47 protein-coding genes and 1 pseudogene (1 of these 48 running past the window's edge) are annotated in these 57,671 nt (G+C 46.9%); 17 read left to right on the forward strand and 31 right to left on the reverse strand.

What is annotated here, in order from left to right; genetic code table 11:
• Positions 1-3,340, reverse strand: a pseudogene (locus BLS15_RS29110) (hypothetical protein); the annotation flags it as partial.
• 93 nt (positions 3,341-3,433) lie between these two features.
• Positions 3,434-4,594 carry a glycosyltransferase family 4 protein gene (locus tag BLS15_RS20390; RefSeq protein WP_021252704.1) on the reverse strand — a complete coding sequence of 387 codons (1,161 nt, stop codon included), beginning with the start codon at positions 4,592-4,594 and terminating at the stop codon, positions 3,434-3,436.
• Positions 4,595-4,745: 151 nt separating this feature from the next.
• Here BLS15_RS20390 and BLS15_RS20395 point away from each other — a divergent pair, with 151 nt between their 5' ends.
• Together BLS15_RS20395 and asd are read left to right on the forward strand one after the other, a co-directional pair.
• Positions 4,746-5,843 (forward strand): YheC/YheD family endospore coat-associated protein, encoded by a 1,098-nt coding sequence (locus BLS15_RS20395; RefSeq protein ID WP_028533766.1) that lies wholly within the window; start codon positions 4,746-4,748, stop codon positions 5,841-5,843.
• Between the two features lie 160 nt (positions 5,844-6,003).
• Complete coding sequence (gene asd / locus BLS15_RS20400) at positions 6,004-6,822, forward strand: archaetidylserine decarboxylase (protein ID WP_021252702.1); 819 nt, start codon at positions 6,004-6,006, stop codon at positions 6,820-6,822.
• A gap of 136 nt (positions 6,823-6,958) precedes the next feature.
• Here asd and BLS15_RS20405 read toward each other — a convergent pair whose 3' ends face one another.
• The 6 genes from BLS15_RS20405 to BLS15_RS20430 all read right to left on the reverse strand — a co-directional run bounded on the left by BLS15_RS20405 (position 6,959) and on the right by BLS15_RS20430 (position 12,740).
• Positions 6,959-8,287 carry an XRE family transcriptional regulator gene (locus BLS15_RS20405; RefSeq protein ID WP_028533764.1) on the reverse strand — a complete coding sequence of 443 codons (1,329 nt, stop codon included), beginning with the start codon at positions 8,285-8,287 and terminating at the stop codon, positions 6,959-6,961.
• An 86-nt stretch (positions 8,288-8,373) separates the two neighbouring features.
• Positions 8,374-9,696: an XRE family transcriptional regulator gene (locus tag BLS15_RS20410; protein WP_028533763.1), complete on the reverse strand. Its 1,323-nt coding sequence runs from the start codon at positions 9,694-9,696 to the stop codon at positions 8,374-8,376.
• A 52-nt stretch (positions 9,697-9,748) separates the two neighbouring features.
• A complete protein-coding gene (locus tag BLS15_RS20415; protein ID WP_036667651.1) occupies positions 9,749-9,979 on the reverse strand; it encodes an aspartyl-phosphate phosphatase Spo0E family protein in 231 nt (76 codons plus the stop codon).
• Positions 9,980-10,196: 217 nt separating this feature from the next.
• Entirely contained in the window at positions 10,197-10,385 is a 189-nt protein-coding gene (locus BLS15_RS20420; RefSeq protein WP_028533762.1) for a hypothetical protein, read from the reverse strand.
• A gap of 13 nt (positions 10,386-10,398) precedes the next feature.
• Positions 10,399-11,667, reverse strand: a complete 1,269-nt coding sequence (locus BLS15_RS20425) for a helix-turn-helix domain-containing protein (protein WP_028533761.1) — start codon at positions 11,665-11,667, stop codon at positions 10,399-10,401.
• Between the two features lie 287 nt (positions 11,668-11,954).
• The gene (locus tag BLS15_RS20430; RefSeq protein ID WP_021252697.1) at positions 11,955-12,740 is read right to left on the reverse strand and encodes a helix-turn-helix domain-containing protein; all 786 of its coding nucleotides are present in this window, start codon (positions 12,738-12,740) and stop codon (positions 11,955-11,957) included.
• Between the two features lie 309 nt (positions 12,741-13,049).
• Here BLS15_RS20430 and BLS15_RS20435 point away from each other — a divergent pair, with 309 nt between their 5' ends.
• From BLS15_RS20435 to BLS15_RS20445, 3 genes are all read left to right on the forward strand, one after another.
• On the forward strand, positions 13,050-14,345 hold the full coding sequence (locus tag BLS15_RS20435) for an aminotransferase class I/II-fold pyridoxal phosphate-dependent enzyme (protein WP_021252696.1): 1,296 nt from the start codon (positions 13,050-13,052) through the stop codon (positions 14,343-14,345).
• A 236-nt stretch (positions 14,346-14,581) separates the two neighbouring features.
• Positions 14,582-16,777 carry an ABC transporter ATP-binding protein gene (locus tag BLS15_RS20440; RefSeq protein ID WP_139170704.1) on the forward strand — a complete coding sequence of 732 codons (2,196 nt, stop codon included), beginning with the start codon at positions 14,582-14,584 and terminating at the stop codon, positions 16,775-16,777.
• Positions 16,770-17,375: a DUF1854 domain-containing protein gene (locus BLS15_RS20445; protein ID WP_021252694.1), complete on the forward strand. Its 606-nt coding sequence runs from the start codon at positions 16,770-16,772 to the stop codon at positions 17,373-17,375. The genes BLS15_RS20440 and BLS15_RS20445 overlap by 8 nt, the downstream gene beginning before the upstream one ends.
• A gap of 89 nt (positions 17,376-17,464) precedes the next feature.
• On the opposite strand, the gene BLS15_RS20450 is transcribed toward BLS15_RS20445, so the two are convergent.
• The 7 genes from BLS15_RS20450 to BLS15_RS20480 form a co-directional block, all read right to left on the reverse strand.
• Complete coding sequence (locus tag BLS15_RS20450; RefSeq protein ID WP_021252693.1) at positions 17,465-18,475, reverse strand: hypothetical protein; 1,011 nt, start codon at positions 18,473-18,475, stop codon at positions 17,465-17,467.
• Positions 18,465-18,641 carry a GapA-binding peptide SR1P gene (locus tag BLS15_RS20455; RefSeq protein WP_090513584.1) on the reverse strand — a complete coding sequence of 59 codons (177 nt, stop codon included), beginning with the start codon at positions 18,639-18,641 and terminating at the stop codon, positions 18,465-18,467. The genes BLS15_RS20450 and BLS15_RS20455 overlap by 11 nt, the downstream gene beginning before the upstream one ends.
• Positions 18,642-18,985: 344 nt before the next feature.
• On the reverse strand, positions 18,986-20,251 hold the full coding sequence (locus tag BLS15_RS20460) for an ABC transporter permease (protein WP_090513587.1): 1,266 nt from the start codon (positions 20,249-20,251) through the stop codon (positions 18,986-18,988).
• Complete coding sequence (locus tag BLS15_RS20465) at positions 20,248-21,033, reverse strand: ABC transporter ATP-binding protein (protein ID WP_090513591.1); 786 nt, start codon at positions 21,031-21,033, stop codon at positions 20,248-20,250. The genes BLS15_RS20460 and BLS15_RS20465 overlap by 4 nt, the downstream gene beginning before the upstream one ends.
• 166 nt (positions 21,034-21,199) lie before the next feature.
• Positions 21,200-22,609, reverse strand: a complete 1,410-nt coding sequence (locus BLS15_RS20470; RefSeq protein WP_021252690.1) for an ABC transporter substrate-binding protein — start codon at positions 22,607-22,609, stop codon at positions 21,200-21,202.
• 140 nt (positions 22,610-22,749) lie between these two features.
• Positions 22,750-24,216 (reverse strand): ABC transporter substrate-binding protein, encoded by a 1,467-nt coding sequence (locus BLS15_RS20475; protein ID WP_036667650.1) that lies wholly within the window; start codon positions 24,214-24,216, stop codon positions 22,750-22,752.
• 197 nt (positions 24,217-24,413) lie between these two features.
• Positions 24,414-25,796, reverse strand: a complete 1,383-nt coding sequence (locus BLS15_RS20480; RefSeq protein ID WP_021252688.1) for an ABC transporter substrate-binding protein — start codon at positions 25,794-25,796, stop codon at positions 24,414-24,416.
• Between the two features lie 443 nt (positions 25,797-26,239).
• Between BLS15_RS20480 and BLS15_RS20485 the strand changes: the two genes are divergently transcribed.
• Positions 26,240-26,575 carry an ArsR/SmtB family transcription factor gene (locus tag BLS15_RS20485; RefSeq protein ID WP_021252687.1) on the forward strand — a complete coding sequence of 112 codons (336 nt, stop codon included), beginning with the start codon at positions 26,240-26,242 and terminating at the stop codon, positions 26,573-26,575.
• Between the two features lie 47 nt (positions 26,576-26,622).
• A complete protein-coding gene (locus tag BLS15_RS20490) occupies positions 26,623-27,621 on the forward strand; it encodes an NADP-dependent oxidoreductase (protein ID WP_090513594.1) in 999 nt (332 codons plus the stop codon).
• Positions 27,622-27,696: 75 nt separating this feature from the next.
• On the opposite strand, the gene BLS15_RS20495 is transcribed toward BLS15_RS20490, so the two are convergent.
• The gene (locus tag BLS15_RS20495; protein WP_021252685.1) at positions 27,697-28,983 is read right to left on the reverse strand and encodes a DEAD/DEAH box helicase; all 1,287 of its coding nucleotides are present in this window, start codon (positions 28,981-28,983) and stop codon (positions 27,697-27,699) included.
• A gap of 172 nt (positions 28,984-29,155) precedes the next feature.
• Here BLS15_RS20495 and BLS15_RS20500 point away from each other — a divergent pair, with 172 nt between their 5' ends.
• Complete coding sequence (locus BLS15_RS20500) at positions 29,156-29,413, forward strand: DUF2573 family protein (protein ID WP_021252684.1); 258 nt, start codon at positions 29,156-29,158, stop codon at positions 29,411-29,413.
• Between the two features lie 147 nt (positions 29,414-29,560).
• On the opposite strand, the gene BLS15_RS20505 is transcribed toward BLS15_RS20500, so the two are convergent.
• From BLS15_RS20505 to BLS15_RS20515, 3 genes are all read right to left on the reverse strand, one after another.
• Complete coding sequence (locus tag BLS15_RS20505) at positions 29,561-30,337, reverse strand: SDR family NAD(P)-dependent oxidoreductase (protein WP_028533754.1); 777 nt, start codon at positions 30,335-30,337, stop codon at positions 29,561-29,563.
• A gap of 111 nt (positions 30,338-30,448) precedes the next feature.
• Entirely contained in the window at positions 30,449-30,901 is a 453-nt protein-coding gene (locus BLS15_RS20510; protein WP_021252682.1) for a chemotaxis protein CheX, read from the reverse strand.
• A 188-nt stretch (positions 30,902-31,089) separates the two neighbouring features.
• Positions 31,090-31,464 (reverse strand): zinc-binding dehydrogenase, encoded by a 375-nt coding sequence (locus BLS15_RS20515; protein ID WP_021252681.1) that lies wholly within the window; start codon positions 31,462-31,464, stop codon positions 31,090-31,092.
• Positions 31,465-31,930: 466 nt separating this feature from the next.
• On the opposite strand from BLS15_RS20515, the gene BLS15_RS20520 reads away from it, so the two are divergent.
• Entirely contained in the window at positions 31,931-34,027 is a 2,097-nt protein-coding gene (locus tag BLS15_RS20520) for an acyltransferase family protein (protein WP_021252680.1), read from the forward strand.
• Positions 34,028-34,310: 283 nt separating this feature from the next.
• Positions 34,311-34,973: a 5,6-dimethylbenzimidazole synthase gene (gene bluB / locus BLS15_RS20525; RefSeq protein ID WP_028533753.1), complete on the forward strand. Its 663-nt coding sequence runs from the start codon at positions 34,311-34,313 to the stop codon at positions 34,971-34,973.
• A gap of 103 nt (positions 34,974-35,076) precedes the next feature.
• On the opposite strand, the gene BLS15_RS20530 is transcribed toward bluB, so the two are convergent.
• Positions 35,077-36,402, reverse strand: a complete 1,326-nt coding sequence (locus BLS15_RS20530; RefSeq protein ID WP_021252678.1) for a glycoside hydrolase family 125 protein — start codon at positions 36,400-36,402, stop codon at positions 35,077-35,079.
• A gap of 313 nt (positions 36,403-36,715) precedes the next feature.
• On the opposite strand from BLS15_RS20530, the gene BLS15_RS20535 reads away from it, so the two are divergent.
• Complete coding sequence (locus tag BLS15_RS20535; RefSeq protein WP_028533752.1) at positions 36,716-37,675, forward strand: zinc dependent phospholipase C family protein; 960 nt, start codon at positions 36,716-36,718, stop codon at positions 37,673-37,675.
• 62 nt (positions 37,676-37,737) lie between these two features.
• Here the strand turns inward: BLS15_RS20535 and BLS15_RS20540 are convergent, their stop codons facing one another.
• Positions 37,738-39,306, reverse strand: coding sequence for a Ppx/GppA phosphatase family protein (locus tag BLS15_RS20540; RefSeq protein ID WP_028533751.1), 1,569 nt, complete (start codon positions 39,304-39,306; stop codon positions 37,738-37,740).
• A 399-nt stretch (positions 39,307-39,705) separates the two neighbouring features.
• Between BLS15_RS20540 and BLS15_RS20545 the strand changes: the two genes are divergently transcribed.
• Complete coding sequence (locus tag BLS15_RS20545) at positions 39,706-41,253, forward strand: Ppx/GppA phosphatase family protein (protein ID WP_028533750.1); 1,548 nt, start codon at positions 39,706-39,708, stop codon at positions 41,251-41,253.
• A gap of 78 nt (positions 41,254-41,331) precedes the next feature.
• A complete protein-coding gene (locus tag BLS15_RS20550) occupies positions 41,332-43,461 on the forward strand; it encodes an RNA degradosome polyphosphate kinase (protein WP_081819991.1) in 2,130 nt (709 codons plus the stop codon).
• Positions 43,462-43,775: 314 nt separating this feature from the next.
• Here the strand turns inward: BLS15_RS20550 and BLS15_RS20555 are convergent, their stop codons facing one another.
• On the reverse strand, positions 43,776-45,089 hold the full coding sequence (locus BLS15_RS20555; protein WP_021252673.1) for an MFS transporter: 1,314 nt from the start codon (positions 45,087-45,089) through the stop codon (positions 43,776-43,778).
• Positions 45,090-45,413: 324 nt separating this feature from the next.
• Between BLS15_RS20555 and BLS15_RS20560 the strand changes: the two genes are divergently transcribed.
• On the forward strand, positions 45,414-46,316 hold the full coding sequence (locus BLS15_RS20560; protein ID WP_021252672.1) for a LysR family transcriptional regulator: 903 nt from the start codon (positions 45,414-45,416) through the stop codon (positions 46,314-46,316).
• Positions 46,317-46,373: 57 nt separating this feature from the next.
• Positions 46,374-47,186 (forward strand): histidinol-phosphatase, encoded by an 813-nt coding sequence (locus BLS15_RS20565; protein WP_021252671.1) that lies wholly within the window; start codon positions 46,374-46,376, stop codon positions 47,184-47,186.
• Positions 47,187-47,480: 294 nt separating this feature from the next.
• On the opposite strand, the gene BLS15_RS20570 is transcribed toward BLS15_RS20565, so the two are convergent.
• The 7 genes from BLS15_RS20570 to BLS15_RS20600 all read right to left on the reverse strand — a co-directional run bounded on the left by BLS15_RS20570 (position 47,481) and on the right by BLS15_RS20600 (position 54,530).
• On the reverse strand, positions 47,481-48,563 hold the full coding sequence (locus tag BLS15_RS20570) for a DMT family transporter (RefSeq protein WP_021252670.1): 1,083 nt from the start codon (positions 48,561-48,563) through the stop codon (positions 47,481-47,483).
• 88 nt (positions 48,564-48,651) lie between these two features.
• Entirely contained in the window at positions 48,652-49,404 is a 753-nt protein-coding gene (locus BLS15_RS20575; protein WP_028533748.1) for a metallophosphoesterase family protein, read from the reverse strand.
• Between the two features lie 144 nt (positions 49,405-49,548).
• A complete protein-coding gene (locus BLS15_RS20580) occupies positions 49,549-50,439 on the reverse strand; it encodes a metallophosphoesterase (RefSeq protein ID WP_021252668.1) in 891 nt (296 codons plus the stop codon).
• Positions 50,440-50,744: 305 nt separating this feature from the next.
• Entirely contained in the window at positions 50,745-51,107 is a 363-nt protein-coding gene (locus BLS15_RS20585; protein ID WP_021252667.1) for a hypothetical protein, read from the reverse strand.
• Between the two features lie 210 nt (positions 51,108-51,317).
• A complete protein-coding gene (gene sdhB, locus BLS15_RS20590; RefSeq protein ID WP_021252666.1) occupies positions 51,318-52,082 on the reverse strand; it encodes a succinate dehydrogenase iron-sulfur subunit in 765 nt (254 codons plus the stop codon).
• 2 nt (positions 52,083-52,084) lie between these two features.
• The gene (sdhA, locus tag BLS15_RS20595; RefSeq protein WP_021252665.1) at positions 52,085-53,842 is read right to left on the reverse strand and encodes a succinate dehydrogenase flavoprotein subunit; all 1,758 of its coding nucleotides are present in this window, start codon (positions 53,840-53,842) and stop codon (positions 52,085-52,087) included.
• 16 nt (positions 53,843-53,858) lie between these two features.
• Positions 53,859-54,530: a succinate dehydrogenase cytochrome b558 subunit gene (locus BLS15_RS20600; protein WP_021252664.1), complete on the reverse strand. Its 672-nt coding sequence runs from the start codon at positions 54,528-54,530 to the stop codon at positions 53,859-53,861.
• 329 nt (positions 54,531-54,859) lie between these two features.
• Between BLS15_RS20600 and BLS15_RS20605 the strand changes: the two genes are divergently transcribed.
• A complete protein-coding gene (locus tag BLS15_RS20605) occupies positions 54,860-55,765 on the forward strand; it encodes a LysR family transcriptional regulator (protein ID WP_028533745.1) in 906 nt (301 codons plus the stop codon).
• Positions 55,766-55,873: 108 nt separating this feature from the next.
• Positions 55,874-56,638 (forward strand): hypothetical protein, encoded by a 765-nt coding sequence (locus tag BLS15_RS20610; RefSeq protein ID WP_021252662.1) that lies wholly within the window; start codon positions 55,874-55,876, stop codon positions 56,636-56,638.
• A 92-nt stretch (positions 56,639-56,730) separates the two neighbouring features.
• On the opposite strand, the gene BLS15_RS20615 is transcribed toward BLS15_RS20610, so the two are convergent.
• Entirely contained in the window at positions 56,731-57,414 is a 684-nt protein-coding gene (locus BLS15_RS20615) for a potassium channel family protein (protein ID WP_021252661.1), read from the reverse strand.
• 39 nt (positions 57,415-57,453) lie between these two features.
• Positions 57,454-57,671, reverse strand: the end of a protein-coding gene (locus BLS15_RS20620; RefSeq protein WP_028533744.1) for a TrkH family potassium uptake protein. 1,141 nt of this gene lie beyond the right edge of the window; the window shows 218 of its 1,359 coding nt (coding positions 1,142-1,359); the start codon falls outside the window, past its right edge; the stop codon is at positions 57,454-57,456.

A 57,671-nucleotide genomic window follows, 5' to 3' on the forward strand; every position in this document is an offset into this window, starting at 1 on the left:
GACTCACATGCTCCGAGCTTATCGCTCCTTGGCTCACATGCTCCGAGCTTATTGCCCCGTGGCTCACGTGCTCCGAGCTTATTGCCCCGTGGCTCACATGCTCCGCAGTGATCGCTCCTTGGCTCACGTGCTCCGATGTTATTGCCCCGTGGCTCACGTGCTCCGCAGTTATCGCTCCTTGGCTCACATGCTCCGCGCTTATTGCCCTGTGGCTTACGTGCTCCGAGCTTATTGCCCCGTGGCTCACGTGCTCCGAGCTTATTGCTCCTTGGCTCACATGCTCCGCTGTTATTGCTCCTTGGCTCACGTGCTCCGAGCTTATTGCTCCTTGGCTCATGTGCTGAGCTTGGATACACTCCGGCTGCACATGAATCGATTCTACGCTCTCCGGGGCAAGATGATGCCCATGCACAGCATTCGCTACGAGATGCGTCTCATCAATCGAGCCGCTGGCCATATGCTGGCTGTTTATTTCTCCTGCCGCCAGATGAGATCCATGGATAGCTGCTACTGATATATGTTTTGCATGGATAGCATTGGGCCCTATATGGTCTTTCATTACAGCAAATGGTTCAAGTTGAGACGATCCAATGATTATGGGCTCTGCTGGTGGGGGATTGACGAGATTATTCAACATCGTAAACAATTCATCATCGAGATGTTCAATACGAACTGCCCCAGATGCCAAGTGTTCGTCCGCAACAGCCTGTGGCTGAATATGTGTCCCTTCCACTGACCCTGGAGCCAGCTTGGAGGCCGTTACCGACTGTTCTGCAAGCTGATAGGTGTCAATCGCCTGCGCTTCTACATGCTTGCCTGATACCAATCCGGGAGCAAGATGCTCCGCCTCAACAGCTTCATAGGCAATTGCTTCCGAGCTTACTGCACCTTTTGTCAAATGGATGGATTCTACACTGCCCGCTGCTAATTTCTCAGAAGTAACACTCTTATTCGCAAGCTTGCTGGATGTAACCGACATATCACTTAACTTGTCGCTGGATACACTCTCTGGGGACAACTTGAGGGATGTAACCACATGATCAGCCAAGTGATGGGAGTATATGGAGGATGAACCTATGTGTCTGTCTCGTACAGCATGCGGAGCAATCTTCTCACTCGTTACCGCTTCTTGCTTCAGCATAGCCGCATCAATCGATTGAGCTCGGATATGTTCTTCGCTAATTGCTCCTGGTGAAATATGTTCATCCTTGATGGAGTACAGCTCTATTTCCTTGGCCCCTACTGCACCCGCACTGATGTGACGGGAAGTTACGCTATCGTCAGCCAATATCTCAGCCGTCACACTTTGATTCGTCAGCTTTTGACGAGTAACCGCCTCATCAGCGAGCTGCAAAGAGGTAACGCTGTGTACACCCAACTTGCTTGTTGTCACTGCCTCATCTACGAGATGCGCTGTGTTAACAGCATTCGCGACTAAATGTCTCCCTTCTACTGCGCCTGAAGTAATCGTACGCTTATCAATTGCCCCGTCCTGCACATGCCGATTTGCAATGCTATCTTGCTCAATATGCTCCCCGCCGATCGCCTCTTCCTGAATATGAAGACCGACTATGGCAAGTGGTGCGATCTGCTGCGTGTTTATTGCATGCTTGACAACATGACGAGACTGAATCATGGCATCTGCAATTTTTTGCGAAGTAATACTCTGATCGGCGATTTTGGTGGAAGTGACAGCTTGATCTATCAACTTTGCTGTTGCGACTGATTGATCCGCTAATTTATCTGTCGTTACAGCCTGCTCGTGCAAATGCCAGCTATGAATTTCTCCTTCGCGCACATGCTTCTGATGGACCGCTTCCTTCTGCAAATGGGCAGATTGAACTGTTTCTGCTGCAAGATGGATCGAATGAATTGATTGAGGCTGAAGATGATAGCTGCTAATCATATTCGGGGTAAGATGGGAGCCTTCAATTTGGTTGGAACCAATATGTCGACTCTCAACAGCACGTTCAGCGATGATACGACTCACAATAATTTCATCAGCTAAATGGTCGCTAACAATGCTAGAGGGGGCTATTTTATCGCTCGTTACAGCATGATTCCGCAGCTTCGAATTCGTGACTACATCATCACTAAGCTTGGATGTGTCCACAGCGCCATTGGCCAAGTTTTCCGTATGGATCGCACCGCTGCGTATCTTTTCAGAGGTTATGGATTGGTCTTGAATCAATTCATTCGAGATGATTAGTTCGCTCAAATGCTTCGTATGAATAGAGCCTTCCGCTAATTTATCAGAATCGATCGTCTTATCAGCCAGCTTCTCGGAGGTTATACTGCCGTCCTTAATTTTGCCTCCTGTAATAGAACGATCTCGAATTTTACTGCCTGAAATCGCATTGCGAATGAGGTGCTCACCCATAATCGAATCAGGAGCGATCTTCCCGCCAGTGATTGCTTCATCTGCAATTTTAATCGATGTGACAGAATGATCCTTTAGCGCATCAGAATCAATGCTCTCACGTTTAATCTTGGATCCGCTTATCGAATACGCAGCCAGTTTCTCATTGGTAACAGCCTCATCCACGATATCATCGGTATATACAATCGCTTTTGGCCGGAAAATGCTTCTCTTCTCGAAAAGCCGTTTTTCCTTCTCTGCCTGCACAGCTATTACTGCATCAACGTCTACCTTCTGCTCCGTTTGCTCAACTGGATTGTTTTCAAGCACATGGAGTGTGTCCATAGAGGAAGCATCAACTGAGGAAGCTTCAACCTCTACATCTTGGGACACCGTTCCTCTAATAGGCTTTGATGGATTTTTAGTCTTCTTCTTTTCTGTGCGGGTTGCTTTCGAAAGCTTGCTATCTGCTTGCTTCGATGAAGGTGCGTTTACGCCAGTGAGTGTGGAAGCTTCGACTTCCGAAACTTGAGTGGACTGCGCCTTCTGCTCGCTATGCTCAATGTCTGGGGATATAGTGAATGGAGGTACAGGCGTTGGTATGTTCTCTTCTCTACTTACATGGGCATCCAAAGATGGTGTCTTCGACTTCGAAGAACCTTCACCTGCTGTGGGCTGCTTCATGGCAACATTGCCTCTCTTTGCCTGCTGAAGAGCCAGCTTTGCTTGTTTCATCAGATGGTTCATTTCTTCCTGTGCTGTCGCAAACGCATTGATGTTAGCTTTCTTGGACTGTGCAACACTATCGGGCTTAGATTTCGATAATTGATCCAAATGGGGCTCAGATTTCGATAATTGATCCGAACTAGGCTTAGATTTCGATAATCGATCCAACATTTTCAGTTCCGACCTATTCGGATTATCTACATAATAGGAAGGCCTCTTTCCTTTCGGGGACAAGCTCCCTTTTTTCTTTTTCACGCTGCACTCTCTCCTTTCCGATGGGCTTCTACCTACACCTAATCCATCATATGCACCCAGTGCTCTCCCCGACACTCGCCTATACGTATGAATCTATTGCTCTGCAGGAGCGCCTATTTCGTTAGCCCACCGCTCGGCTGTTTTGTCCCATGTAAAATGATTCTGTACATGTTCCACAGCCGCTTCCCCCATTCTCTTTCTTCGTTCATCATCATCCAATAACCGGTTTAGTTCATTCGCAAGCCGTATGCTTAGCCGAAACGGCCGCACGAGCACGCCTGTAATCCCGTCTGCAACAACCTCTTGAATGCCTCCGACACGTGTTGCAAGTACAGGGACTCCAGAAGCCATCGCTTCCACATTGACTAAACCGAATGCCTCCTTCTCGACCGAAGGCATGACTACAACATCCGCTAGCAAATACCAATCCGGTATTTGTTCATGGGATACATAAGGGACGAATCTAACGTGCTTCGGATACACTCTGCCCAAACGCTCAAGCTTACGCACATAGACGGTTCTCCGTGCAGATCCATAAAACGCGCTGCCGACGATGACAAATAGCGCCTTAGGCTGCCTCGCAATGACACGCGGAATGGCCTTCAATAAATGATGAACTCCCTTTAAGGGAATAAGACGCCCGACATATAGAATGATTTTGCGATCCGCCCAACCTAGCATGTCCTTGCCTGCTTCAGAACGCTGCATTCCTTCTTCCGTCCATTTAGAGCGGAATCGCTCTTGGTCAACTCCTAATGTATTCACTACGATTCGCGAAGCACAACTTGGACAGACTGCTGCAACTTTGCGATATAAATAGCGGCTGTTGACGAAAATCCGATCTGCCGCTCGAAGTGATGACCTTAATAATTTCAGGGGAATATGCTTACGGCTCATGAAGGTGACGGAGTGAAGATTCAATATGATTTGGGCATTGGGAAAGGAACGCTTGATAGGGAGAACAAATCGGGGACGGTTCTCAATTTGAATCGTATCAGGCATGAACTGAGCCATGCTGCGAATAACCCCCTGCACGTACATCCGTGCATGGCTCGCTCGAATTCGAACACAAGGAACACCCCGAACCGTGTCTATCTCTTCCTGGCCGCTCCACAGTCTTGCATAAATTCGTGCATCTATTCGCTGAGCAGCCTTGCTTACCACATGCTCCACGACTCGCTCAACGGAACTGCTCGATCCAGAAGGAATCGGGAATGTTCCTGGCGTAATGACAGCCACCTTCTGAAGATGCATTTCGTTCCTCCTCATCTGCTTAGCCAAGCATCAAATTTAGTCATTATGCCTTCATCCACTCGTCCATACCGCCAATACTGGACATACATACGATGCATTATCGCCAATGGCTATTTGTATATCGCATTTTTGCCCCTAAGGAGGTATGACCATGTCCGATAATCGAATCGGCATTTTGTTCAATGCTCCCTTGCTGCGTGGACTCATCCGTGGCAAGACGAAGCACGAAGCTATCCTGTTCTATGAAGAAGCTGCGCGTCAGAACGGAATCATCCCTTGCTTCTTCCGAATTGAAGATGTAAATACCCGTCGAATGGAAGTAGCCGCATATGTAAAAGGGCCGACTGGTTATGTTCGCCGACGCATGCCTATTCCACGAGTCATTCATAACCGAGCGATTTATTTGCGTCCCACTTCACGCGCGCGTATCCGCTCTCTGGTTCAAGCGAATATTATCTTATTCAACGAGGTCAATCGATACGGCAAAATGAGCATTCACAACGTACTCAAGGCAGATCATATGATCGCCCCACATTTGCCAGACACAACCCTCGCAACTCGTTCTTCTATCGCCAGACTCATGGAACGCTATGACGCGATTGTACTGAAGCCTAATAACAGCAGCATAGGACGAGGGCTCACCAAAATTGAGCGAACAAGCAAAGGGTGGAGAACGACCTACATGCTGCGAACGTCAACAGGGGGCCGTAAGTGGAGAACCGTCGAGATGCCTGAGGGGAAATTGCCCGCATCCGTGAGGTCCCAAATGCTGAAGAAGGCCTTTTTGGTTCAACAGCTCTTGCCGCTCGTTTGCTATAAGGGTAGACCCTTCGATCTGCGTGTATCCGTACAACGAGACGGAACCGGAGAATGGAAAATCACAGGAATCGTGGGCAAGGTTGCACCATCGCATACATTCGTCACGAACGTAGCTCAAGGCGGAACAGTCTATCCATTTGAACTGCTGGCAGCTTCTGCACTGCCTTATATTCCGCTTGATATCCTTCGCGAACGAATCAGCCGCTTCTCCTTAGATGTCGCTTCACGGCTATCACACACCCTGCCCCATCTTGCAGATTTAGGACTAGATATCGGGATCTCTCCTGATGGAATTCCTTTATTTATCGAATGCAATGGACGAGATCAACGTTACAGTTTTCGTGAGGCTAATTTACTTGAATGTTGGAGAGCAACCTATGTGAATCCCATTGCCTATGGCGCATCTCTGCTTCGTCAAGCAAGTCAATAACCCTCTTTATTCTTAGCGTTGTGTAGGATCATATTGAAAATGATGGCGTTCTGTGTCAAGATAGTCCACAGGAAACATGCTTCTTATTCTGTTTCTTGAGGTTGAAAAATACAGGACGCCCTTAATTCAGGTGTCTTATAAACCAGGTGATTAATTAACAATGAAAAAAAGATTTTTACGGCTACTAACTGAATTATCCTCACGCAAGTGGGTATCTCGCATCGCAGGCCGCTTCGCCAACTCCGGATTAAGCCGCCGATTTATTCCAACCTTTGCGAAGACGTACAATATCCGTGTTGAGGAAGCTGAGAAGCCTATGGATCAATACGGGACTTTGAATGAATTCTTCACTCGCAAGCTTAAGCCAGATATGCGTCCTATTTCTGCTGCAGAAGACCAGCTTGCTAGCCCTGTAGATGCAGTGATTACAGGTATGGGGCCAATTCAGGAAGGCAGTATATTTAATGTGAAGGGGCAGGATTATACTCTCGATGAGATGCTGAACCACTCTCCTCATCGACAAAAATATAGTCATGGCTATTGCTTCGTGCTGTATTTAAGTCCTTCCGATTATCATCGTATTCACGCCCCCGTTACGGGGACCACTGTGGAGAGCGAACATGTGCCTGGGCGTGTCTATCCAGTAAATGATTTTGGTCTGCATCATATGCCGCGTGTACTTAGCCGCAACGAACGACTTATCACGTACATACGACATGGACAAGGTGAAGTAGCGGTTGTGAAAGTTGGGGCACTCAATGTGAGCAGCATCCGTTATTCGGATGATAAAGTGAAGTCCAGCTATGAGAAGGGGCAGGATCTTGCCTATTTTGAATTCGGATCAACCGTTGTGCTGCTGACAGAAACGAATACATTCGAGCCCCTGGAGGGATTAGCGCTCGGCGCCAAGGTTAGAATGGGAGATTGCTTGGGGACGTTCCATGCGAAGACTGAACGCGTACAGAAGACACAGAGCTAACCCTACTTGCGTTCCATAGCATCTTACTGAAAAGGGGCTTTTCCATAGGCCATGAACCATGGCAATTGGAAAAGCCCCTTTTTCTGTGCTCATTTTCTCAGGCACCGACTACTAAAGAAAAGCGCTATAACTTTCTTTAAGTAGTTAACACTGCTCTTTTTAAAATGCTCTTTTTCTGAAATTCCACAATATAACCGTCCAGCTCTTGACTAAGACGAACGACAGTAGCATCTGTCAGATTCCGGCCATCCGTTACAGCACTGATCATGTTTAATCGTGTCTGCTCCAATTGTCTCAGCAAGGCCTCATCCGTTTCCGTTAATCTAGTGAACATGGATATCCCCTTTTTGAAATAATCGATAGCTTCTTTCTGTCTATTTATTCCGCTCATAACTTTCCCTTTGTTAATGTAATAGTTTGCAAGTTCATTGATTTTCATAGGATTGGAGAAGTCTTCTTCCAGATAGTCTGATTCACCTTGGAGCAAATGTTGTGCTGCATCTATATCTCGTTGTTGAAGATAGATATGAAGTAGTGAGTTTACAATATTTAATTTGTAAGTCGATGACTCCATACACAGCTGCAAATGGTAGATAGCTGATTCCGTTTCTCCCCGTTGTTCATGAAACTTGGCCTGCATTAAAGTTACATGATCCTTCAGGAACGGGAAGCGTGTCAATCGAATACGATTGAGGTACTTCTCTGCCAATTCAAATTGAGATTTATAATAGTAAGAAGAACTAATCAGTAAAATGGAGTAAGCTTTATAGGTACTCTCTGTCTTATCACAGGTCAGCAGTAGTTTACCGAATTCAATACTGTCATTATACTTGCGCAGTGTATAAGCGTGAACACTTAACTTGTAATATAGAATAACACGATCTTCGCAGGTCAGATCTTCAGCATAGGCAAGTACCTGCTTCCCCGAATGATAGGTTTCCTCCATTTTACTGAAATCATCCCGTTCCACTAAATACCGATAGAACAATCCTTTTGCAACATATGTCTGCCAGCCTTGCCTTTGGGCATATATGATTGCATCATCCATTAATTCTAGCCGAGACTCTAAGTTGCCTGATCCTTGCTGTACGATGCTTAATATCTTCCCAAAACGCACTTTAGAATTCTCGTCCTGAGAGGCCATTAGATGAACCATTACTTCTCTAGCCAGTGAGATATCGTCTTCAGACAACACGAGTTGTTGCAGCAGACAGAACCATATCTCCGATTGAATCTTTGTAGCGGCAAGAGCACTTACGACTTCATGAGCAGGTATATGTAAAATAGAGAAAATGGGTTGTAGGATAGCATAATCTCGTGGAGCTCCGCCATATTCCAGGAACGAAATTCTCTTTTTAGTTACGCCAGTCCTGTTCGCAAGTTCCTGCTGGGATATATTCCATTCATGTCGATATGAGCGAATCAATTCCCCCAAGGTCTCATTTCTCGGTTTTACAACCCCCATGCATGTATCCTCCATTACACTTTCTTGATGAATCGTGAGTGAATCTCCATCTGGAAACAAAAGAGATCAATTGTGCTTCTTTTTCATTAATCTCTTAATAGATAATTCTTAAATATCCCTTTTTTCTGTATTTCAACGATATAGGTATCAAGCTCTTGACTGAGCTGCACAACAGAGACGTCTGTTAAATTCCGTCCCGTTTTGGCTGCATTCATCATCTTCAACCGTGTGCGCTCCATCTTTCGTAATAAAACTTCATCAGCTTCGGTTAATTCAACAAACATGCTTACACTTTGGATATAGCAATCAATGGCTTCACTGTTTTTCCCCCATCGATGAAGCCATTTTCCTTTAAGTTTGTAGTAATATGCGTGTCCTGATATTGAATTTGGATTTAAGTAGTTTACATTGAGGTATACATGTTCTTGCTGGAGTAGTTGCCTTGCAGAAGTACTATCATTTTTTGTTAGATACAAATCAAGAAGTGAGTTCACAATGCTTATTTTATAAGAAGACACTGTAAAACATTTCTGCAATTGGCTAATTGCCAATTCGATGTGTCCTCTTTTTTCATGGAGTTTGGTTGTTAAAAAATCGACATTTTCTTGAACAAAGGAGAAAGGAAACTGACTGAATACTTTCAAATATTTTTCTGCCTGATCATATTCCTCAAGTCGAAAATAGGATGAACAAATAAGCAAGGTGGAGTACGCTTTGTAGGTGCTCTCCGAGCTATCTTCAGCAATTCCTAGCTTAGCTAACTCAATACTTTCATAGAAGCGGTCTATGTGGAAGGCATGTACGCCTAACTTGTAATAGAAAACCACTCGATCATCACGAGGGAGAAACTCCACGTAGTGAAGCACAGCCTGTCCAGACTGGAAAGTTTCCTCCATCCTACTGAAATCGTCCCGCTCCACTAAATAGCGATAATACAATCCTCTCGTTACAATAGACTGCATATCTCTTGTTTTGACATAAGAGATGATATAATCCAGTAACTCAAGCCGCAACTCAATGTTATCTGCCACTTGCTGAACCGCATGATATAGCTTGTATATCAAATCTTCATTTCCCGTATCATGACAAGCCAACAAATGAAAAAGAATATCTACGAGTATTTGCCTATCTTTACTTGGTAAATATGCTACCAACAGGGCTAGCCATAATTCAGAACTAACCTCTTCTGTCGGCAAAGCCGCCACTATTTCTTCCACCGGAATATGCAGTACTGTAATGACTGACTGCAGCACTGCATAATCTAGTGGTGTTTCTCCTTTTTCGATTGCGATAACACTTTCATAATCTACACCTGCTTCTTTTGCGAAACCTTGTTGTGTCATACTCTCCCGATTCCGGTAACATTGGATTAGTTCCCCTAGTTTCACGTGTGCTAAATCGGAACCCATGCATGTTTCCTCCGCTTACAGGATAGTTATTAGCCATCAGATGAATCACTAGCTATCCAGCAATATCAATCTCCATGATCGCCTTTTTAAGCAGTCTTTTCTTTTGAATTTCAACTAGATATTCATCGAGTTGCTGACTAAGCTCAATAACTTCAGCGTCAGTAAATGTTTTACCACCATCAAACGCTTCCTGCAGTTGCTCGCGGGCTTTTTCGATTTCGTCTAGCAACATTTCATCCGACAAGCTGGTTTCATTAGTAGGGATGTCAAAGTAAAACCGCATCGTGTTAGCCTCCCGATAATGATTCTCTTTTTATAAATCATGATTGCTTCTATTATCCGACAATTATGTATCATTGTCATTATATAACATTCTGCTTATTTCACTACAATTCTATGAAATAAGATATATTCGACTCTGTTCAACATTTGTTGCAATGCGTTATAGACAACAAAAAGGACGCTAAAGATTAGCGTCCTAGAAACAGCATCTTTTTTAACTACCAGGGAAGGCTTGAATCCTCACCGCTACCAAACATTACGATTTTATCAATTTGATTGACATTATTACCACTTGAATTAACAGTTCTTACATAGCTTGAGTCTGCATAACCACTTACTAGTGATGGCATTAACAAAAAAGAAACCGCTAATAATGAAACACAAATTTTAGTTGCCTTTTTTTTCACAAAGTTCCCCTCCTTATTTTTTCAAATCTTCAAACAGCTTTTCCATTTTGTTGTTTATCATTCCATCATCATCTTTTACATTCTTCATATGACGGAAGATAAGCTCTAAACATTCATAGATTTTTTTTGTCTCATTCAACCTAAAGAACAATTTTGCACTCATAATAAAGTGCTCAACAGCCTCATTCTCCTTACTAGAATCTATAAGGTACTTTCCTTTGTTCAAAAAATAATGAGCACGACCTGAAATAAAAATAGGGTTGTCTTCACTCTGAATAAGGTATTCTTGTTCATTCTGAATGAGTTTTGCTGCTGAATTTATATCTTTGTTTACCCTGTATAATCTAAGTAACGAATTAACAACATTTAATTTATACGAAGGAATATCTAAGCATTGCTGAAATTGAGAAACTGCCAATTCAATGTTTCCTTTTTTTTCATTCAGTTTTGCTGTCCAGTAATCTACATTTTCTTGCACAAAAGGGAAACTAAATAAACTAAATGTTTTCATATATTTCTCTGCCATATCATATTGCTCTAGTTCAAAATACGACGAACAAATTGCTAAAGTAGAGTATGCGCTAAAGCTGCTTTCAACATCTTCTTGAATAACTGCATTTTTGCATAACTCTATGCATTCGTTGTAAAGCCCCAAATTATATGCATGAACGCCAAGCTTGTAATATAAAGTGGCTTTCTCCTCACGAGATAGAAATTCGACATAATGGAGTACATAGTGACCAGTTTGGTAAGTTGCCTCCATCTTCGAAAAATCGTCCCGCTCAATTAAATACTTATGTAAAGTTCCTCTCGCAACGAAGCGTTGAATTCCATGACTTCGTGCATAGGTAATAACGATGTTCAGTAATGAGAGCTTCAGCTCATTATTGTTCGATATTTCCTGAACTATTTGAAAAAGCTTGCCTAGCAGAACTTCGCTCTCTTCATTGCGGGATGCTAATAGATAGGAAGCGATCTCAGCTGACAAGGAGTAATCCCCACTCGATGTTGAATTATGCAATAATCCGAACCAAGTGTCTGAACGATGGTCAGTCAAGGACAAAGCATCAATCACTTCGCGCAAGGGCACGTTCAGAACGGAAATAATGGGTTGTATGGTCGCGTAATCAGGCCGTTTAATGTCCCCATTCTCAATCTTGGAGATGCTGCCTCGGTTAATTCTTGTCAACTCCGCCAGCTTCGCCTGCGTCATTGACCGTTCATACCGATAACGTTGAATTAATTCTCCTAATGTCGAATAAACAGCACTGATGGAACCCACTCCATCACCTCCTTATTATGGAATTAATTGTCTTAATTCTATCATTATATATATCTCTTGTAAATCCCTCACATTCCAACAAAATGAATATTTATTCGACTCATACTTTCTACTATTAAAGGTAAACTAGTGAACACCTTTTGTCGATAACCTCGTGCTGAATTTATCGTTCCTTAACAATTCTAATCATTATGTAAGCAGTAAGGATGTCGTTTTTTTAGAGCAAAACCATATCTAACAAAAAAGCTGCCGGGACAATAGTGCCCAGAGCAGCTTGTATGATCCTTTTATCGAATTTCGGACGGGCTCCGTCCTGTATATTGCTTAAACTGGCGGCTGAAGAAGAAAATATCCCTGTATCCTAATGCATCCGCCACTTCCGTCACATTCATTCCAGCATGATGCAGCAGATGCTCCGCTCGTTCAATTCGGGAACGAATAATATACGTCTGCACAGACATCCCGATCAGTTCCTTGAACTTCACTGAGAAATAACGCGGGGACAACTGCGCTCGCTTCGCCAAATGCTGAATACGATGATTGGCACCCGGATTTTGCCTGATATAATTCGCAATTTCATGGATGGATTCCGCAAGCTGATGACTCGTCTTCCGCTCATCCGGCTCTTCCTTGTCTGCGCGCAGCAGATGAATCATCAACTGCTTCAGCACAAGCTGAGCTTCAATCTCTGCACCATACGTATCCCGCAAAAACAAGCGCACATATCTGGCAAGCAAATGTTCGAAGTCAACCGTTTCGTGCAGTTCTCGATAGGACATGGGAATGTCCGACAATGATGCATCCACATCAAAATGAATATAAGTTAATGTCAGCGGCTTTTGCGGATTATGTGTTGCGGATGTGTGATCCCCCGGACGGAATAAGAAGCAGCTGCCTTTGCGAATCTCATAGACTTCGCCATTCAGCGTCAGCTCCCCCTCCCCATTCCATACATAGAACAGGTCATAGTTCGGCATTGGCTTCTCTCGCTTCTGCCATTTCCAGTTCGGTTCACATGTAATCTTCGCGCAAGCCGGCTTCAGAATGTACTGCGTCGGCGATGCTTGTAACACGGTAGTGCCCCCTTCTTTCTCTCTAACATGGTCTCTTCTCCATCATAATTAAGTCAATTTCATGTAGGATTGCTCGAAAAATTTGCACTATTTCACTATAGTACCATCACTTTTGCAAAATTTGAACCTCATTCTTTACTCATCAAATATTAGGCGTATCGTATTTGCATGCCGCTTATAGGTAATGATAACCAATTCATCGTGACGAATGAAGAGCCATAATGCTATAATGAAGAAAGTATTTCAAGGGCGTATTCCATGCATGCATGGAATGGGCCCTCTTACAATGATGGTGGAAGGATGGACGCCATGAATCAACTGGCTCAACAATTGAACGAAACAATTCAACAGCACAATCCCAACATTTATGCCATGCTCTCCCGGCTCGCGCAGCAAATCTACTTCCCGAAGGAAGGCATACTGAGCCAATCAGCAGAAGCCAAAAGCAAGGCCAAGGCATTCAATGCCACAATTGGCATCGCTACGGAAGGCAATACCCCAATGCACCTCAGCGTCATTCAGGATACGTTGTCTGCCTATGACCCTGCTGATATCTATCCCTATGCACCGCCAGCAGGCAAGCCTGAACTGCGCAAAGCATGGAAAGAAAAAATGCTTACGGAGAACCCATCGCTTAGCAATGTAACAATCAGCAATCCGATTGTGACGAATGCATTGACGCATGGACTCAGCATCGTTGCGGATCTGTTCGCGGATGAGGGCGATGTTGTGGTGCTTCCAGAGAAGAACTGGGAGAACTACGAGCTCACGTTCGGCATTCGCCGCAATGCAGAGATGGTCTACTATCCGTTATATAATGACAATTGGAAATTCAATAGTGCAGGACTTCGCGATGCCTTGCTTGCCAATAAGGACAAGGGTAAGGCAATCGTTGTCTTGAACTTCCCGAATAACCCAACTGGCTATACACCTGGAAGAGAAGAAGGCGAGCAGATCGCTGCGGCCTTGCTTGAAGCAGCAGAAGCAGGCATGCGTCTCGTCGTGGTAACAGATGATGCTTACTTCGGTCTCTTCTTCGAAGACTCCATGCATGAATCCTTATTTGGCAAATTGGCTTCCATTCATCCTAACATCCTGCCAATTAAGGTCGATGGAGCTACGAAGGAAGAGTATGTATGGGGATTCCGCGTAGGTTTCATCACGTACGCAGCTGAGTCCGAAGCACTGCTCGCTGCCTTGGAGCAGAAGACAATCGGAATCATTCGGGCTACCATATCCAGTGGCCCACATCCTTCGCAGACGTTCGTGCTCCATGCGCTGAACTCTCCAGAGTACGGAGCGCAGAAGCAAGCCAAGTTCAATCTGATGAAGGCGCGTGCGAACAAAGTGAAGGAGCTGCTTGACAGCGGCAAGTACGGAGATGTGCTAAGCTACTATCCATTCAACTCCGGATATTTCATGTGCTTGAAGCTTCAAAATGTACATGCCGAAACCTTGCGCACACACTTGCTCGAGCAGTATGGTGTCGGCACAATTGCTCTTGGCGATACCGATCTGCGTGTTGCGTTCTCCTGTATTGAGGAGAACCAATTAGAGCAATTATTTGATACGATCTATCAAGGGATTCTTGATCTGACGAAATAGCACCCTGTGCTTGTTCGTGCAATTCAGCAGCCCTATTATCGTGCAACGAACAATTGTCGCCTAAGGAGTAGAACACTGCTCCTTAGGCGGCTCTTTTTATTTTAGATTCGTTCTCTGTGCTATCTTGAATCGTTCCTCCAACATTATGCAGCTATACGATATCCCCCTCCCCTAACACAAGTTTGTATGTTACAATTTCCCAATATTAATAATTCTTATTGAAAAGGGGGATATCCTTGCGTTTTATCGAATCACCGCCATTCGCGACCGCAGGTATGACCACGGCTGAACTGCTCTTCTGCGGGAGAGCCGATATTCAGGACGATGCTACATTATCTGAACGCTGGCTGCTGATTTCCCAAGATGAAATCTTCATATGCACCTCTTCCGGAAAATTAGAAAAACGCATTCTTGTAAGCGTTGTCAACAGATGCCGAACGAATGATGCGATAGGCAGCTCGCAGCTCATCGCAGATACTGAGCACGGTTCGATCGTACTCGTTCGATACACATCGATGGAAACTGTGAAGTTCGCGTTCGCTTGCCGACTGATCCAAGCAATCATTCAGGGAGATGAGCTGCCGCTTCCATCCGTGGATGACATGCCGCGGCGGTGCTCCAAATGTGGGGCACGACTCGTTAACCAGAACGAAAGCTGCCTACGCTGCACCGATAAGGGCAAGGCATTCAGGAGAGTGCTGGACTATGCGAAGCCTTTTAAGAAATGGATGTCGGTTGCCTCATTGCTCGTCATCGCCACAACGTTAATTGAACTTATCCCTCCTTACCTCACGAAAATTATCGTCGATGATGTCCTGCAGACGACACATCCCGCCGCATCCCTGCTCGCACTCGTACTGATGCTTGGTCTTGTTCAGCTCACACTTTCTGTCATGACGACCGTTCGCGGCTATATCAGCGTACATACCGGCAGTAAGCTTATGCATAATATCCGTGAGGATGTATATGGTTCTCTGATGAAGCTGTCGCTCGGATTTTTTGATCGCCGCCAAACTTCACAGTTCATTGGGCGAGTCAACCATGATGCCGACGCACTCAGTCAATTTTTGAACGATGGCGTCGTATGGGTTACCAGCCAGATTCTGCTCATCATCTCCATTTTCACCATGATGGCTTCACTCAATTGGCAGCTTACTTTGCTAGCACTCGTCCCAGCTCCCATCGTCATCTTCTTCTCTTTTGTCATCTGGCCATTCATTCATCAGCGCTGGTACATCCACTGGAGAGCGCTTAATCGCATCAACACGATTGTAGGCGATACACTCCAAGGCATTCGCGTCGTAAAAGCATTCGGACAAGAGAGCACAGAAAGAAGTCGTTACCATGAGGCGAATGATGTGTTAATGAAGCAGTCCATTCGTGTAGACGGAATTTGGGCGGGTGTATTCCCCTTGTTCTCCCTTGTGACACAATCTGGTTTGCTGCTCGTCTGGTTCGTTGGGGGTCAATCCGTACTTGGTCAACATATGACACTTGGAACACTTATGGCGTTCATTGGTTACTTGGGTATGTTCTTTGGCCCACTGAAATGGTTCAGTCAAGCCGTAAACTGGACCAGCCGGGCGTTTGCTGCCGCAGGCCGCATATTTGAAATTATCGATATGAAGCCAGAGGTACCGGATCGAGATCAAGCAATTCGGCTCCCCTCTGTACTCGGAGCCGTACAATTCGAGAATATTAGCTATGGTTACGAGAAGTATCGTCCCGTATTGAAGGAGCTTACGCTTGCTGTACAGCCTGGAGAAATGATCGGTATCGTTGGTCATTCAGGAGCAGGGAAGTCCACGCTCATTCATCTGCTCTGCCGTTTCTATGATCCTGACAGCGGCCTCATTCGCATCGACGGGATCGATATTAGAGACATGAAGCAGGAGAGCTTGCGTCAGCATATTGGAGTCGTTCTTCAGGAAACCTTTCTATTCGATGGTTCTGTAGCCCAGAACATTGCTTATGCGAAGCCTGACGCATCTCCGGAGGAGATTATGCGTGCCGCCAAGATAGCGAATGCACATGACTTCATCATCCGAATGCCCGATGGTTATGATACTCGGGTCGGCGAACGCGGAGCACGATTATCTGGCGGTGAGAAGCAGCGGATTGCCATTGCACGCGCAATTCTCCATGATCCGGCAATCCTGATTCTCGACGAAGCTACCGCTTCTGTCGATACCGCCACAGAACGCCAGATTCAAGAAGCGATGATGAGACTCATTCGTGGGCGCACGACCTTTGCTATTGCTCATCGGCTGTCTACGCTCCGCCACGCCACTCGTATTATTGTCCTGGATCAAGGCAGGCTCGTGGAAGTCGGTTCCCACGATCAGCTTCTCTCGCAGAATGGAGTATACGCGAAGCTTGTGCAGGCTCAACAGGAAATGTCTGAAATGAAAGGGGAGTATCTCTTTGCCTGATGTACATGTCCAAGAACCGCTCCACCAAGCCGAGCAGGAAGAACATATCCGCAACCAGTCAGCGAACAACACTAACGATCATGATCAGTCCGCCACTTCCATAAGCGCATTTGCGGAAGATATCCGCTATTTTTCTCCCGCCGTATCCTTTCGCCACAGTGAAGGAGGCCTGCTGGAGCTTAGGGATGGAGATACGGTAACAACGGAAGTATCAATTTATCGGGCATTTCCATTCTCTCACGCCTTATGCTACTTATCTGTACGAGATCGTGATGGCAAGGAAATTGGCATTGTACGCGACTTGCAGCAGCTGGATTCCAGCAGTCAAGACGCTATTCAGCTTGAGCTGAAGCGTCGGTATTTCATTCCTAGAGTGGAGAGTATCGTGAGCATACATGAGAAGAACAAGGTGTGGAAATGGGAGGTTATCACTGATAGAGGAACAATGAGGCTCGAGCTGGAAACTTTGCATGAGCACGTCCAGCCTTCACCAGAAGGGGGAATGATTCTGCTCGACAGCTTCGGACGACGCTGTATCGTGCCTCCGATCTCTGAACTAGACACAGGAAGCAAGCGATGTCTGAACCGGTTGTTCTAAATTGTTCTAAATTCAAATAAAGCCAGTGCCGGCAGCTTCCACACCGTCACTGGCTTTTCCACCGTTCGAGCTATATTATGAACGATCATCTAGAAATGATCGTTTTCATTCGTCGGCTCCCCTCCCCGACTCATCCAAACGAAATCAACTTCTTCCCAGTCCATATCGATTTCCGGTAAGACGAACTGCCCGCCCAATCCACCAAGCCTTCCAGATTGTGACATATTCTCCCAAGCGCTAACCGCATGCTCTATTCGGATCCCGACAATCGGGTAACTACGTGTGGCGTGAACACCAAGAATTTGCTCGGCAGCCAGACGGACGCAGCCGACATGCTGCTTCCAGCTCCCCGCTTCATACGGCAGCAGCACCGTTAATTGAATATCATACCCTTGATTCGCCAAGCGCTGCTCAGCCCGGAACAAGGCTTCTGCCTGCATATCGATCCATTCCACAACTGCGCTCGACAGCATGCATTTGTCCCCGTTTCCGGAATGAAGCCACTGCTTCCATTGCTTAAGCTTCAACCACTGCTGATGCAGACGGTGCCGTTCCACTGATAGATCGGAATCGGCCGCAAAGCGCTGAACTACTCCCATTCGCAATTCCAAATCGGCTATACTCGGCAACAGCTGCATAATTGGGGCATCGAGCAAACGCACATATCCATGTATAGCAGCATGTCGATGAAGGACAGCCAACATATGTTCATATTCGGCCGTCATCAGCGGAAGCAGCTTCTGAAGCGCTGAATCACGTTCTCCCGCCGTTCCAGCAAGCAGCATCTCACGAATGAGACGAACACGTTCCGACTTCATTAATAAGCTATGACTTGGCGCCAGCAGCAACTTGTGATACCCTGCTTCTGCAGCAGCCTGCACTTCTGCAGAACTGCCGCACTGCGCAACATGCAGGCCATTTGATTGAGGCGAATAAGGGACGAAGTTCTTGTATTCCGTCTCCCGCCATAATGTGCCCACATGATGAATATGCTGCTGATGCAATTCGATAATCCGTATGCCAGCCGTACTGTTGGAATGGCCATGACGCTGGACAACCGTCTTATCCCACTGCTCCGCCTGATTCGAACTAAGCTTCAATGTACAGTACCTCTCTCTCCATCACTGCTGTTTGCTCTCTACAATCGCGCTTATTGCACTCCACATAGTACACCATGACTTTTTCCGTATCTTGCTCGGCAATTATCCGATCGCACCTCTTGCATATGATTGCCCCAAGCAATAGCTGACGACGTTCTTGCTCCATCGGACATTCACCTCTCCCTTCATCTGCATGACGGGCATCCCCTGCCGAATTCAATTGGCTGCATATTTGATGATGATAGCGGATTCAGCCATCCCATTACCATAACTATGACGTCACAATGTATCGTATTCTTGTCGCTGCTTGTACGACTAGACACGAAATAAAGAATTAGTGCATATGCATGAACTGCTTATGAAACATACTGACAGAAAAAAAGACAAGGAAGCAGATAAAGCATCTCACCCTTGTCCCGTATAGACAATTGCAGTTATTTAATTCGTTCATACGCTTCGAAATGTTATTCTAGGAACCCTTTATGTGTAATCTTTATGCTTCCTATTCGATTAATCTTCATCATCCTTGCGCGGCTTCGAACGTTTCCATCTAGTCAACAAGACGATAGCCACACCCGATCCGATCACGGCTAGCTTGAATGAGACCGATAATGGCCCGACTGCAATTGGCAGCAGCAGAGCGAAGGCTGCCAGCGTATGCGCAACGGTACTGGCATATAATGCCGCTTCATGACGTGCATGCACGGGAAGTGGGTAAACTTCCTGCCACACATCATGTCGATGGAAGGCAAACACAGCCCCCATCTGTGTGCCTGCAACGAATACAACTGCTGCATACAGCAGGAGACTCCACTCTGTAGCATTTGTCCAATATAAAAGCACAGCGCCAATGATGACCAGCCTCAATAAGATGCCCAGCAGCTCACTTCGCACCAACGTCTTCATCAGTAAATAACGATAGGCAAAAGGCTTCCGCAATGCAAATCGATTGCCTATGAAATTGAGCCACGGTCTCGCATATCGACGTTCGTCTGTTGCTGGCAGATCCACGAATCCACTCAAAAACAAATAAACTCGTCCCTCATGTGCTTTCTCCGCTTCGAAATGCGCCTCCCATGGAAAACGCAGCGTTCTCCCTGTAACCAACCAGCCTATGTACACCAACCCACTCACACCGATGACAAGAAGCGCAGCAGGCATATTGAGCCACAGCCAACAAGCCGTTGCTCCCCAAGCCCATAGATAACGCACGTAGCGGGCAGCAATTCGACGGCGATTGTCACTATAGTGGCGCTCCTTCCAAGCGCCAAATGCAGCAACCGCCTTGAGCATCAACAATAGGATCAAAGTAAAGATGAAGTTCTTCGGGTTATCCTCTGCACGGCTGTATAACGGCCACAATACACACCACACAGCAATAAGGAGTACTGTTCGCGGCCATAGGCTATAGCGTACGCTTCTCTTCATATAGCCGGACATTCGATGCTCAATGCGCAGCAGAAAGGCAAGATCGGCCGGCCGCAGCAGCGTGCGATAGGTCGTATAGGCAACTGCGGGCGCTACCAGCAGCAGGGCAACCTCCTTAATCGGAAAAGTAGGTGGAATGTGCTCGATAAAGGAAGCATATAACGCCGTCCCTGCCACGAGCACGAATAACATGAGTGCCCCGAGTCCGCTCTGTATGACGTAGCGCATATAAGGCATGACCTTGCCCCAGAATTCACGCTTGCGGCTTGCCCATAGCTCCTCAGGATGTAGGAGCACCTCTGTCAGACTATTGACGGTGGATGCCTCCTTCATTCGGCTCTGTGTCATCGCTGCACACCATCCACAGAACCAGTGATGCACTCATCGCTAACCCACGCATAGAACAGCTCCTCCAGCCGCTCTTCCGCCCGCTTGCCTGACTGGGCCTCGTATTGATCGTGCATTCCATGCACCGTGCCCGCTCCGAGAACTTTACCATGATGCAGAAGCACGAACGAATCACAGTAATGCTCAATCGTCGACAAAATGTGAGAGCTCACCAGCAATGATGCGCCCTCTGCCTGCACTTGCTTCATATATTGGAGCAGTGATCGAATACCGAGCGGATCAAGTCCAAGGAAAGGCTCATCAATAATATATAAAGGCGGCCGAACAGCAAACGCGCACATGAGCATCGTCTTCTGCCGCATCCCCTTCGATAAATGCTGTGCAGCTTTATCCAGGTGTGCGGTCATATGGAACATTTCCGCAAGCTCCCGCACCCTCTTCTCAAATACTCCTTGTTCGACGCCATATGCAGTAGCCGTCCATACCAGATGCTCGCGCACCGTCAGCGCATCATATAGAATTGGCGACTCCGGTACATACGCAATAGCAGCACGATACGCTTCCGCATCCTCCGCCAGCGTCTTCCCATGTATGGAAACGCTTCCTGCTTGCGGCTCAAGCAGTCCTAATATATGCTTCATCGTCGTACTCTTCCCTGCGCCGTTCAATCCAATGAGGCCAACCATTTCGCCTGCATTCACTTGCAAGGAGATATCATGCAGCACAGGTCTGCCTGTACTGTAACCGCCAGTTAGTCTATCAATCTTCAATAAAGGCTTCATGCCTCTTCACCTCACTGTTCTCATTATATCGAACAACCTGACAGGAAGCGAATGGATATCCTCTAATCACGGCCTTACATTTCTGTAACAATAAGAGCGTTCTGTATGAACAATAAAAAGCCGTCTTTTCAGACGGCTTGTTCACACAAGAATCTTATTAATTTCATCAACCCGACTTTCCGTTTTCAGTAGAACTTGATTCTTTGCCCTTCTCTTTAGCCTTGCGCGCTTTTTCGTCTTCATGCGCTTTCGTTAACGCTGCCTGCCCCTTGGCTTCCAGTTCTCCAACAGCCTCATCCACGGATTTCTTTTTCTCAATTACGGCTTCGAGGGCTTGCTGAACCATACCATCATAGGTGCTATAAAAAGCGCTAGGAACATGTTTGTTCCACCAGCCATAGGCCGAGGAGGATTTTGGCTTCAGCATATAGAGCGGATCCGAGCTCTTACCTGCAATATCCTTCTTATACTTCATTCGTGTCGGCAAGCTTCCCATCATGGAACGCGAGGCTGCCTTGGCCATTTCATTGCCGTTGACAAACTTGACGAACTCCCACGCTGCGCGCTTATTCGCTGAGTCCGCAGACACTGTATAGATTTCAGATAAATTCACATAAGCAGATTCGTCTGGAGACGAAGGGTCGATCGGACCTGTGACGAAGTTCCAGGCAAACTTCTTCGCCTTCTTGTCGTAGGTCGGACGATTATCAATCTCTTGCGCGAGCCAAGTACCACTCATCATCATTGCTGCCTTCCCTTGAACGAACAAGTTATTATTCATAAATTGTGCTTCTTCGCCCTTAGGTGGCATATATACAGCCTTGCTTCGCAGCGCATCCGTTGCCAGTGTAAAGGCCTGTTTCCAGCCATCAGCGTTAATCAGCAGCTTTTCACCCTTCGCATCAAATTGCTTCAAAGATGACGAGCTAACAATATCTTGAAACAGATTGCTCATGTTCCCATACTCCTGATAATACCCATAGACCTGATCCTCACCTGAACCAATACCGCTGAATCGTCTGGCCAAATCCAAGACGTCCTTCCAGCTCATCTTGTTGTTCGGCAATTCAATATGATGCTCCTTGAATAAGTCTTCATTGTAATACAAGACTCGCGTATAAAAGGAAGGAGCGAGGCCATACAACTTGCCGCCCCCCTTGCTTTTAATACGCTCGATAAGGCCTGGCATAAAATCTTCTAAATCGAACTTTTCTTGTGCAATGATATCATCTAGGCCGTACAGCTTCCCGTCTTCGGCAAAGGTCTCAAATATATCCTCGCTCAGAAGCATAACATCTGGCTTATGTTTCTCTACCATTTTCTTCAGTGCTTCTTGATAGTCGTCGCTCGAATAGAGATCTTCCATACCAACGACTTCAAATTCGATATCCGGGAATTTAATATTGAAGTAGTTTCCATACTGCCTATAGAATGATTCCTCACTATAATAAAGAACTTTAATCTTTCCCTTTCCTTCCTCTAGCGGCTCAAGCACCGGCTTGTCCCCAAGACAACCGCTTACGAGCAACATGGCTGCAAGCAGTAAAGCACTCAACTTCCAGAATTTCCATCTCACCAACACACGACCTCCCACCCTCTATTTTCCAACAGATATAGTATAACAGCATCCCTTCAAACGATCAGTACCTATTCTCGCCACAAGAAGGAATGGAGAATAGGTACTGTAACGTCATATATCTATATCATTCGGACAGGTTAGCCACCTGATTTAGTGGATCCAGTGGATTCTGTAGAGCCTGTAGACTCTGTTTTCGTCGAAGACGAATCTCCTTTTTTCTCTTTCGCTAGACGCGCCTTCTCTGCCTCTTTCGCCTTTATCAATTCGGCTTGCCCCTTTGTTTCCAATTCAGCTACCGCTTCGTCTAACGACTTCTTGTTGTCGACGATATCCTGCAACGCTTTCCGCAGCAATTGGTTATAAGGCTCGTAAAATTCCATTGGAATATTTTTGTTGTAGCGCTCAGCGGTAGACTTCGGTTTCAGCAAGTAGAACGGTTCCGTGCTTCTGCCGTCGATTTCCTTGAAATATTGATTGCGGGTCGGAATTTGTCCACTTAGCGCTCGGGAAGAAGCCTTCGCCATTTCTGTACCATTGACGAACTTAACGAATTCCCACGCCGCTCGCTTATTTGGAGAATCTGCGGATATCGCGTAAATTTCAGATAAAAACACATTGCCAGACTCATCAGGTGTTGCTGGATCTACCGGTGCCGTGACGATATCCCAATCGATTTGCTTCGCTTCCTTGTCATAACGATGTCGATCCTTAATTTGACGCGCAAACCACGTGCTCTCAATCATCATTGCCGCCTTGCCTCTCATGAACATATCATTACCGAACCGCATCATTTGTCCATTCTCACCATTATCTCGTGGTGGGACATAGACGGCCTTCGACCGTATCGCATCGGTAGCAAGGGTGATGGCCTTCTTCCAACCGTCCGAATTAATAAGCAGCTTCTCGCCCTTCTGGTCTACCAATTTCAAGCCAGAGGTAGAGACAATGTTGTCCATCACACGATCAACATCTCCATAGTCTTGGTACAATCCAAAGATTTGATTGTCTCCTGAACCGATACCCGTAAAGCGCTTCGACAGATCGATGACCTCCTGCCAGCTCATCTTATTGCGCGGGGGCTCGATATTGTGCTCCTTGAACAAAGCGCGGTTGAAGTACAATACATTCGTATAGAAAGATGGAGCAAGTCCATACAACGTACCGTTCCCTTTCGCACGAATCATATCAATAAGACCTGGCATATAGCCTTCCAAATCAAATTTCTCCTGTGCAATGATCTCCTCTATGTTGTACAGCTTCCCGTCCTTCGCATAGGTTTCATACATGGTGTCATTCAAGAACAAGACGTCAGGCTTATGCTTATCAAGAAACTTTTTCATTTCTGCTTCATAATCAAACGGCTCATTATCCTTCCGATTTGCGTACATATCTTCTGAATTTACAACCTCGAATTCAATATCCGGAAATTTCACATTAAAATAGTTGCCATACTGTTGATAGAATGATTCCTCGTTATAGTAGAGAACCTTAATTTTGCCTTTTCCCTCATCAAGCTGCTCCAACACGGGCTTCTCTCCGAGACACCCGCTTAACATAGAAGTAATCGTTAGTAGAAATATGACGAGCTTCCATTTCGTCTTCACACACAACTCTCCTTCCTATTTTTCCAAATATCAACAATAAGTATATAGATCATTTTTCCATCATTCAACAATAGAATTGATTTTATGTGAAAGAAATCAATTTTCCCCGCTACTTCCATCCGATCTATAAGTGAATAAAAAAATCCACCATAGAAGGTTCTATGATGGATCTGTGATGGATCTTGATTCAGATTCTATTATTTTTTATCTTTTGATTTGGCCTTTTGCTCTTCATTCGCTTTATTAAGCATTTGCTGCCCCTTCGTTTCCAATTCAGCTACAGCTTCATCCACCGTCTTCTTATTATCGACTACCGCTTGTAGCGACGTATTTACCAATGGCATGAAGCCCTCATGGAATTTCTCTGGAATTTTACTATTCCAAAAGCCTGATGAAGATGCACCCAATTTAGGTTTCAATAGGTAAAATGGCTCTGTGCTGCGGCCATCAATCTCCTTGAAATAGTCCTTACGTGTTGGAATACGGCCAGTCATGGAACGTGCAGAAGCCTTCGCCATTTCAGGCCCATTTATGAACTTGACGAATTCCCAGGCCGCACGCTTATTTGGGGAATCAGCTGCAACCCCATAAATATCAGATAAGCCCACATTACTTGATTCGTCAGGACTCGAAGGATCGATTGGTGCTGTTACGATGTCCCAATTGATTTCTTTTACCTTCTTATCATAACGAGGGCGATCCCTGAGTTGCTGTGCAAACCAAGTCCCCTCCGTTACCATCGCCGCCTTACCCTGGAAGAACGGATCATCCGACATACTTCTTTGCTCGGAAGATGGAATGCCAATCGATTTGTCGCGCACGGCATCTGTTGCCATCTTAATTGCCTTCTTCCATCCATCCGAATTAATAAGCAGCTTCTCGCCCTTCGTATCGAATAGATTCAATGCAGAGGATGAGACGATTTGATTCACGGCAGATCGTATGTCTCCATAGGGTTGATAATATCCATAGACTTGATTGTCTCCCGAACCGATAGAAGTAAATCGCTTGGACAAGTCGATAATCTCCTGCCAGCTCATCTTGTTGCTCGGCGGCTCTACATTATGCTCCTTAAATAGATCTCGATTATAGTACAGTACATTCGTATAGAAGGACGGCGCCAATCCATATAGAGTACCGTTCCCCTTGGAGCGGATCATATCAATTAGGCCTGGCATGTAGCCTTCCAAATCAAATTTTTCTTGGCTAATAATTTGATCAAGACCATACAGCTTTCCACTTTGCGCATACTTTTCGAACAGCTTATCGTTTAAGAGAAGCACATCCGGCTTATTTTTTTCTATGAACTTTTCCATTTCTTCATCATAATCAAATGGTTCGCCATCCTGATTGTTGGCATACAGTTCTTGATAGCTAACGACTTCAAATTCGATATCCGGGTATTTGATATTGAAATAATTTCCATACTCACTATAGAAAGATTCCTCGTTATAACTAACGACCTTAATCTTACCTTTCCCTTCTTCCAGCTGCTCTAGCACCGGTTTTTCCCCGAGACAGCCACTCATTAAAGCTACTACCGTAAGCAGCAGCACCCCTATTTTCCACTTTGACGCCAACTCATTCTCCCCTTCCTATTTTTCGCACAAAGAGTCATAATATATGCTCATTTGTACATACCCCTATCTAATTAGACGATATTACCAGCCATTTGGTTTCTTGGATTCAAGAATTGTTCCATGTTTTCTCCATCTTTTTTGTGCTCGTCATAGATTCACCCTAAGTCGAAGATACAAGTGAAGACTCGTATATGTTGTATCTTGAATTTTCTAATGGCAAACACTAGACGTTCATTCGTAGATGAATAATTAGCCTTTTCTTGATTCAACCTAATTTGAATCGCATTGTTCCAAGGTTGCAAAGTGCTCGTTTACAAGATGTGATTCGTCTCGATTTTCTTTCTCAATATTGCAGCGAGGCGCAAAAATATACTATCTTATAGTCAACAACTTGGTTCATTTACTTAAACCATTAAACGAATGATTGGAGATATTTCACTGAAATGAGTAAGCAGGAGCAAGTAAATCTTATCAAAGAAGATTTCATAAATTGTCAAAAAGTATTAGTCGCAATTGGCGATGAAACACGTCAAGCTATCTTGCTAGTTCTCATGGAGACAGATTGTCAAACTGGATTGCGTGTAGGGGAAATCACGGAACAAACGCATCTTTCTCGACCTGCGGTATCCCATCATCTTAAAATTTTGCGGGATGCCGGTATTATTGAAATGCGCAAAGAAGCTACAAAAAACTTTTATTATATTAATTTACGTACAAAGATAGGTTTATTAAAAACGCTTGTGCTGGATATTGAAGAGCTAATGCATGACTTTTATTGAAACTATGGAATAAGTATAAATATAGAGTTATATGGAGGAATTAGGATATGAGAGCAATGGTTATCGATAAATATGGAAAAACCCCTATGCGAATGGCAGAAGTGCCCATGCCCGAAATAAATGAATATGAGGTACTCGCAGAAATTCATGCAGCTAGCATTAATCCAATTGATTTTAAAATACGCGATGGAAAAGTGAAGCTGCTGCTCACCTATAAAATGCCCCTCATCCTAGGTAATGATTTTTCTGGTGTCGTAGTAAAGGTTGGAGCAAAAGTAACCCGTTTTAACGTTAGCGATGAAATATATGCCCGTCCACGGAAAAATAATATTGGTACTTTTGCAGAATATATTTCCGTTCATGAGGACGACATTGCCTTAAAACCTAAAAATTTGAGCTTTGAGGAAGCAGCTTCGATCCCACTAGTAGGGTTAACTTCATACCAAGCCTTACATGACATCATGCAATTACAAAAAGGGCAAAAGATATTGATTCAAGCTGGTGCTGGAGGTGTCGGAACTTTTGCGATTCAATTGGCAAAAGCAATGGGCGCCACTGTTGCAACGACTGCCAGTGAAAAAGGTGCGAACTTAGTAAAATCGCTTGGTGCAGATGAAATGATTAATTACAAGACAGAAAACTTTGAAGATGTATTGAAAGATGTTGATGCCGTATTGGATACACTTGGGGGCAAAACACTTGAGAAATCATTCGGCATCTTAAAAAGCGGGGGTAAAATTGTTTCGGTATCAGGAATGCCAAATGCTCGTTTTGCTAAAGAATACGGTTCAGGATTTTGGAGAACCTTGTTGTTTTCAGCTGCAAGCAAAAAACTGACTGCACTTGAGAAAAAGCATCATGTAGAATATAGCTTTTTGTTTATGAAGCCAAGTGGAGATCAATTGCGTATTATTGCAAACTTAATTGAATCTGGAAAAATCAAGCCAATTATTGATAGCGTTTTTCCTTTTGAAGATGCGCAAAAAGCAATGGAATATTCAGAATCAGGAAGAGCCAAAGGCAAAATAATTGTAAAAATTAGATAGTGATTACGCAAAAAAAACAGCCGCAGATCCATTATCTGCGGCGGTTCCTCGTTCGAGTTCATACCATTGCTATTATTACTGGCGCTTCTTCTCTTTCAGCCATTTAGGTGCGCCTTTATCCTTGTCCTTGCCAGAACGCTTGTCCTTTGACGGCGGGCGATACCCAGCCGACGGCTTGCTCGGCTGATGATTGGCAGCTGGCTTCGTCTTCGGACGACGTGATGCATCATTCGGCTCGAAGATGCGACCATTGTAGAATTCGCGCTCATGGATAACGATTCCGAGCTCACGTTCGAATTTACGCATAATGAACTGCTCACGATGAGAGATCAGGTTGACGGACACACCTTGACGTCCCATGCGACCTGTTCGCCCTGCACGATGAACATAATGTTCCGCATTCAATGCAGGCTGAGCACTGAAGATATACGGCAGATCCGGTATATCTAATCCACGTGCAGCTACATCAGTAGCTAACAGCAATTGGAACTGTCCCTCACGGAAGCGTCGAAGGACATTCACCCGCTCCTGCTTCGGCGCATCTCCATATAACGAAGCAACTGACAAGTTCGCATAGCCCAGCTTCTGCTCCCATTCAGCAATCTCAGATGAGTCATTGATGAATACGATTGCCTGCTTCGGATTCCAATGACGAACGAGACGGCGCAGCATATCAATCTTATCGCGCTCCTCGCATACAAATACAAGATGCTCAATCGTATCCGCTATCCGCTTCTCAGGTTCAATGCCAATGTTAACTGGATCTTGCATCCATCGTTCTGCAAGAGCCTTCACCTCAGCAGGCAGGGTAGCGGAGAAGAATAGGAGCTGACGATCACGCAGCGCGCTGCGCATAATCGAATCAGTATCGCTCGCACCGCCCTTCTGCAGTACATGATCGACCTCGTCCACGACGATGGTGCGCACCTCGTGCATCTTCAGCTTGCGCATCTCAATCAATTCATGAATCCGGCCCGGAGTACCAATGACAAGCTGCGGGTGAAGCTTCAGCTTCTCTACCTGGCGCTTCAATGCCGCACCGCCTATCAGCGACGCAATTTGAATACTGCTGCCCTCACTGTAATATTCCGCTTCCCGAACAATTTGCATCGCAAGTTCTTGGGTAGGCGCTATAATCACGGCCTGTGTTGATCGTGCATCTTGCTGAATCCGGGTTAGGACAGGAAGCAAATACGCAATCGTCTTGCCCGTACCCGTCTGTGATTGTGCAAGGACGTCGCGTCCTTCCAATGCAGCAGGAATTGCCGCAGCCTGCACGGGTGATGGCTCCGTAATATGTCTGGCCTCCAGCCGAAGCTTCAGCTCTTCTCGTATTGCAAATGTGTCAAATGTTGTACTCAACTTGTATCGTTCCTCTCTATGGAAGGCGCTGATTCATGATAAATGAACATACCTTCCCATTGTTCGCTGTACCCATTATATCGAAAAGAAGTCTTCACTCCAACTTTCCAAATGATTGCTCGTTATGATAGCCTAAACATGCACATCCAAAAAAGTAAGGAGGTATCTGCAAATGACCGACAACCTATCCGCTTCATTCGATGCGCTTCTGGAGAAATATGCCGATCTGCTTACCGGACACACTGATGCTGCAACGGTAGAAAAAGTGAAAATGTGGGCGCTCTATAATCATATGCACAAAACAATGCCCAACTTAACCCGTCATTGGAATAATGCCAATCCAGAGAGCAAGGCAGCCGTTCGTGCACTGTTCGAGGAAATTAAGCAAATGAATGAGGCTCACCGTGCCAATGAAGGCGACGAGCAGTAAGACGAGTAGTATTTGAAGCATGCCAATCGTGCTCAGCACACAAAAAGTCCGCCTTCTCCTGATCCCAATCGAACAGGAGTGGGCGGACTTCGCCATGCCAACCATCGGAATCGCCAATGGTTGCCTATCCTAACAACATCCACATGTTTATTTCTTATTCAACATTTTAGCTGCAATTCGGTTCGATATTCTCGGAAACAACCCATACAGCCGCCCTCCGAGCGCACCAATCCACGGCAGATCCACTTCCTGCTTGCGGGTCTCCATCACCCGAACAATATGCCGCGCGACCTTCTCTGGCTCCATCATGAACCAACGAATATTATTTACATATTGTCCGCTTGGATCCGCCTGATCGAAGAATGGTGTATTCACAGGTCCTGGATTCACTGCAGATACAGCAACACCTGTCCCTGCCAGCTCCATGCGCAGTGCATTCGTAAAGCCCAGCACCGCGTGCTTCGTTGCCGTATAGCCAGCAGACTTAGGAGACCCAACCTTGCCTGCCATAGAAGCTACATTGATGATATGCCCTTCTCCCCGGGCCAGCATATGAGGCAGAACCGCCTTCGTGCAGCGCACCGTTCCCATGTAATTCACATCCATCATCGCGGCGAACTGCGAGGATGGCATATCTACAGTCCGTTCAAACAAGCCGAAACCTGCATTATTCACCAAGATATCGATACGCCCATACTTCTCCATCACAGTGGAAATTCCGCGCGTCACATCCTCATCCTTCGTTACATCCATCGTATAGACGGCAGGTGAAGGCGTCATTGAGACAGCCGCGACTTCCAACTTCTCTATGGAGCGCGCCGTTAAGATCGGAACGGCTCCCTTCGCAGCAGCTGCTTGAGCTGTCCAAGCCCCAATTCCGCTCGAGGCTCCAGTGATAAGCACAATCTTGCCCTTCAGTTCCATTGATTTACTCCTTTACCCTCCAATCCGCACCATGTCTAACTTATGTACAAAGCAGGTGCAGTTGGTCAGAACTGCGTCGCCGCATTAGGATACAACGTCGACTCTATCACTTTAGCCGATATGCATAAGTACATCAAATCGACCGATTCCATCCAATAATAACGGTACAGCCAAGACCTCTTGAATAGGACCAGGATGATCAGCCGATATGAGCAGCTGGGGAGGTGTTATATCAACGCTGATTCCCTGATTGTACATCAGTGACGTTGCGTTGCCACTAATCATGTTGCCTAGCTCTGAAATGGCGCTCTCACCGATAGCATCAAGGGATGCAAGAGGAGATCCCCCCATCATAGCCGATGCCATTTTCAACGCCACGTCTTCGTTCAAGCCAAATGCCACCTGTCCGGACAACTGCCCCGTCAGACCGACCTGGATGCGAAAATCATGCGTACCGCTCCAACTTAACATTTGAAGCTCTCCCCGACTGGGACGGACTTGCACAATTTGTTCAATAACTGTGCTTGCCGATTGCAAAAAAGGTTGAATCCATTCGGCTCTCATCTCAGCTATCTTTTCCCCTTTCCGACATTAATGGAGTATATTCGACATATTCCGAACGTCCTATACTTCCACTTTTCTATGCCTATTATACTGAAAACGGTTCAGCCAAGCACTATATGATTTATCATTTTCACAAGAAAAACATATCCAAATTAAGTTTTTGAGTATAAAGAACTACTTCTTTGGGTTTAATTCGACATTTTTCTCCTTTTTTTCTTCTTTGCATTGCCTGCTGCAGGAAACAGCTCTTTTCTATTAGTAGGTAGTCTGCCTTTTCTTCGGATTATTTGATCCTTAATCAATGGATAATATGATCTTTCCAAACTGCCCCGGTTACCAACTACGACGATGCGGCCATAAGGTGCGATTATTTCTAGATCAGTCTCCAAATTCACATTCGCCAAAAATTCGATGATTACATCGGATCCTCTCTCGTGTGTCAAAGACATAATTTTATCCATAAAAGCTTCTGTGATGTGATCGAGTACATGTAAGGCCCCTGAAACTTGAATTATCGACAAATGAACGTAAATGCATACCGGATCATTGACCGGAACAGACATTGAAAACATTTCCACTGTCGCTTGCAACAACTCTAGTCACTAGCTTGCGTAACAAGTGTTGGGACAGATTGCTGTAACCTTACCATGAATCCGAAAAATTACAAAATTGAATAAAATATGTAATAGATCTGTAACGAGTACATATGTGCTTTTTCGATATAGTAAGAGAGGTTATTCGAACTTTGATATTTGTATACACGGTTAGGAGATATAGGCACAAGGAACGAGTAAGAGAATATCTGACACTCACACCCCTTCATCCTCTTCGCTACGAACACGGTTCAACGCAAGCAGGACTCACCTGAAACCTTTACCAGTTTATTATCCAAATCAATCATGTTCCCCTACATCTCAAGAAAGGACATCAAGACTACAATGAAATGGTTATGCATGAGACTTCATCCGAATAACGATTCAGTAGTACGGTTATTCGTCGTGGTCACACCACATATAGGGGGCGTCCAATATGCATGAGCTTCGACGCAACAATAGACGCTACATGCCCGCCCTGGATGGCCTGAGAGCAATTGCTGTTCTGGCCGTCATCGCCTATCACCTGAATCTTGGCTGGGCTCAAGGAGGATTTTTAGGTGTCGGCATTTTCTTCGTCTTGTCCGGTTACCTTGTAACGGATTTACTGCTTGCCACAAGGCAGCAGCGAGGTGCAATTGATCTGTATACGTTCTGGGTACACAGGGTGCGCAGGCTAGTTCCCGCCATTCTCGTTATGCTGCTGTTCAGCGTTGCTTGGCTAACCATTTTCGATCCTGCGCGCTTGACCAAACTACGAGGGGATATATGGTCAACCTTCGTGTACGGGAACAACTGGTATCTCATTTTTCACAATGTTTCTTACTTTGACAGCTTTGGTTCGCCCTCACCCTACCTTCATTTATGGTCTCTTGCCGTTGAAGGGCAATTTTATCTGGTGTGGCCTGTACTACTCATGATTGGATTAAAGCTTGCACCAAGGCGAGGTCAGCTTCTGCTCGGAATTGCAGCGGCAGCTGCTGCTTCTGCATTGGCAATGGCATGGCTGTATGAGCCAGGCACTGATCCAAGCCGTGTATATTACGGCACAGACACGCGGGTATTCGCTCTTCTCATTGGAGCTGCACTTGCAGTCGTATGGCCCAGCAGACGTCTTGTCTCAAACACAGATCATAAGGCAGGCTTAAGCCTTGATCTAATAGGGGCTCTTGGATTAGGCGCTATGCTCTATATGATTGTAGAAGTAAGTGAATACGATGATTTTCTATATCAAGGGGGATTCGTGCTGCTCTCTATTGTGAGCGCACTTACGATTGCGGCGCTTGCACATCCAGCAAGCCGCTTGAGTAAGCTGCTCAGCTGGGGGCCGCTCGTATGGATCGGCAAGCGATCATATGGCATTTATTTGTGGCATTATCCGGTCATAATTCTCACTAATCCTGAAGTCAATACAAGTGGATTCGATGGGACGCGCGCCATGCTGCAGGTCACCGCGAGCGTGCTGCTCGCCGCCTTGTCGTGGCGATATATCGAACAGCCCATCCAGCGCGGCTGTCTTTCTTATCTTTGGCTCAAGCTACGTGATCCCTATTCTTGGCATCGGCTGTCATGGAAGTACTGGTCCATTTCTGCCTGCTGTGTCCTGCTGCTTACTCTGTTCTACGCTGGCATGAGCGGTCGTTCATTAGTGGATGCCGCCCAAGCTCAATCCGAGGAATCTGCAGATAACAAGCGGATAGTCATTACGCATGACAATCTGGGAGCTGCATCTAAGGCTCACCAAACGGAACATACCGGATCACATACAGTCAAGGATACGACACCTAAGAAGCCGAAGCGCTCTGATGCTGCTTCTGATCCCATCAAGAAGCCCGGCAGTTCAGGTGCCGATAACCCGTTAGAATCTAGCTCAACTGCCAAGGGAGGCGGGCAGCCTAAAGGCAAGCAGACACAACAGCCGAATCAGCCGTCTCACACAGACCCCGCATCCGACAAGAAGCAGAACTGGTCTATTTCTGCAATTGGTGATTCAGTCATGCTCGATGTTGCTCCCTATCTGAGCAAGCAGCTCCCTGGTACTGTTGTCGATGCGAAGATTGGAAGGCAGATGTCCGCAGCCAGCGATATTATTCAGGGGTTGAAGCAGAACGGCAAGCTCGGCAGATATGTCATCATCGCACTTGGAACAAACGGCATATTTGGTGAAAAGCAGTTAAACAAACTGATCGAATCCCTTTCTGATGTTGAGCATATTATTTTCGTCAATACGCGCATGCCAGAGAAATGGGAAGGCAAGGTCAATGCGTTGTTAGCGAAAACGGCTGCTGCCCATTCCAACATTACATTGGTCGATTGGTACAACGCCACTGAAGACCATGACGATTATTTCGAGCCGGATGGCACTCATCTCGTACCTAAAGGTGCCAAAGCATATGCCGCCCTATTGGCCGATGCTGTTCAGTCTCTAAAAAAAGAGCCGCCTGCTCGTCAACAAGGATCAGAACACAGTTCTGGCAAGGAGTCTGTGACACCACCACCTAGTGGGAAAACACCCGCAACAAAACATTCATAACGAAAAACATGCTTGATCCTATATAAAAATTGTTCTAATTGTTTTATCTAATACTTAAGCCAATTATTTACTATCATCTGTAATATTACCTATTACGATTGCTGCAGGGTCTTGCCACATGTATGTAGGGCAGGCCCTTTTTCTTTCCCAACAAGAGATCCCTTCATACCTTACCCCGATTCGCAGCATGAATAACTTGTACGTTATAATAAACATATGAGGGAAACAGTCAATAGTATGACATGCCTTTGAAATACAAGAAAAAGGAGTGTAACTCATGACAATGAATAAACTAACCGAACAAGAAAAAGAAGGCGTTTACAAGGCGATATACAATCGCCGCGATATTCGTACATTCCTTCAACAGCCCGTGTCTGATGAGCTGCTGGTCAAACTGCTGGAGGCTGCCCATCACGGGCCATCGGTGGGCTTTATGCAGCCGTGGAACTTTATCGTCATCAAAGACGCGGAGACCAAGGCGAAGTTGGCAGAAGTGGTAGATCGCGAGCGTCGTGCGCTGGCGATTCACTATGAAGGCACAGATCGCGACACCAAGTTTATGGAGATTAAAATTCAAGGCATTCTGGAGGCCCCTGTTACGATTTGCATTACATGCGATCCTTCGCGTGGCGGCGACCATGTTCTCGGTCGCAACTCCATTCCCGAGACCGATATTATGTCTGTCAGCTGCGCAATTCAAAATATGTGGCTCGCCGCTTACGCTGAGGGCTTGGCAATGGGCTGGGTTAGCTTCTATAAGAAGCCGGATATCCGGCGGATTCTGAACATCCCGCTTCATATTGATCCAACAGCCCTCATCTCTATCGGTTATACAGAGGATTATCCGGAGCGACCGCTGCTCGAAGCCTACAACTGGGAGAAGCGGAAAGTATTAAGCCAGCTCGTCTATGACAATACATGGGGCACTTCTTCCAATCTGCTGTAAATCTACGACAAGCAAGCTTCCCAAACTCAACAACAAAGCCGTCCACTCCCCTAGGGAGATGGACGGCTGCTTCTCATCATCGCTCTTCGTAATGGATCTACCTTTATTTATCCAACAGCCCGCGATGCATGGCCTTCCACACAAGCTGCGAGAACAGACTGTTCGACCAAGCGAACCATGGACGTGTAAATACATTCGGATCATCCGCGAGGAAGCCCTCATGCATGAAGCCTGTATCCGCATCTGTAGCTTCCAGCATATCAATCATTGCGAGCATTTCTTCATCGCTTGCTGCCGTTAATCCTTGCATGGACAACGCCATGTGCCATACATAGCCGTCTGGTGTATGTGGGCTGCCGATTCCTTTTGCAACCTTGCCTTCGAAGTAGTACGGATTTTCTTTGCTCAAAATAAATTTACGCGTATTTTCATAAATCGGATCACTTGCGTCCGCATATCCAATATAAGGGATGGACAGCAAGCTTGGCGTTCCTGCATCATCCAAGAGACAGTAGTTGCCGAAGCCATCTGTTTCATACACATAAATCTTGCCGTATGTCGGATGGTTGTGAACCCCGTACAACTGGATGCCGTGATTGATTTCCTCTTCCAGCTTCGCCATTTCGCTAACGAACTCTTCGTCACGGAAGCCGTACTTTGCAATTTCCTGCATTTGACGCAAGCTGACAACCGCGAACATATTAGAAGGAATGCTGTAGTGGAAGTCGCATGCATCATCACTTGGACGGAATCCGGACCAAGTCATTCCTGTGTAATTTACAGGCATTCCCTTGCCCTCGTTGCGGATTGTATCAATCGCTGGACAGTTCACACGTGTGAAGCGGTATTGCGATTGTTCGAAGTGATGCTGTTCTGTCTTCCACACATCCACAATTTTGCGCATTGCGGACTTGAAGTTCGTATCGAAAATATCGGTACGTCCTGTCTCTTTCCAATACATATATGCGAGGCGAATCGAGAAGCACATCGAATCCAGCTCATACTTGCGTTCCCATACCCATGGGGACATCTCAGTCTGGTCATTCGCATCCCAGTGCCAGTCATTCGCAGTCTCGTTGAACGCGTTTGCATATGGGTCAATATTAATATAGAACATGTGACGCTTGATCAAACCACCGATAATGCGCTGCAAGTCCTTGTCATTCTTCGCGAAAGGAACGTAATGAATCACCTGTTCCACCGAGTCGCGCAGCCACATTGCGGGAATATCTCCGGTCAAGACGAATGTTGTCCCGTCATCCAGCAGTTTAGTCGTTGTTTCCAACGTGTTCGGGAAGCAGTTCTTGAACAGCTTCAACAACTTAGGACGATGCGCCAGCTTCTGTTCCGCTTCTTCCATAACGCGGACGACTGCTTTTGGCAAGTCAAATGCAGGTACATCGATTTTAGGCAAACGAAATTGTTCCATGTTATTATCCTCCACCTGTTCTCCACATGATGTAATTATCTCTCTTGTCACACTTCGGCAGGCCCGTTGTGGGCTTGTCCCCCGTGGCTCCTTACAGTGTACATGCAAACGCTTCATCTTGCTAGACAGATCGAGAAACTTTATCATGTTGCACAAAAATGTTCCACATCAAGATAGCAAATGAGCTCCCATTTCATACTCATAAAGGATTGACATTCCTCTTTATTTCAGGTGAACTGGTAGATAGGCATCTCAATTGCGGCAGCTTCCCATGCAGCTGCATAAGAGATGCTCCGTAACGAGGAGGGGAACAATGCCCAACGTATGGACGCATTTACTATTCGGCCAAGAGGCGCTTGACGACGCTGGCATCGCCCATTGGATATCGCCCGACTCCCAGAAACGCATGTTCAATATGGGGTGCCAAGGGCCGGATTTTCTATTCTATCATCAATTTCTGCCATGGCAGCGCAATAAAGTAATGAACGAGCTTGGAAGCGCCATGCACAATAAGCAATGTGGTCCATTCCTGCTCGACTTGATCGATTCCGCGCCCAAGGGAGATATGCTATCTCGCGTATACGCTCTCGGATTTCTACTGCATCATATCCTTGATCGGAACATGCATCCTTATGTATTTGTGCGTTCAGGATTCCGCAAATGGGATCATCAGCGGTTCGAGGTGTTGATGGATACCCATGTGCTGCGCGCCAAGCGCAATATCGCGACATGGAATACACCGGTATGGAAAGAAATCCATACGGGCGGACAGTTCCCGAAAGCAATGGTCAGTGCACTGCATGCCTTAACGGGCCGATACTACCCTGAGCTGTCCAAGCGAGTGGATACACGCTATTGGAACGACGCCAATCGAGCTATGGTGCGCGCACAGAAGCTATTCCATGACCCGTCTGGGATGAAACAGCTTCTGACATTCAAACAAATCGAACCGTTTGTTTACAAGCAGACACCACCAGCCTATGATGTGTTGAATGAAGCACGAAGACCATGGCCAGATCCGACGGGCACAGGAGAAATTCGATCCACGAGTATATGGGATATGTGGGAAGAAGCCCGTGAAGATGCGGCGCGTGCTGTATCGGCTGCCGCCGCCTACTGGAACATCAAGGAGGAAGCGAATCAAGATCCGCGTTCAGTTGCTAACGCGTACGAGACTCTTCGGGCAGCAATTGGCAACCGTTCTTATGAGACGGGCCTTCCTCTGGAGCAGGATCGACCTATCATCATCGAAGACCCAATTTGGGATACGTAAATAACAAGGCTCTCTGAAGCAGAACAGCGATGTCCTCTGCCTCAGAGAGCCTTTTCCATTCGTTATCGGGATTGCGTAACATTCGCGACAATGACAAGATCCCGCTTGAAACGCTTGCGAAATGCCGTGCGAACCGCATAGGCTTCCGATACTTCAAGCAGCGGTGGTGTCGAGGCACGCACGTGAAATACGACCTCCTGCTCTTCAATATCACAGGCCACCAATTCTACATCTGAGGCTGCTCCGCGATTGAAGCTTATCGCAAGCCGCAGCAATAGGCTAAGTGTACGCACACCTTCTTTGTCTCCGGGAAGGAATAGCGCCTCATATTCACTCCATGCTTCGCCTGCCTTCAGCTTCTGATCAGCTGAGGCGATGAACGCACTTAGCACGAGCTCGCGAGGAGTCAGACCGTACAAGTCTGAATGGAGCAGCATATATAGCGCATGCCGCTCTCGTTCAAGCGGAGAGATGACGACTCCACAATCATGCAGCATCGCGCTCGTATGCATGATCTGCGACCAGTCCCCTCCCAGATCCATTAGGGCTCCCATATCTTCCACCAGTCGATTGAATAGGACATGGACTCGCTTGGCATGATCTCGCTGCAACCGAAACCGCCGCATCATATTCGAGATGGACAAAGACAGAGGATCATCGATCATCAGCCCTTCCCCCTGAAGCAAATCGAATAGAACACCTTCCCGAACACCCTTGGCGCTTACCGTCAATATAGGCATATCCAAGCGTTCCATCACATACGTAATGAACGTAAAGGCTCCCATAAAGATGTCCGCCCGCTCCTTGGATAACCCTTGAATCTTCTCTCTTTCCTCCAGCGACAACGGTCTCAGCTTCTCATGCCACTGTTCGACATGTTCCCGGCTCAGCACGTAATGATGGAGCGAAGCAAGTGGAACCTTGGCCTGAGCCTTATCCATCTTCGCAATTGTCCGTATCGTTCCGCCCACACCAATAAGCGGATATCCCTCTGCTTGCTGCAGCCACTCAATCTGCCCCAGAAGCTTCCCCATATCGGCAGCAAGCCGCTGCCCCTCCTCTACTTCAAGCGCCTCTCTGACATGATATTGGCCTGCCAGCGTTAGCGCTCCAATCGGAATGCTGATGCTCTCCTTCAAGGTCCGATCCTGAATGAGCACCATCTCCAAGGAGCCGCCTCCGATGTCGACCAGCAGCGCATCCTTGACATTCATGGTCGATACGACTGCCAGATAGTCCAAATAAGCCTCCGACTCTCCGCTAATTACTCGCACAGACAATTGTGTTGCACCTAGAATGCGGCTTAGGATTAATGCCCGGTTCGTCGCTTTGCGCAGTGCAGCCGTGGCAACCGCGATGATCTCACATGACTCATAACGGCTGCACAACTGCTTAAATAATAAGAGCGTTGAAATTAATTTATCAATTTTATATTCCGGAATCGCTCCATCTTCATCGTACTCATCACCAAGACGAACGACTTCCTTCCATTGATCTACAATTTGAAATGTCAGATCCTCGCGAATTTCCGCAATCATAAGACGTACCGAATTGGAACCGATATCTACAATGCCCTGATGGCGATTCTGAGTCGGAACCTTGGTTTCTAGCGGCTTCTTAGGTCGCATCATATGGCATACTCTCCTTCCTTACTCATCGCAATACGTTGTGTGCACAGCATCCATCATCCACCTACGTCCACGAAGAACGGCCTGCTGAGCTTATCATTGCTTACATTTCAAAAAAAAGAGTGACATCTCTTGAAATGCTTGCAATATCTTTTCATTTTGCCATGCCCTGTATGAAAACTCCATCCGAAAGCGCGTAACATAATGTTAATCTTTTGTAAATCTATGACCTGTACCTGTCAAATCCATTACTCTAGCAGTAGACAGCAATGCCCAGTCTATTGGAAGCAGTATTCACACCATAAGCTGTGTTCATTCCTGCCCGTAAATCGCGAGCGATATAGGTGTGAAGGCATACATGCCGTCTATTTCATTCACTTGTAACGAAAGACAGGGGATATTATGGACAAACCGCTTATTGCCGCAGGCATCGACATTGGTTCGAATGCAATTAAAATGCTTATTGCCGAGCTTGCCGGACCAGGGCAGCTTCGCATTCTTGAGGATGTTAAGCTTACATCCCCGATCGGCGACGACACCTTCACCCATGGTCAGATCCATTCTAAAGCCACGTTCGAAGTATGCCGCGCGATGAAGCAAATGTCGCAGCTCATGAAAGATTACAAAGTGAAAACGTATCGCGCCTGTGCGACGAGCGGGGTTAGAGAGGCAAGCAATCGCGGGTACTTTCTAGATAACCTTCGCCGTTACACGGACATGGACATCGAGCTGGTTGATAGCTCTGTCGAACGATATTTGACCTATGTCGGACTGAATATCGGCGTTGAACAAATGCCGCAGCTGCGTGAGGAAGGACTGCTGGTCGTCGAAATTGGCAGCGCCGGTGTCCAGCTAAGTGTATATGCATCTGGAAGATTGCAATTTTCCGAATATGTTCGCATCGGTATTTTGAAGCTGAAGGAAGTGCTTGAGTCCTTGCGGGGCGAGTCGCTGCATTATTCCAACGTTCTTCAGCAATATATTGAAAGTCAACTGGACATGCTGCGTCGCCGTATGTCTTCCTATACCATCAATCATCTAATTGTCCTCGGCGGAGAAGCCTCCACCTTGGCGAACAAATATGGAGAGCGAGGGACAAGCTCAGTCGGCAGCTTACCACTGCGATCCATCGCAAGAACAACACTCCAGCGCCATTTGTTCGAATGGATGCAAGCAGGCACTGCAGAGCTATCGCACAAATTCCATATTGATGAAGAACGCGCCTCTCAGCTCATCCCAACAGCTATTATTATGTCAGAGCTGCTCAAAGCAACGGCAGCAGAGCGATTGCTTCTGCCGGATGTTTCCTTACGGCACGGCGTCCTTCATGAGATGTTACTCTCAGCACATGATAAGTCTGCTTCGCTGCAAGCGTTGTATATCGAAGATATGACGGCGTCCGCCTTCCATGCTGCCGAACGCGTTCAGCTTGATATGGAGCACTCCAGACAGGTTCGAAGACTCGCTAGCAAGCTCTTTGATCGCTTGAACAGCTTATTTCGCATGGATCCGTCTCGCAAACTATGCTTGGAGCTGGCCGCTATCTTGCATGATATCGGCAAGACCATATCCCAGGAGGGCCATGCCGCCAATTCCTACCATATGATTAAAGCGATGGACTGGCTGGGTCTGTCTGAGAAGGACAAGGAGCTTGTCGCAAGTATGGCACTATACCATCCGCGCAGTGCTCAAGTGCCCCTGAGACCGGATATGAGTGAACAGGAGCAGTTGGTACTATCCAAGCTCACCTCTATCCTCAAGCTAGCCGATGCGCTCGATATTGCCCACCAGCAGAAAGTTAAAGATTTCACCATCCATATAAAAAAAGGCACTTACATTACGATGATTCCTACCTATGAGGGCAGCTTGGAGCTGGAACGGTGGGCCTTCCAACATGAAAGCTCATTCTTCGAGCAAGTGAGCGGGTATCCTATCCTACTAAAAGGATAGCATCCCTCTCATCTCCCCCAATGACCATATCATGCTGAGCTGCAATCGTTCATTGTGTAGAAAAGGAGAGGTTTCGTGATGGCTCGAACATTTATTAACCGCGAATGGAGCCTATTGGCTTTTCATCGAAGAGTTCTTGAAGAAGCGTATGACAAAACGAACCCGTTGTTAGAAAGACTGAAGTTTCTAGCCATAAGCAGCTCCAATATGGACGAATTGTTCATGGTGCGTGCTGCGTCCGTCATTGACCAAATGATCGCAGGTTACGACAAGCGCGACCGATCAGGCTGCACACCGCATGATACGCTCGAAGGCATCAAGTCTGGCGCTGCCGCAATGGTCGAGAAGCAAGCCTACATATACGGTCAGCTTCGAAGGAAGCTGCGCCAGCACAACATTATAATCAAGCGGCCGCATCGATTGTCGATGAATGAGAAGCACTATCTTCGCAGCTACTTTATGGAGCAGTTATTCCCTGTGCTCACTCCGATGGTCGTGGATCAAAGCCGGCCGTTCCCGCTCATCCAGAACAAGAGCTTGAATATTGGATTGATCGTCCGCAATACGGACGAGGAGGAAGATGTGTTCGCGACAGTAGCAGTGCCTGAAGTATTGCCTAGACTCGTACGGCTACCGACAGGCACGGACAAGCAGGAGTTCATCCTGCTCGAAGACGTCATCAAGCTGCATATGGACATCTTGTTCCATGGCTATGACATTGTCGATATGAAGGCTTACCGCATAACGCGCAATGCGGATCTGGACATAGATGAGGAAGGCGCAGAGGATCTGCTCAAGGAGATTGAGGAATCGCTCAAAATGCGGAAATGGGGGAATGTGGTTCGGATTGAGGCGGAGGAAGGCATTAGTCATGAACTCCTTCAAATGATCACACAGGATGGAGAAGACGAGCCGCTCGGCGGCGTATACGAAATCGCCGGCCCTATCGACTATACATTCCTGTTCAAGCTGATCCAGCTCGTTCAGAAGCCAGGGCTTCTCTATCCAAGCCATCAGCCGCATCAGCCCCTTCAGGACGGGGAGGATGTATTCACCTGGATTCGCCATCAAGATCGTCTGCTGCATCATCCCTTCGACAGCTTCGATACTGTCGTTCAGCTTGTAAGAGCAGCCGCACAGGATCAAGACGTATTGGCCATTAAGCAAACGCTGTATCGGGTATCTGGCAATTCCCCGATCATTGAAGCTTTAATCGCAGCTGCAGAGAATAAAAAACAGGTTACGGTACTCGTGGAGCTGAAGGCCCGCTTCGATGAGGAGAACAATATTCACTGGGCGAAGCGGCTGGAGCAAGCCGGCTGCCATGTTATCTATGGATTGATAGGATTGAAGACCCACTTGAAAACACTGCTCATCGTTCGACGCGAAGAGGACGGTATCCGCAGATACGTTCATCTGGGCACAGGCAATTATAATGATGTGACAGCCAAGCTGTACACGGATATGGGGCTGCTGACCGTCAATCCCCAGATTGGCAGCGACGCCTCAGTGCTGTTCAATATGCTCTCTGGCTTCACCGTGCCATCCAGCTTAAATCAATTATGCGTTGCTCCTTTGTTTTTGCGCCATAAGCTGGAGCAATATATCGAATATGAGATTGAGGCTGCGCGGAAAGGCCGAAAAGCGCACATCATTCTCAAAATGAATGCGCTGGTGGATGAAAAGCTCATTTCACTGCTGTATAAGGCTTCGAAAGCCAGCGTACGCATTGAGCTCATCGTACGAGGCGTATGCTGCCTCCGCCCAGGTGTGCCGAATATGAGTGAGAATATAACGGTACGAAGCATAGTTGGGCGATTTCTGGAGCATACCCGCATCTTCTACTTCGAGCATGGCGGCAAGAACAAGGTACTGCTGAGCAGTGCGGACTGGATGCCGCGCAACCTCGATCGCCGTGTCGAGGCCATGTTCCCAATTGAGCATTCGGAGCTGAAGCAGCAGATTATTCAAATCCTTCATTGCTATTTGGCAGATCAAGCGAAAAGTCGATTCCTGCAGCCTGACGGCACGTACCGCAAGAAAGCCGCCAAAGGCATGCAGAAAATGCACGCGCAGGAACAACTGCTGAAGCGAGCTGGGGATCGAGCTGAGAAATCAATGAGCCCGGCCACCCTTCCCTTTCAGCCGCGAACACATTCAACAGACGAGCAGGCAATGAATGAAGTAGCCGCAACGTCACAATTCTAGAAAAAAGGGCTATTTGTATTGGAGAGCATCCCACGAGCTTATGTCGGGCGCTCTCCTTTTTTATCGAACGAGTATGCATTTCGATCGAGTAATGGTGTGAGTCGAACTTGGGACTGAAAGAGGCTGAGTTGGAAGCGTATGACAAGCAATGGTGGATGATTATGACAACGTAAGCACGACCCCTTCAATTGAACGGGTAATCCTTTATCCGATGAATACGTAGTCTCTAACACCGAGATAACGAAAAGAGAAGACCCTATCCGTGATTCCCCTCTGCGTAAAGCAGTACGAACATACGGATTAGGGTCTTTCTATTAATGTACAGGTATCTCCTTACCCCCAGAAGCATCTGTATTCCAAGTGTCCTCCTCCATCGCCGCTTCCTTGCGCCCTTTCTCAATATCTACGAATGCAAGCAAAATAATACCGATAATGAAGAAGCCCAGGATAGACAAGATTGCCAGGCGTGTAGAACCGGTCATTAAGCCCACCATGCCAAAGACGGCCGGACCGATGGAAGCAGACACTTTGCTCGATAAACTGAGGAACCCGAAAAATTCAGATGCGCGGCTAATCGGCACCATCTGACTGTAGACAGAACGCGCTACTGCCTGACTTCCCCCTTGCACCATGCCAACAAGGAAGGCCAGGATGTAGAAATGAATCGCTGTTGTCATAAAATAACCAAAGAACACGATGACGATATACGTACTGAGTGATACGTACAAGGAACGCTTAGAACCTAACCTGCGGGCGAACTTCGCAAACAAGTAGGTGAACGGGATTCCGACGAATTGGGTAATAAGCAGCGCAATAATGAGATGGCTCGTCTGAATGCCCATCCCAGCACCATATATCGCCGCCATTCCGATAATCGTGGAGATGCCGTCATTGAAAAACCAGAAGGACACCATATACTTCAATAGCTCAGGGTAATGCTTCACCCGCTTAATCGTTTGAGCTAGCCGGCCGAAGCCTTGCTTCGTGTAATAAGACACTGATTGCCGATCTGTACGGGCAGGATCCTGCAAGTGGCGGAATATTGGCAATGAGAAGAGCAGCCACCATATTCCTACGGACAAAAATACGGTCTGCGTGGCAACGAGCTTATTCGGAAACCCTAGCATCTCCCATTTCTCAAGCATGACAATGTTGACCGCCAGCAGCACACCGCCACCGATGTATCCGTACATGTACCCTTTGGCAGATATTTCGTCCCGCTCATCTGGTGCTGCAATCTCGGGCAGAAGAGAGTCATAAAACGTATTGCCTCCAGAAAAGCCTATCGTCGCCAAAATAAACAGTACTGACACATACAGCCAATCCCCATTTCCCGCGAAGAACAGAAGCATACAAGCCACCGAGCCGCAAATCGCAAAGACGCGCAAAAATGCCATCTTGCGGCGTGATAGATCAGCCATTGCTCCCAATATCGGAGACAGCAGTGCGACAAGGATCATGCCGATTGTCTGTGTAAAAGCCCAATAGCTCGTCGCCTCATGATTCGGAAGTCCTGAAGCAGCCACAGACTGATAAAAGATAGGGAGAACTGCCGCCAACATTGTTGTCGCAAAAGCGGAATTCGCCCAATCATACATCATCCAACTGCGAACCTGTTTCGAACGCATTGTTTTCCCCCTAAGCTATAACGTAACGTTGTTGAGAACGTCTTCATTTCATTGTGCGGCATGGCCTGCGCGGCGGTCAACTATTTCAATTATTAAGTTTTCATATAAGCTGCCGCATTGGTAAACATTGCTCATCGGCATAGCTTCCTTAACTAATCTAATGTATAATGAGAAAAACATTTTATTAGTACAACAAAAGCGATAAATTGTATTGAAGCTCCGTTCTCACACCCTATTTCGGATTTTACATATTCACCACCGTGTACACATCTCACACCATATTTTAGTCCTATGTCAAAATAGGCAAGAAAGGGGGAAACAGTCATGAATTTAAGCCAGTTGGAAACACTAATCACCATTTCCAAGACGATGAGCTTCCGCAAGGCAGGCGAATTGCTTAACCTGACTCAACCTGCCGTGTCCGCTCAGATCAAAAGCTTGGAGGATGAGTTCAAAACGGTGCTTATTGACCGCAACCAGCCTGTCACCCTGACAGACAGCGGCAAAGTATTTTTGGAGCATGCAACGCGCATCTTAGATATCGTCGACGAAGTTAAACAGAAGCTGAGTGATTTGAACCAAATTCCGCAAGGGCATATTGTTCTAGGTACAACGACTTCGATTGCTATTCAAATCCTGCCGCGGATTCTTTCCTATTTTCAGGATCAATTTCCACTCATTAAGACGACCATTATGTCCATGTCATCTTCACAGATCATGGCCCATATCGAGAATGGCACCGTTGATATTGGCATCGGATATTTGAACGAACCGAATCCGAATCTGAATACGTCTGTGCTCTACTACGATTCGTTCGAACTCGTCGTCTGTCCAGACCATCCGCTGGCCAAGCATGAGCATGCTACGGTTGATATGCTGAAGGAAGTTCCGCTCATTCTATTGTCGCCTGATACTGTAGGCCGCAGGTTCGCCGAAGAAACCTTCCGCCAATACAATATCACTCCTCATATCGTTATGGAGTTATCCAGCAGTGAGGAAGTGAAGCGGATGGCCGAGTTGAATCTTGGGGCGGGCATCATCTCCAAGCTATCGGTCAGCAGTGAATTGCGGCGCGGCACGCTGAAGATCGTTCAAATTCATGAGCTCGAAACCGCGCATCCTGTTGGGGTTATGTATCGCTCAGGCCGTTACTTGAATTCTGCCATGCAGCAATTTTTAAATGATGTGAAGGGCATGCCTGAAACCCAGTTCATCGGTTCCGAGTAACGATTCCGCTCACTTCGTAGATTTGACACTACCACTCAATGAACAGGAGGGGAAGCTATGAAATTCGATTTGCACACTCATCATTTTCGCTGCGGTCATGCAGATGGCAACATCCGTGAGTATATTGAGGCAGGGATCGCCCATGGACTTCAGGTCATTGGCATATCCGATCACACGCCCTATTTCGGCCAGGATGAAGATCATCCGCATCCGAATATTACGATGGCCAAAAGCGATTTTCACAACTATGTAGACGAGGTGCTGCGCCTCAAAAAGGAATACGAAGGCCGCATCGACGTGCTGCTGGGCATCGAGTCAGATTATTTCCCTGAACATGCGGAGACCTATCGTAAGACGTTAGCACAATATCCATTCGACTACATTATTGGCTCCGTTCACAGCACAAATGGCGTCAGCATTTTCAATAAAAACAGATGGAAGAAGCTAAACGCTGAGCAGCAAATTGCTGAAAAACGGACCTATTATGAAATGATTCGTGACTCTGCTCGCACAGGCATGTTTCAAATTTTAGGCCATATTGACGCCATGAAGGGCAACTATCCCCCGTTCTCGGACATTCAAGCCCCTGACATTATCGACGATACCTTGAAGGTCATTGCAGAATGCGGCGTTGCCATCGAAATCAATACATCCGGGAAAACAAAGCTGAGCGGCGGCTGGTATCCAGCGGACGCCATCTTGGAACGTGCCCTTCATTTCGGAGTCGAAGTTAGCTTTGGCTCGGATGCGCATAAGCCTTCCCGCGTCGGCGAGGACTGGGAGGAAGTCCGCTCTCGGCTGAAGGACATCGGATTTACGTACTGGGTGTATTATAAAGAGAAGCAGAAACAGGTCGTGCCCATTGAATAACTTGTCAGGAGGCACGACCATAGTTCGATTATTATAGTTATATATCACGCGCAACATAAAGATGCTTCTGGGGCATAAGGAACTTCATCGGGATACGAAGTTCATGCAGTGCTCTAGCTGCATCTTTCTTTTATGATACGGAGTTAAGGACAAAAAAAAGGGACCTGTATCTCACAGATCCGTCTCAAGGGATATATATTCATCAAAAGGGGGTCTTGCTATTAATATACCCTCTGTACATTAACCAACGTTAACAGGAATATTACCATTGTGTAACAAATTATTAAGCCTGTGTTAAACCGCCCTCTGAACTGCCTTGCGAGCAGACTTCTCTGCAGAAGATCGATTCACCACAATGATCCCTGCAACAACAAGGCCAAGTGCTGCCAATGTCCCACCATTCCAAGATTCATTCAACAGCCATGCGGATAATAGTACTCCAAACAACGGAATGAGGAAGAGGAACATCGATACTTTCCCTACCTGATTATATTTCATAATCAAATTCCACAAGCTGAATCCCGCTGCCGACAAGAAGGCCAGATAGAGGAGCAGCAGCAAGGATGAGACATCCCATTGAAAGGGAGCGAAACCTGCACGCCATGCACCTACCAGAATAAGCCCAATTCCCCCTAGGGCCATCTGGCGTCCAGTCAGCCACAATACCGGCAAATCACGCGACTCATGGCGCGCCAGCACATTCCCTATCGCACCGAACAATGCCGATAATATCAGGCACACATCACCAATGCCAAATGACATACCTGCGCCGCCTGTATTACTGAAGGTTACAATAATAACGCCCGCGAATCCCAAGCTTAATCCGAGTATCTTGCCGAATGTGAAGCTTTCACTGCGATCAACCATTCGGGCAATGACCATTTGGAAGAAGGAGGTTGCGCCAGTAATAATCGCGCCTTTCATTCCGGTACTTAAACTTAGGCCTATATAGAAGAAAATATACTGCAAAAAAGTCTGTATGACTGCAAGACGTGTGACTCGCCAGCCAACACGCCGAGACTGACCGTAATGAACCCCATCAGCTCGCGTTCCACGATTCATGCAAGCAGTCAATAGAATGAGCATAAGTCCAGCCAAAGCAAATCGATATCCTGCAAATACCCATTGTTCATAAGCCGCGTCCGAGCCAATCTTGAGTGCTTCATACCCAAGCTTAATCGCCGGCATCGCGCTTCCCCACAACAATGTAGCAATGATCGCACTTACGGTCATGCCTACAGGGTGGGTGAACCATTTCTGCGCTGTCACTGATGTATCCACCTTTCGTGCGGCTTCCGCCGCCTCTTGTCCATAATGCTGCGAGTCGATCATGCTCTGATCCGCTACGCTCACATTAAGTTCTAGTTGAATGTGCAACAATAATGCCGCCCTAATTAGGGCGGCATCGTCATTGACCTATTCTATCCTAGCATGAATGTACGCTGACAACAATCATTTCCATCAATTATTCTTCGCTCTGGTGCAGCCCGCGATATACCCCGGTACGAAGCTCTCGCACGTATGGCTTCACTCCAGGCATATCACTCATTTCCGCAGCTCGAACAGCCTGCTCAATATCATAGGGAACTCGGTGGAAATGTATAGAGAACTCACTTTGCTGAACTTGCCCGAAATAGCCCTCCAGCATCACATAAGAGGCTTGCGTCATGTCCAGCGGGTTGCCAACACTACCGCAATTCACTAACGTATTCCCTCTAAAATGCTGCAAGAAAGCATTATGAATGTCCCCATAGATGACCACATCTGGTGATTGGCATGGATGGAGCGGTTCCGTCAATGATGCAGTGAAATCGAACATGGCCAGACGCTTTTCCGGAGCATCCCATGGTTGCATACGAGTGAACACACTCTGTGGGGAAGCATGGAACAGGCGAATATGACGCCCACTCATATTGAAGTCATAAGAGAAGGGGAGCCGTTCCAGACGGGCTAACCGCTCTGAACCAAGCCGCTGTGCATGCCAGCGGAATTGCTCGTCATCTTCAATCTGCCGAACAAGCTCATCCCAATTCCCTTTGACGATTACATCGCAATATTCAAACAACATATCAACAACTTCTACGGGGTTTGGCCCTTTCCCCACTAAATCGCCTAGGCAGTATATTTTATCAGCGCCTTGTCGCTGAATATCATTAAGCACGGCTTCTAGCGCCTGTAAATTCCCATGTATATCGGAAATGATAGCTATAGACTGCATGTCGCTTCGTCTCCTCCCTAATATCAGCATTATACACCCTAAGGGGATAAGCCGAATACTACTGATCATCACGAATAGCCATGTGACCCTACTCCTACTAATATATCTTTGCTATGCCTCAAACGGGCTACTTATGCATAAACCTTATCCAATTGATCGCAAGGTAAGCAAGGTCCATTCCGGCGGGCACAGCAAGCGAACGGGCAGAAACGTCGTCCCCAATCCTCTGCTCGTATAAATGTGAAGTGGGCGATCCGGTCTATCTACACGCTCTAGCATGTATAATCCATCTGGGTACCGCTCACCTAAAGTTGGAAGGAACAAGGGTCCCACCAGTGGCACACGAACCTGACCCCCATGACTATGACCAGACAATTGAAGATCAACTTGATAGTTAAGGGCAACCGTTCCCCAATCCGGTTCATGGGCGAGCAGAATACAACACATCTTACCCGATATCCCTTGCATAGCACGCGTCATATCAGGAATCCCTTCCAATGCGTCGTCGATTCCCGCCAGAGCGAGCACTTCATGATTCCGCCTGAGTATCACATTGTCATTCCGCAGCACGCGGATTCCTGCCGTTTGCAGCGCATTCTCCACAGCTTTTGCGCCTCTTCCCCGATAGTCATGATTGCCAAGCACAGCATAGGAACCATATGGTGCACGCAGTTGGCGCAGGATTGGTACAATCTCGGCTGGAACCACATCCCCATTATCAACGATATCTCCTGTAATGCATATCACATCCGGTTGATTGGCTTGTACATCTTGGACAATGCTCGCAAGCTTCGATTCACTTAGATGATGTCCGTAATGGATATCTGATATATGCGCTATGGTCAGCCCATTGAAGGAAGCCGGCAGTCCGTGAATATCCAGCTCAAGCTTACGCTGCCGAATATTATTAGGCTCAATGAATCTGGCATAGCCCCCAACCGCCATAGGCATTGTTATTACTGCCCCTACCATCATGCGCAGTAAACGCCGTCTTCCCGGATTCGCAACTGAATTCGGATTCGTGTCTCTCGTCATTGGAGATTTTATAGCTATCCCCTACCTTTACCTCATGCATTCAGTAAACGCCGATTCCTATGTATGACTATCCTGTCTCGTCCTTTTATTATGAATCAGCTCGGTATTCAATGCAAATCCTAGTGAGGGTCGATTTATCCATGTTCCCATTCGTTTGGAGTAAAGAGCCTGTTTGGCTATCAGAGCGTATTGTGTCACATCACACTATTCCTATTTCGCTTCTTCTATACAACAACTGCCGACCACTATAATAGGGTCGGCAGTCCATTGCCTGTATCGATCTCCACGAATTGATTGCGCTTCCATTATCCTGGTGAATAATACTCCACATACGGCTGAGCTGCATGCTCAATTAGTGAATCTAAACGCTTACAAAACATTGAAACACTCGTTCTCCAACGCTGAAGCCTTTCCCTCTCCATGATGGAAGGCCCAATTCCGAAATGCTCCTCCATGCATTGTTCCAGCGCCTCTTCCGTCATCTTCATGTCCGAGTTGGCAGCACTAAGCTTGACTATGTACGCGGTAAGGCAATCGTATTCATCGTCCGGCGCCCCAAGCGCCCGCAGTCCTAGTGGATCCCACTCGTCCACCAGCAGTTTCACCTTACTGAAGAGGCTGTTCTCGTACCAGCTGTTCGTGTCCTGTATTGGCAAATGGACTATCAACTCGGCACCCCCTAGTCATCTTCACAAGCTTCCAGCGCACATTCAAGTTGTTAACCAATACTATAATCGAAAATTCAGTTGTGGAATACAAATTTTTCTTAAAAATTTTTTGCTTCGCTTTGACTTGTTTCACGCTCATAACGCCATACGTGGATATCCGAATTATCTGGTACAAAAAAGCGCCCCTATTCGGGGCGCTCCTACCTTACTTTATTGCATAAACCAGCGTTTGAACATCAGCTTCGTTGTGTCTTTATTCATCTCAGCAATAGATGTCGTAAGCGGAATTTCCTTCGGACAAGAACGGACACAGTTCTGGGAATTGCCGCACCCTTCAATACCGCCGTCCTCAAGCAATTGTTCCAAGCGCTCGTCCTTATTCATTTCTCCTGTCGGATGCGCATTGAACAGTCGAACCTGCGAGATCGGAGCAGGCCCTATGAAGCTCGTCTTCTCATTTACATTCGGACAGGCTTCCAGGCAGACACCACAGGTCATACACTTCGACAATTCATACGCCCATTGTCGCTTCGTCTCTGCCATACGAGGCCCAGGCCCGAGGTCATACGTACCGTCAATCGGAATCCATGCCTTGACTTTCTTCAACGCATCGAACATACGCTGACGGTTGATCACGAGGTCACGAACAACTGGGAACGTCTTCATTGGAGCAATTCGAATCGGCTGTTCGAGCTTATCGATTAACGCGGAGCAAGCCTGTCTCGGCTTGCCGTTAATGACCATAGAACAAGCTCCGCACACTTCTTCAAGACAGTTCGATTCCCAGCATACCGGAGCAGTTGATTTACCGGCTGCATCCACAGGATTTCGTTGGATTTCCATTAGTGCGCTAATGACGTTCATATTCGGGCGATATGGGATCTCGAATTCTTCCGTGTACGGCTGCGCGTCCGGCGCATCCTGACGCGTCACGATCAACTTGACTTTTTTGGATTGTGCCACAGCTTCCGCCATCGTTATTCCCCTTTCTTCTTGTTCGCCGTATAGTCACGCTTGCGCGGTTTGATAAGCGATACATCCACGTCTTCGTATGAAATTTCAGGCCCCTCTGGGGACCATGACGCAATTGTCGTCTTCAGGAACTGCTCATCATTGCGATCCGGGAAATCAGGCTTGTAATGTGCCCCACGGCTTTCGTTGCGAAGCAGCGCACTCTTCGTCATGGCTTCCGACAGCTCCAGCATATTCCACAACTGACGAGTGAAGGCTACCCCTTGGTTGCTCCAGCGAGCCGTATCCGTCATGTTGATTTTGCTGTAACGCTGCTTCAATTCCTTAATCTTGTTGATTGTATCTTCCAGCTTGTTATTGTAGCGAACGACAGTCATATTGTTGGTCATCCATTCGCCCAGTTCCTTATGGATGACGTACGCATTTTCCGTACCGTCCATCTTGAGCAAGTCCTCATACTGGGACGTTCTCAGCTTTGCTTCACGTTCAAATACGCTTGCCGATACATCCTCTGTCGCTTTGCTCAAGCCACGGACATACTCTACTGCTTTAGGTCCGGACACCATGCCGCCGAAGATCGCTGACAACAGCGAGTTCGCTCCAAGACGGTTCGCTCCGTGGTACTGGTATTCACACTCACCTGCTGCGAACAAGCCCTTGATATTTGTCATCTGGTTGTAGTCGACCCACATGCCGCCCATTGAGTAATGCACCGCAGGGAAGATTTTCATTGGTATCTTGCGCGGGTCGTCACCCATGAATTTTTCATAAATTTCAATAATGCCACCGAGCTTCACGTCCAGCTCCTTCGGATCTTTATGCGACAGATCGAGATAGACCATGTTCTCGCCATTGATGCCCAGCTTCTCATCTACGCACACATGGAAGATTTCGCGAGTCGCAATATCACGCGGAACGAGGTTCCCGTAAGCCGGATATTTCTCTTCAAGGAAGTACCATGGCTTGCCGTCCTTATACGTCCAAATACGTCCTCCCTCACCGCGAGCCGACTCAGACATAAGACGGAGCTTGTCATCTCCCGGGATGGCTGTCGGGTGAATTTGAATGAATTCCCCATTCGCATAACGAACGCCTTGTTGATACACTGCGCTGGCCGCAGTCCCGGTATTAATAACCGAGTTCGTTGTTTTGCCGAAGACAATCCCTGGTCCGCCTGTCGCCAAAATAACAGCATCCGCAGCGAAGTGCGTAATGTTCATGCTGCGCAAGTCCTGCGCTGTAATGCCTCGGCATACGCCTTCATCATCCACGATGGCAGAGAGGAATTCCCAGTGCTCATACTTCGTTACAAGTCCCTCTGCTTCCCAGCGTCGCACTTGCTCATCAAGCGCATACAGCAGCTGCTGGCCCGTTGTAGCTCCAGCAAAAGCTGTGCGGTGATATTGCGTCCCGCCGAAGCGGCGGAAGTCAAGCAAGCCCTCTGGCGTACGGCTGAACATAACGCCCATACGATCCATCAAGTGGATGATGCCAGGCGCTGCTTCACACATCGCTTTTACAGGAGGCTGGTTCGCCAGGAAGTCTCCCCCATATACCGTGTCATCGAAGTGCTCCCAAGGGGAATCCCCTTCACCCTTTGTATTTACCGCGCCGTTAATTCCGCCCTGAGCACAGACGGAGTGAGAACGTTTCACAGGAACTAAAGAAAAAAGGTCGACGTGAACGCCTGCTTCCGCTGCTTTGATCGTTGCCATAAGACCAGCAAGTCCTCCGCCAACGACGATAATGTTCTGTTTTGCCATAATGCGTCACCCTCCCTTAACCGATGAATGGAATAATAGATTGAACTGCTTCCGCTGCTTGGAACTCTGCAGAGCGGAATCCGATTAACGACAATGTGAACATGACTGCCATAATAATGAACAAGCCCATGCAGATTTTTGCGGATACATTTTGTGCGCGTGGTCCAACCGTAATGCCCCAGCTTACGAGGAAAGCCCACAATCCGTTCGTAAAATGATAGGATGCAGAAATCGCACCGACCAAATATATGATAAACATAACTGGAGAAGTAATTATGTCGTGCATGTATGTGCCTAGCTGCTCATGCGTAATATTGCCAGTCGCAATTTGAACACGCGTTTCGTACACATGCCATGTGACAAATACGAATGTAATGACCCCTGTTATCCGCTGCATCAAGAAAGCTACGTTGCGGCCGTAATTATAATTGCCTACGTTGTTCTTGGATGTGTACGCAATGTACAACCCGTATACGCCGTGATACAGAAGCGGAAGCCAGATGCCGAACAATTCTAGGAAAAATATAAGCGGCAATTCATTCAAAAATTTGACACTGCCCTGAAATGCTTCCTTCCCGCCTTCGAACGCAGCGTAGTTCGTAAGCATGTGCTCGACAATGAAGAATCCGAGCGGAATAATTCCAAGAAGCGAGTGCAGCTTGCGCGAGTAAAAATATCCTCGTTTCATAAGCGTGCCGGTTCCCCTTTCCATTTGTGTCCCAGTAGATTTTGGTAATAAACATCCTCATTTTACCTGTGCATGTCGAAAGCGTCAATAATTTGTCACAACGAAAAACCACTGCCATGACGCAGTTGTTACCGCTTTCGACAACATTCGCGGTTCTTCCTGCAAACCGCTCTTCTGTAGTTATGTGAACAACTTGTGACACTACCATGTTACTCCGAATCCCCTTATAATGGAATTGCAATGTTTTTATATCTTTTATAACTAAAACGCATAAGAAGCCATTCATTTTACGCTTAGCTCATCATTCATATCGTAGGAGGCTATGAAATATGCTCGATTTGTTAGAATCATTCGCAGCGGTTGTGGAACTGACGAGCTTGAATCAAGCAGCAAAGCGGTTGAATATCTCTCAGCCGGCCCTATCCAGGCAAGTAGCGAAGCTTGAGGAAGAACTGGGTGTAGAGCTGTTTATCCGGAATGGCAAGCGGCTGGAGCTAACTCGCGTTGGCCAGCTCACGTACGAATTTGCAATCGATATTCGCAATCGCCAGCTCGGTTTCTTGAAGTCCATTGCGTCCTTCAAGGCGGAAGGTCAATCGTCCATCACCATAGGGGCCAGCTTAACCACACTGCAGACGACACTGCCGCTGTTCATCTCCTCCTTCGTCGAGAAGCATCCGGACGCAAGACTCAAGGCTGTGACCGGCAAGACGCATGAAATCATCTCGCTTGTCCGCGAACAATCCATTGATCTTGGCATCGTCGCCGATGCGATTCGTGAGCCTGGACTGATGTGCATTCCATTGTTCGCGGATCATCTTCAGCTGGTGCTGCCACGCCGTCATCCACTTGCCAGCATCCGCAATTGGACGATGTCCCGCTTGGACGGTCTGCCTATGCTTCTCTTCTCTAAGGGAACCTGGTATCGCAAGCTTATCGATGATCTATTCCGCCGATATCGCATCATGCCTGATATTCACATGGAGATCGATTCCTTCGAAGCGATAGTTCGCTTGCTCACGACCTGTCATGCGGCTGCTTTGCTGCCACGCTCCTATCTTCGGTTGGAATGGCTCAAGGATAACGATCTGATTGCCGTTCCCCTGAAGGAATTGAAGCAAACCGAACGTGTAACTTCCATTGTATATGGGGAGCAAGCACTGCTGAGTCCTGTTGCTACGCAGTTTATTGAGGAAATTATGGAAGCAGCATCATTATCACAGCTAGGGAAATAGTCATGGATAGAAAGGAAAAAGAAGGATTACACTCGTTTGCTGTCGAATAAAGTAAGCTTAGACAAAAAACATTCTCAACTAGGGGAGAATAAGGAGGAAATGGAAACCATGGTTGTATGTAATCGTTGTGGCAAGCCAATCAACGACAATGAATCCCATCAATGCAGTACAGGGTCTGTCCCACCGCAGCATGCTGGTTCCGCAGCAGAGGCATCTGTACAGCAAGTATCCGCCACTGCTGAGACAGCGTCTCACAAGACACCAGGCAGCACAGTGCCTGAATGGGCCAAGTCAATTGACAGCAAGAATATCCTTCAACTGCTGAAGAATCCGGCAAGTGCTCGCAATCTTACTGTCTCCGATTGGGTGTATGCGGTCATTGCCGCGTTAGTCTCCGCACTGGGCTTTGCCTTGTTCGGCTACACGCTCTTTGGAAGCTTGTTCGCTTCACTAATGAGTCCACTTAGCTTATTAGGCGGTTCAAGTTCACTGACCCCGCCATTTAGCTTTTTCATTCAATTGTTTATCTATCAGATTATTGGATTGGCCGCACTCTTTATTAGTACTTGGTTCATTAGCCGCTGGAAGGGCAGCAAGCCGCTTGACTTGAAGACGACATTTGTCCAATTGGCTGCTATGCAAATGCCTTTTGGCTTAGGATTTGTGCTCGCATTCCTTCTCGCGATCATTGGATTCAGTTCTTTATCTGTTGCAGTAGCAGCTTTCACTTGGTTCGTATCCGTTATTCTGGTCACGACCGAAGCAATGGAGCAGACTGAAGTAGCACGTCCGAATCGCTTTCTATTCATCACAGCAAGCATGGGTGCCTACTTCTTCCTGACTTATATCGTATTCAAAATTGTAGTCATGTAAAGCCATTTACATAAGCAATAAGCCTGCAGCTCGCTTCTCTATACAAGCGACAACTGCAGGCTTATTTATGACCTTCTACAGCAAGGGATTCTTTACGATTTTTTATCGTTCCCCTTCAACATAAATGCTTCTTCAAAATCTTCGATTTGCGTATTCGTACCAATCATAACCATAATATCTTTCTCATCAAGCACATCTTCGGCTGATGGTGCAATAATAATGCCTTTCGGCTTATTCAGCGCCACGATGCTGCACCCGAACTTAGCTCTTGGATTGACATCCTTGAGCGCCATTCCTTGCATGCAGCCAGGCACGCTCAGCTCTGCAATGGTATATTCTTTGGACAATTCAATGTAATCCAGCAAGTTCGGTGATACAAGTTGATGAGCTACGCGAATGCCCATATCCCGCTCCGGGTAAATAACCCTGTCCACACCAATCCGCTCCAGAACACGTCCATGCAATTCGGAAAGTGCTTTGGCGACAACCTTCTTCACGCCAAGTTCCTTCATTTGAATACTGACCAGAATGCTCGTCTGAATATCGTCACCAATGGCTACGATCGCGCAATCGAAGTTACGTATGCCGAGTGAGCGCAGCACCTCTTCATCTGATGCGTCCGCTACAACTGCATGGGTTACGAAGCCCATAACATCCCCGATTACTTCCTCATCTTTATCAATGCCTAGCACCTGATGTCCGAGCTTGACTAACTCCTTCGCGAGACTCGAACCGAAACGGCCCATCCCGATCACTGCAAACTGCTGCAACTCCATATCCCTGTATACTCCTTCGTCCGTTACAATCTAACTTGCTTATCCTATCGTTATTTTTCCTTCTGGGTGTCGGTATAATTCCCGCTCATTTTTCGGGCCTAACGCATAAGCCAACGTTAATGGCCCAAGACGGCCTGCAAACATCGTCAGGCTCAGCAGCACTTTTCCGATATCTGATAAATCCGCCGTCAATCCCATTGATAACCCTACCGTTCCGAAGGCCGATGTTGTATCGAATAATATCATCAGGAAGCTAT

The organism is Paenibacillus sp. cl6col, assembly GCF_900102125.1.
In the GTDB taxonomy this organism is placed as follows: domain Bacteria; phylum Bacillota; class Bacilli; order Paenibacillales; family Paenibacillaceae; genus Paenibacillus_B; species Paenibacillus_B suaedae.

Excerpts from the sequence above, each read along its gene's own strand:
- BLS15_RS20390 (WP_021252704.1), bottom strand. The coding sequence starts at position 4,594 with ATGCATCTTCAGAAGGTGGCTGTCATTACGCCAGGAACATTCCCGATT.
- BLS15_RS20395 (WP_028533766.1), top strand. The coding sequence starts at position 4,746 with ATGTCCGATAATCGAATCGGCATTTTGTTCAATGCTCCCTTGCTGCGT.
- asd (WP_021252702.1), top strand. The coding sequence starts at position 6,004 with ATGAAAAAAAGATTTTTACGGCTACTAACTGAATTATCCTCACGCAAG.
- BLS15_RS20405 (WP_028533764.1), bottom strand. The coding sequence starts at position 8,287 with ATGGGGGTTGTAAAACCGAGAAATGAGACCTTGGGGGAATTGATTCGC.
- BLS15_RS20410 (WP_028533763.1), bottom strand. The coding sequence starts at position 9,696 with ATGGGTTCCGATTTAGCACACGTGAAACTAGGGGAACTAATCCAATGT.
- BLS15_RS20415 (WP_036667651.1), bottom strand. The coding sequence starts at position 9,979 with ATGCGGTTTTACTTTGACATCCCTACTAATGAAACCAGCTTGTCGGAT.
- BLS15_RS20435 (WP_021252696.1), top strand. The coding sequence starts at position 13,050 with ATGAATCAACTGGCTCAACAATTGAACGAAACAATTCAACAGCACAAT.
- BLS15_RS20455 (WP_090513584.1), bottom strand. The coding sequence starts at position 18,641 with ATGGAGCAAGAACGTCGTCAGCTATTGCTTGGGGCAATCATATGCAAG.
- BLS15_RS20460 (WP_090513587.1), bottom strand. The coding sequence starts at position 20,251 with ATGACACAGAGCCGAATGAAGGAGGCATCCACCGTCAATAGTCTGACA.
- BLS15_RS20465 (WP_090513591.1), bottom strand. The coding sequence starts at position 21,033 with ATGAAGCCTTTATTGAAGATTGATAGACTAACTGGCGGTTACAGTACA.
- BLS15_RS20485 (WP_021252687.1), top strand. The coding sequence starts at position 26,240 with ATGAGTAAGCAGGAGCAAGTAAATCTTATCAAAGAAGATTTCATAAAT.
- BLS15_RS20490 (WP_090513594.1), top strand. The coding sequence starts at position 26,623 with ATGAGAGCAATGGTTATCGATAAATATGGAAAAACCCCTATGCGAATG.
- BLS15_RS20500 (WP_021252684.1), top strand. The coding sequence starts at position 29,156 with ATGACCGACAACCTATCCGCTTCATTCGATGCGCTTCTGGAGAAATAT.
- BLS15_RS20505 (WP_028533754.1), bottom strand. The coding sequence starts at position 30,337 with ATGGAACTGAAGGGCAAGATTGTGCTTATCACTGGAGCCTCGAGCGGA.
- BLS15_RS20510 (WP_021252682.1), bottom strand. The coding sequence starts at position 30,901 with ATGAGAGCCGAATGGATTCAACCTTTTTTGCAATCGGCAAGCACAGTT.
- BLS15_RS20515 (WP_021252681.1), bottom strand. The coding sequence starts at position 31,464 with ATGTCTGTTCCGGTCAATGATCCGGTATGCATTTACGTTCATTTGTCG.
- BLS15_RS20520 (WP_021252680.1), top strand. The coding sequence starts at position 31,931 with ATGCATGAGCTTCGACGCAACAATAGACGCTACATGCCCGCCCTGGAT.
- bluB (WP_028533753.1), top strand. The coding sequence starts at position 34,311 with ATGAATAAACTAACCGAACAAGAAAAAGAAGGCGTTTACAAGGCGATA.
- BLS15_RS20530 (WP_021252678.1), bottom strand. The coding sequence starts at position 36,402 with ATGGAACAATTTCGTTTGCCTAAAATCGATGTACCTGCATTTGACTTG.
- BLS15_RS20535 (WP_028533752.1), top strand. The coding sequence starts at position 36,716 with ATGCCCAACGTATGGACGCATTTACTATTCGGCCAAGAGGCGCTTGAC.
- BLS15_RS20540 (WP_028533751.1), bottom strand. The coding sequence starts at position 39,306 with ATGATGCGACCTAAGAAGCCGCTAGAAACCAAGGTTCCGACTCAGAAT.
- BLS15_RS20545 (WP_028533750.1), top strand. The coding sequence starts at position 39,706 with ATGGACAAACCGCTTATTGCCGCAGGCATCGACATTGGTTCGAATGCA.
- BLS15_RS20550 (WP_081819991.1), top strand. The coding sequence starts at position 41,332 with ATGGCTCGAACATTTATTAACCGCGAATGGAGCCTATTGGCTTTTCAT.
- BLS15_RS20555 (WP_021252673.1), bottom strand. The coding sequence starts at position 45,089 with ATGCGTTCGAAACAGGTTCGCAGTTGGATGATGTATGATTGGGCGAAT.
- BLS15_RS20560 (WP_021252672.1), top strand. The coding sequence starts at position 45,414 with ATGAATTTAAGCCAGTTGGAAACACTAATCACCATTTCCAAGACGATG.
- BLS15_RS20565 (WP_021252671.1), top strand. The coding sequence starts at position 46,374 with ATGAAATTCGATTTGCACACTCATCATTTTCGCTGCGGTCATGCAGAT.
- BLS15_RS20575 (WP_028533748.1), bottom strand. The coding sequence starts at position 49,404 with ATGCAGTCTATAGCTATCATTTCCGATATACATGGGAATTTACAGGCG.
- BLS15_RS20580 (WP_021252668.1), bottom strand. The coding sequence starts at position 50,439 with ATGACGAGAGACACGAATCCGAATTCAGTTGCGAATCCGGGAAGACGG.
- sdhB (WP_021252666.1), bottom strand. The coding sequence starts at position 52,082 with ATGGCGGAAGCTGTGGCACAATCCAAAAAAGTCAAGTTGATCGTGACG.
- sdhA (WP_021252665.1), bottom strand. The coding sequence starts at position 53,842 with ATGGCAAAACAGAACATTATCGTCGTTGGCGGAGGACTTGCTGGTCTT.
- BLS15_RS20600 (WP_021252664.1), bottom strand. The coding sequence starts at position 54,530 with ATGAAACGAGGATATTTTTACTCGCGCAAGCTGCACTCGCTTCTTGGA.
- BLS15_RS20605 (WP_028533745.1), top strand. The coding sequence starts at position 54,860 with ATGCTCGATTTGTTAGAATCATTCGCAGCGGTTGTGGAACTGACGAGC.
- BLS15_RS20610 (WP_021252662.1), top strand. The coding sequence starts at position 55,874 with ATGGTTGTATGTAATCGTTGTGGCAAGCCAATCAACGACAATGAATCC.
- BLS15_RS20615 (WP_021252661.1), bottom strand. The coding sequence starts at position 57,414 with ATGGAGTTGCAGCAGTTTGCAGTGATCGGGATGGGCCGTTTCGGTTCG.